Origin of the sequence: Robertmurraya korlensis, assembly GCF_023715225.1 — a bacterium.
GTDB lineage: Bacteria > Bacillota > Bacilli > Bacillales > Cytobacillaceae > Robertmurraya_A.
The window spans coordinates 57672-115342 of sequence record NZ_JAMBNS010000007.1; the positions used below are offsets into that span (position 1 = coordinate 57672).

At 36.6% G+C, this 57671-nt stretch carries 62 protein-coding genes and 1 riboswitch (2 of these 63 cut by a window edge); of the genes, 47 read left to right on the top strand and 15 right to left on the bottom strand.

Going from position 1 to position 57671, the window contains the following annotated elements; translation table 11 throughout:
- The 5 genes from ganA to M3175_RS13635 all read left to right on the top strand — a co-directional run.
- A protein-coding gene (gene ganA / locus M3175_RS13615) for a beta-galactosidase GanA (protein ID WP_285852280.1) crosses the window boundary here: on the top strand, window positions 1-89 show its 3' portion. It extends 1981 nt beyond the left edge of the window; the window shows 89 of its 2070 coding nt (coding positions 1982-2070); its start codon lies off the left edge, out of view; its stop codon occupies window positions 87-89.
- A 183-nt stretch (window positions 90-272) separates the two neighbouring features.
- Window positions 273-1262, top strand: coding sequence for a LacI family DNA-binding transcriptional regulator (locus M3175_RS13620; protein ID WP_251519783.1), 990 nt, complete (start codon window positions 273-275; stop codon window positions 1260-1262).
- On the top strand, window positions 1262-1456 hold the full coding sequence (locus M3175_RS13625) for a hypothetical protein (RefSeq protein ID WP_251519785.1): 195 nt from the start codon (window positions 1262-1264) through the stop codon (window positions 1454-1456). The genes M3175_RS13620 and M3175_RS13625 overlap by 1 nt, the downstream gene beginning before the upstream one ends.
- Window positions 1428-1961, top strand: coding sequence for a copper resistance CopC family protein (locus M3175_RS13630; RefSeq protein WP_251519787.1), 534 nt, complete (start codon window positions 1428-1430; stop codon window positions 1959-1961). Before M3175_RS13625 ends, M3175_RS13630 begins: the two co-directional genes overlap by 29 nt.
- A gap of 1 nt (window position 1962) precedes the next feature.
- Complete coding sequence (locus tag M3175_RS13635; RefSeq protein ID WP_251519789.1) at window positions 1963-3039, top strand: CopD family protein; 1077 nt, start codon at window positions 1963-1965, stop codon at window positions 3037-3039.
- Between the two features lie 74 nt (window positions 3040-3113).
- Here the strand turns inward: M3175_RS13635 and M3175_RS13640 are convergent, their stop codons facing one another.
- On the bottom strand, window positions 3114-3515 hold the full coding sequence (locus M3175_RS13640; RefSeq protein ID WP_251519791.1) for a MerR family transcriptional regulator: 402 nt from the start codon (window positions 3513-3515) through the stop codon (window positions 3114-3116).
- A 234-nt stretch (window positions 3516-3749) separates the two neighbouring features.
- On the opposite strand from M3175_RS13640, the gene M3175_RS13645 reads away from it, so the two are divergent.
- Window positions 3750-4790, top strand: a complete 1041-nt coding sequence (locus tag M3175_RS13645) for an NAD(P)-dependent alcohol dehydrogenase (protein WP_251519793.1) — start codon at window positions 3750-3752, stop codon at window positions 4788-4790.
- 108 nt (window positions 4791-4898) lie between these two features.
- On the opposite strand, the gene M3175_RS13650 is transcribed toward M3175_RS13645, so the two are convergent.
- Together M3175_RS13650 and M3175_RS13655 are read right to left on the bottom strand one after the other, a co-directional pair.
- On the bottom strand, window positions 4899-5765 hold the full coding sequence (locus M3175_RS13650) for a dimethylarginine dimethylaminohydrolase family protein (RefSeq protein ID WP_251519795.1): 867 nt from the start codon (window positions 5763-5765) through the stop codon (window positions 4899-4901).
- 343 nt (window positions 5766-6108) lie between these two features.
- On the bottom strand, window positions 6109-6753 hold the full coding sequence (locus M3175_RS13655; RefSeq protein ID WP_251519796.1) for a YczE/YyaS/YitT family protein: 645 nt from the start codon (window positions 6751-6753) through the stop codon (window positions 6109-6111).
- 114 nt (window positions 6754-6867) lie between these two features.
- Here M3175_RS13655 and M3175_RS13660 point away from each other — a divergent pair, with 114 nt between their 5' ends.
- The 4 genes from M3175_RS13660 to M3175_RS13675 all read left to right on the top strand — a co-directional run bounded on the left by M3175_RS13660 (window position 6868) and on the right by M3175_RS13675 (window position 9115).
- Complete coding sequence (locus M3175_RS13660) at window positions 6868-7320, top strand: MarR family winged helix-turn-helix transcriptional regulator (RefSeq protein ID WP_251519797.1); 453 nt, start codon at window positions 6868-6870, stop codon at window positions 7318-7320.
- Between the two features lie 24 nt (window positions 7321-7344).
- Window positions 7345-7863: a spermidine/spermine N(1)-acetyltransferase gene (paiA, locus tag M3175_RS13665; protein WP_251519798.1), complete on the top strand. Its 519-nt coding sequence runs from the start codon at window positions 7345-7347 to the stop codon at window positions 7861-7863.
- Between the two features lie 22 nt (window positions 7864-7885).
- Entirely contained in the window at window positions 7886-8497 is a 612-nt protein-coding gene (locus M3175_RS13670; protein ID WP_251519799.1) for an FMN-binding negative transcriptional regulator, read from the top strand.
- Window positions 8498-8638: 141 nt separating this feature from the next.
- Window positions 8639-9115, top strand: coding sequence for a hypothetical protein (locus M3175_RS13675; RefSeq protein ID WP_251519800.1), 477 nt, complete (start codon window positions 8639-8641; stop codon window positions 9113-9115).
- Window positions 9116-9236: 121 nt separating this feature from the next.
- On the opposite strand, the gene M3175_RS13680 is transcribed toward M3175_RS13675, so the two are convergent.
- The 5 genes from M3175_RS13680 to M3175_RS13700 all read right to left on the bottom strand — a co-directional run bounded on the left by M3175_RS13680 (window position 9237) and on the right by M3175_RS13700 (window position 12246).
- The gene (locus tag M3175_RS13680; protein WP_251519802.1) at window positions 9237-9608 is read right to left on the bottom strand and encodes a MerR family transcriptional regulator; all 372 of its coding nucleotides are present in this window, start codon (window positions 9606-9608) and stop codon (window positions 9237-9239) included.
- 22 nt (window positions 9609-9630) lie between these two features.
- Entirely contained in the window at window positions 9631-10341 is a 711-nt protein-coding gene (locus tag M3175_RS13685) for an SDR family NAD(P)-dependent oxidoreductase (protein ID WP_251519804.1), read from the bottom strand.
- Window positions 10342-10529: 188 nt separating this feature from the next.
- Window positions 10530-11054 (bottom strand): NAD(P)H-dependent oxidoreductase, encoded by a 525-nt coding sequence (locus M3175_RS13690; RefSeq protein WP_251519806.1) that lies wholly within the window; start codon window positions 11052-11054, stop codon window positions 10530-10532.
- Between the two features lie 30 nt (window positions 11055-11084).
- The gene (locus tag M3175_RS13695) at window positions 11085-11621 is read right to left on the bottom strand and encodes an NAD(P)H-dependent oxidoreductase (RefSeq protein WP_251519808.1); all 537 of its coding nucleotides are present in this window, start codon (window positions 11619-11621) and stop codon (window positions 11085-11087) included.
- Between the two features lie 190 nt (window positions 11622-11811).
- On the bottom strand, window positions 11812-12246 hold the full coding sequence (locus M3175_RS13700; protein WP_251519809.1) for a MarR family winged helix-turn-helix transcriptional regulator: 435 nt from the start codon (window positions 12244-12246) through the stop codon (window positions 11812-11814).
- A gap of 345 nt (window positions 12247-12591) precedes the next feature.
- Here M3175_RS13700 and M3175_RS13705 point away from each other — a divergent pair, with 345 nt between their 5' ends.
- The 14 genes from M3175_RS13705 to M3175_RS13770 all read left to right on the top strand — a co-directional run bounded on the left by M3175_RS13705 (window position 12592) and on the right by M3175_RS13770 (window position 26057).
- Window positions 12592-13392, top strand: coding sequence for an SDR family oxidoreductase (locus M3175_RS13705; RefSeq protein ID WP_251519810.1), 801 nt, complete (start codon window positions 12592-12594; stop codon window positions 13390-13392).
- A 109-nt stretch (window positions 13393-13501) separates the two neighbouring features.
- Entirely contained in the window at window positions 13502-15427 is a 1926-nt protein-coding gene (locus tag M3175_RS13710; RefSeq protein WP_251519811.1) for a BglG family transcription antiterminator, read from the top strand.
- A gap of 64 nt (window positions 15428-15491) precedes the next feature.
- Complete coding sequence (locus M3175_RS13715; RefSeq protein WP_251519812.1) at window positions 15492-15917, top strand: transcriptional regulator GutM; 426 nt, start codon at window positions 15492-15494, stop codon at window positions 15915-15917.
- 15 nt (window positions 15918-15932) lie between these two features.
- Window positions 15933-16478 carry a PTS glucitol/sorbitol transporter subunit IIC gene (gene srlA / locus M3175_RS13720; protein ID WP_251519813.1) on the top strand — a complete coding sequence of 182 codons (546 nt, stop codon included), beginning with the start codon at window positions 15933-15935 and terminating at the stop codon, window positions 16476-16478.
- A gap of 12 nt (window positions 16479-16490) precedes the next feature.
- Window positions 16491-17495, top strand: coding sequence for a PTS glucitol/sorbitol transporter subunit IIB (gene srlE, locus M3175_RS13725; RefSeq protein ID WP_251519815.1), 1005 nt, complete (start codon window positions 16491-16493; stop codon window positions 17493-17495).
- A gap of 58 nt (window positions 17496-17553) precedes the next feature.
- Entirely contained in the window at window positions 17554-17922 is a 369-nt protein-coding gene (locus tag M3175_RS13730; protein ID WP_251519817.1) for a PTS glucitol/sorbitol transporter subunit IIA, read from the top strand.
- Between the two features lie 86 nt (window positions 17923-18008).
- Window positions 18009-18683: a transaldolase family protein gene (locus tag M3175_RS13735; RefSeq protein ID WP_251519819.1), complete on the top strand. Its 675-nt coding sequence runs from the start codon at window positions 18009-18011 to the stop codon at window positions 18681-18683.
- A gap of 49 nt (window positions 18684-18732) precedes the next feature.
- Window positions 18733-19377, top strand: coding sequence for an HAD family hydrolase (locus M3175_RS13740; RefSeq protein ID WP_251519821.1), 645 nt, complete (start codon window positions 18733-18735; stop codon window positions 19375-19377).
- 231 nt (window positions 19378-19608) lie between these two features.
- Window positions 19609-20793 carry a galactokinase gene (locus tag M3175_RS13745; RefSeq protein ID WP_251519822.1) on the top strand — a complete coding sequence of 395 codons (1185 nt, stop codon included), beginning with the start codon at window positions 19609-19611 and terminating at the stop codon, window positions 20791-20793.
- Window positions 20790-21779: a UDP-glucose 4-epimerase GalE gene (galE, locus tag M3175_RS13750; RefSeq protein ID WP_251519823.1), complete on the top strand. Its 990-nt coding sequence runs from the start codon at window positions 20790-20792 to the stop codon at window positions 21777-21779. The genes M3175_RS13745 and galE overlap by 4 nt, the downstream gene beginning before the upstream one ends.
- An 18-nt stretch (window positions 21780-21797) precedes the next feature.
- Window positions 21798-23285 (top strand): UDP-glucose--hexose-1-phosphate uridylyltransferase, encoded by a 1488-nt coding sequence (gene galT, locus M3175_RS13755; RefSeq protein ID WP_251519824.1) that lies wholly within the window; start codon window positions 21798-21800, stop codon window positions 23283-23285.
- Window positions 23286-23299: 14 nt separating this feature from the next.
- On the top strand, window positions 23300-24346 hold the full coding sequence (locus M3175_RS13760; protein WP_251519825.1) for an aldose epimerase family protein: 1047 nt from the start codon (window positions 23300-23302) through the stop codon (window positions 24344-24346).
- 154 nt (window positions 24347-24500) lie between these two features.
- Window positions 24501-25478: a bile acid:sodium symporter family protein gene (locus M3175_RS13765; RefSeq protein ID WP_251519826.1), complete on the top strand. Its 978-nt coding sequence runs from the start codon at window positions 24501-24503 to the stop codon at window positions 25476-25478.
- Between the two features lie 150 nt (window positions 25479-25628).
- Complete coding sequence (locus M3175_RS13770; RefSeq protein ID WP_251519827.1) at window positions 25629-26057, top strand: VOC family protein; 429 nt, start codon at window positions 25629-25631, stop codon at window positions 26055-26057.
- A gap of 65 nt (window positions 26058-26122) precedes the next feature.
- Here M3175_RS13770 and M3175_RS13775 read toward each other — a convergent pair whose 3' ends face one another.
- A complete protein-coding gene (locus M3175_RS13775) occupies window positions 26123-26422 on the bottom strand; it encodes a hypothetical protein (RefSeq protein WP_251519828.1) in 300 nt (99 codons plus the stop codon).
- A 257-nt stretch (window positions 26423-26679) separates the two neighbouring features.
- Between M3175_RS13775 and M3175_RS13780 the strand changes: the two genes are divergently transcribed.
- Both M3175_RS13780 and zupT read left to right on the top strand, forming a co-directional pair.
- Window positions 26680-29052 (top strand): polyprenyl synthetase family protein, encoded by a 2373-nt coding sequence (locus tag M3175_RS13780; RefSeq protein ID WP_251519830.1) that lies wholly within the window; start codon window positions 26680-26682, stop codon window positions 29050-29052.
- 265 nt (window positions 29053-29317) lie between these two features.
- Complete coding sequence (gene zupT / locus M3175_RS13785; RefSeq protein WP_251519831.1) at window positions 29318-30118, top strand: zinc transporter ZupT; 801 nt, start codon at window positions 29318-29320, stop codon at window positions 30116-30118.
- A 50-nt stretch (window positions 30119-30168) separates the two neighbouring features.
- On the opposite strand, the gene M3175_RS13790 is transcribed toward zupT, so the two are convergent.
- Window positions 30169-30594 carry an organic hydroperoxide resistance protein gene (locus tag M3175_RS13790; protein WP_251519833.1) on the bottom strand — a complete coding sequence of 142 codons (426 nt, stop codon included), beginning with the start codon at window positions 30592-30594 and terminating at the stop codon, window positions 30169-30171.
- 208 nt (window positions 30595-30802) lie between these two features.
- Here M3175_RS13790 and M3175_RS13795 point away from each other — a divergent pair, with 208 nt between their 5' ends.
- Window positions 30803-31252 (top strand): MarR family winged helix-turn-helix transcriptional regulator, encoded by a 450-nt coding sequence (locus M3175_RS13795; protein ID WP_251519834.1) that lies wholly within the window; start codon window positions 30803-30805, stop codon window positions 31250-31252.
- Window positions 31253-31401: 149 nt separating this feature from the next.
- Window positions 31402-31893 carry a YhcN/YlaJ family sporulation lipoprotein gene (locus tag M3175_RS13800; RefSeq protein WP_251519835.1) on the top strand — a complete coding sequence of 164 codons (492 nt, stop codon included), beginning with the start codon at window positions 31402-31404 and terminating at the stop codon, window positions 31891-31893.
- Window positions 31894-31931: 38 nt separating this feature from the next.
- Here M3175_RS13800 and M3175_RS13805 read toward each other — a convergent pair whose 3' ends face one another.
- Window positions 31932-32849 (bottom strand): aldo/keto reductase, encoded by a 918-nt coding sequence (locus M3175_RS13805; RefSeq protein ID WP_251519836.1) that lies wholly within the window; start codon window positions 32847-32849, stop codon window positions 31932-31934.
- Between the two features lie 333 nt (window positions 32850-33182).
- Here M3175_RS13805 and M3175_RS13810 point away from each other — a divergent pair, with 333 nt between their 5' ends.
- The 14 genes from M3175_RS13810 (at window position 33183) to xylF (ending at window position 48060) form a co-directional block, all read left to right on the top strand.
- Window positions 33183-33755 carry a bifunctional transcriptional activator/DNA repair enzyme AdaA gene (locus M3175_RS13810; RefSeq protein ID WP_251519837.1) on the top strand — a complete coding sequence of 191 codons (573 nt, stop codon included), beginning with the start codon at window positions 33183-33185 and terminating at the stop codon, window positions 33753-33755.
- Window positions 33752-34657, top strand: a complete 906-nt coding sequence (locus M3175_RS13815) for a DNA-3-methyladenine glycosylase family protein (protein WP_251519838.1) — start codon at window positions 33752-33754, stop codon at window positions 34655-34657. Before M3175_RS13810 ends, M3175_RS13815 begins: the two co-directional genes overlap by 4 nt.
- Entirely contained in the window at window positions 34650-35138 is a 489-nt protein-coding gene (locus tag M3175_RS13820; RefSeq protein ID WP_251519839.1) for a methylated-DNA--[protein]-cysteine S-methyltransferase, read from the top strand. The genes M3175_RS13815 and M3175_RS13820 overlap by 8 nt, the downstream gene beginning before the upstream one ends.
- Window positions 35139-35457: 319 nt before the next feature.
- Window positions 35458-36771: a S8 family peptidase gene (locus M3175_RS13825; RefSeq protein ID WP_251519840.1), complete on the top strand. Its 1314-nt coding sequence runs from the start codon at window positions 35458-35460 to the stop codon at window positions 36769-36771.
- A 141-nt stretch (window positions 36772-36912) separates the two neighbouring features.
- The gene (locus M3175_RS13830; RefSeq protein WP_371321696.1) at window positions 36913-37380 is read left to right on the top strand and encodes a flavodoxin; all 468 of its coding nucleotides are present in this window, start codon (window positions 36913-36915) and stop codon (window positions 37378-37380) included.
- The gene (locus M3175_RS13835) at window positions 37373-38260 is read left to right on the top strand and encodes a hypothetical protein (RefSeq protein ID WP_251519841.1); all 888 of its coding nucleotides are present in this window, start codon (window positions 37373-37375) and stop codon (window positions 38258-38260) included. The genes M3175_RS13830 and M3175_RS13835 overlap by 8 nt, the downstream gene beginning before the upstream one ends.
- A gap of 11 nt (window positions 38261-38271) precedes the next feature.
- Complete coding sequence (locus M3175_RS13840) at window positions 38272-38721, top strand: flavodoxin (protein WP_251519842.1); 450 nt, start codon at window positions 38272-38274, stop codon at window positions 38719-38721.
- A 169-nt stretch (window positions 38722-38890) separates the two neighbouring features.
- The gene (locus tag M3175_RS13845; RefSeq protein WP_251519843.1) at window positions 38891-40012 is read left to right on the top strand and encodes a sugar ABC transporter substrate-binding protein; all 1122 of its coding nucleotides are present in this window, start codon (window positions 38891-38893) and stop codon (window positions 40010-40012) included.
- Window positions 40013-40102: 90 nt separating this feature from the next.
- A complete protein-coding gene (locus M3175_RS13850) occupies window positions 40103-41623 on the top strand; it encodes an ATP-binding cassette domain-containing protein (protein ID WP_251519844.1) in 1521 nt (506 codons plus the stop codon).
- A 12-nt stretch (window positions 41624-41635) separates the two neighbouring features.
- Entirely contained in the window at window positions 41636-42808 is a 1173-nt protein-coding gene (locus M3175_RS13855) for a sugar ABC transporter permease (protein ID WP_251519845.1), read from the top strand.
- Window positions 42809-42994: 186 nt separating this feature from the next.
- Window positions 42995-43972, top strand: a complete 978-nt coding sequence (locus tag M3175_RS13860) for a sugar ABC transporter substrate-binding protein (RefSeq protein ID WP_251519846.1) — start codon at window positions 42995-42997, stop codon at window positions 43970-43972.
- Entirely contained in the window at window positions 43969-45411 is a 1443-nt protein-coding gene (locus tag M3175_RS13865) for a sensor histidine kinase (protein WP_251519847.1), read from the top strand. The genes M3175_RS13860 and M3175_RS13865 overlap by 4 nt, the downstream gene beginning before the upstream one ends.
- Window positions 45408-46943, top strand: a complete 1536-nt coding sequence (locus M3175_RS13870; RefSeq protein ID WP_251519848.1) for a response regulator — start codon at window positions 45408-45410, stop codon at window positions 46941-46943. Before M3175_RS13865 ends, M3175_RS13870 begins: the two co-directional genes overlap by 4 nt.
- Window positions 46944-46968: 25 nt before the next feature.
- On the top strand, window positions 46969-48060 hold the full coding sequence (xylF, locus tag M3175_RS13875) for a D-xylose ABC transporter substrate-binding protein (RefSeq protein ID WP_251519849.1): 1092 nt from the start codon (window positions 46969-46971) through the stop codon (window positions 48058-48060).
- Window positions 48061-48118: 58 nt separating this feature from the next.
- Here the strand turns inward: xylF and M3175_RS13880 are convergent, their stop codons facing one another.
- The 4 genes from M3175_RS13880 to M3175_RS13890 form a co-directional block, all read right to left on the bottom strand.
- A complete protein-coding gene (locus M3175_RS13880) occupies window positions 48119-48979 on the bottom strand; it encodes an RNA polymerase sigma-70 factor (RefSeq protein ID WP_251519850.1) in 861 nt (286 codons plus the stop codon).
- 4 nt (window positions 48980-48983) lie between these two features.
- Window positions 48984-50264 carry a phytoene desaturase family protein gene (locus M3175_RS13885; protein WP_251519851.1) on the bottom strand — a complete coding sequence of 427 codons (1281 nt, stop codon included), beginning with the start codon at window positions 50262-50264 and terminating at the stop codon, window positions 48984-48986.
- Window positions 50265-50377: 113 nt separating this feature from the next.
- Complete coding sequence (locus tag M3175_RS25160; RefSeq protein ID WP_371321697.1) at window positions 50378-50467, bottom strand: hypothetical protein; 90 nt, start codon at window positions 50465-50467, stop codon at window positions 50378-50380.
- Window positions 50468-50602: 135 nt separating this feature from the next.
- A complete protein-coding gene (locus tag M3175_RS13890) occupies window positions 50603-51307 on the bottom strand; it encodes a DUF421 domain-containing protein (RefSeq protein ID WP_251519852.1) in 705 nt (234 codons plus the stop codon).
- 344 nt (window positions 51308-51651) lie between these two features.
- Between M3175_RS13890 and M3175_RS13895 the strand changes: the two genes are divergently transcribed.
- The 5 genes from M3175_RS13895 to M3175_RS13915 form a co-directional block, all read left to right on the top strand.
- Window positions 51652-52599 carry an HD-GYP domain-containing protein gene (locus M3175_RS13895; protein ID WP_251519853.1) on the top strand — a complete coding sequence of 316 codons (948 nt, stop codon included), beginning with the start codon at window positions 51652-51654 and terminating at the stop codon, window positions 52597-52599.
- 156 nt (window positions 52600-52755) lie between these two features.
- A riboswitch (glycine riboswitch) is annotated at window positions 52756-52832 on the top strand.
- Window positions 52833-52995: 163 nt separating this feature from the next.
- On the top strand, window positions 52996-54342 hold the full coding sequence (locus M3175_RS13900; protein WP_251519854.1) for an amino acid permease: 1347 nt from the start codon (window positions 52996-52998) through the stop codon (window positions 54340-54342).
- A gap of 115 nt (window positions 54343-54457) precedes the next feature.
- A complete protein-coding gene (locus M3175_RS13905; RefSeq protein WP_251519855.1) occupies window positions 54458-55588 on the top strand; it encodes a GerAB/ArcD/ProY family transporter in 1131 nt (376 codons plus the stop codon).
- A complete protein-coding gene (locus M3175_RS13910) occupies window positions 55551-57011 on the top strand; it encodes a spore germination protein (protein ID WP_251519856.1) in 1461 nt (486 codons plus the stop codon). The genes M3175_RS13905 and M3175_RS13910 overlap by 38 nt, the downstream gene beginning before the upstream one ends.
- Window positions 57008-57671, top strand: partial view of a Ger(x)C family spore germination protein gene (locus M3175_RS13915; RefSeq protein ID WP_251519857.1) — the 5' portion only. Its footprint extends 497 nt past the window's final position; the window shows 664 of its 1161 coding nt (coding positions 1-664); it begins with the start codon at window positions 57008-57010; its stop codon lies beyond the right edge, outside the window. Before M3175_RS13910 ends, M3175_RS13915 begins: the two co-directional genes overlap by 4 nt.

Sequence of the window (57671 nt, forward strand, 5' to 3'; positions counted from 1 at the left end):
ATAAGATTACCGGTGAAGAATTGATTGGAGAAGTAACGTTAGAGAAGTATGAAGTACGAATTGTTGAGAAAAGAAGAACGACGAATTAACGTGAATGCATACATGGGTGGGACCGGGAACCCACTCATGTATTTATGAAAATTTATAGCACAAACGAGGTCTGACCTCCTTTATGGGGGCAGACTTTGTTGTATTTTCTAATTTAATCCTTTCTTTTTATATAGGGATATGGAATGATAAATATATGAGATTAGTGAGATAGAGGTGATGATATGGCCACGATCAAAGATATTGCAGAAAAGGCCGGTGTATCCATTGCTACTGTTTCCCGTGTATTGAACTATGATTCTTCGCTTTCAGTTACGGATGAGACAAGAAAAAAGATATTTGAAGTTGCAGAAAAGCTCGAATATAAACGTCGGGTTGTACGAAAGTCTAGCCCTTCCAAGTTTGCGATTGTTCATTGGTATACAGAGAAAGAGGAGCTCGAAGATTTATATTATATGTCAATACGGTTTGGAATAGAAACAAGATGTCAGCAGCTGGATACACAAATCGTAAAGTATTTTTACAATGATATCGAGGAGTTAAAGCAGGAAAATATTCAAGGAATTATTGCCATAGGAAAGTTCAGTGAAAACCAAGTGCGAGCTCTAGCAGAGATTACCGAACACATTGTTTTAGTTGATCATAGTTTGATGGATGATTCGTATGATTCAGTAATTACTGACTTTGATAAGGCCACCAAAAAGATCGTCGATTATCTTTTAGACAAAGGGCACTCTTCCATTGGGTATATTGGGGGTCGCGAATACTATAGAGATCAATCAGGTGAAATCACAGACCTTCGGGAAAAGACATTTTTTAGCTATATGAATGAAAAGGAATTATGGAACGAACGCTTTATTTACACCGGATCTTTTTCAGTGGACGACGGATATCGATTAATGAAACAAGCGATCATTGAGCACCAAGATAACTTACCAACGGCCTTCTTTGCGGGAAATGACCTTCTTGCCATTGGAGCCCTCCGAGCATTACATGAAGAAAATATCGTGGTTCCAGACAGAGTGAATATCATTGGTTTGAATGATATTAGTGTTTCTAAATATATTTATCCATCACTATCAACATTAAAAGTTCATACCGAAATGATGGGAGAAGTAGCAGTTGATTTAGTCATGGAACGTGTGATGGGGCGTAAAGTGTCCAAAAAGGTGCAGCTGGGAACAGAGCTGATTATTCGTGACAGTAGTTTTTAGTGAAAACCATACCAGTTAGAAATGGCATACGAATGGTGTATGCCATTTTTTTCTTTGAAAAAGTAAGGGCTTGGCAATATCGTATAGATTCTGCCATACTACAAGGGATTGGTATTAATGCGAAACATCTAGCAAAGAAAATCTATAAATATAAAGAGGTAGAGTATGAAAAAATTACTTATTATTTTTATTAGTCTGTTGGTGTTAATTTTACCATCGGTTGTATCAGCACATACGGAGATCACTTCCTCCATTCCAGAGGCAGGTCAAGTTGTTAAGGAAGAAACAAAAGAAATCACCCTAACGTTTGGGGGAGAAATTGAATCTTTAAGTACAATGACCCTGATGAAGGATGGACAAGACATTAAGTTTGAAAGTGTTCAAGCTCAAGGAAATCAATTAATTGGGTTACTAGGAACACCACTAGAGAGTGGCTCATATATCATAAATTGGAATATTGTTGGGGGAGATGGACATCCACTTACAGGAGAAATTCCATTCAGCGTACAATTAACGGAAGAAGAAGCTCAAGATACAACGGAAGAAGTGCCAATCAAACAAGATACCACCCAAGAAGAAAAGGAAGTAGTTACCGAAAATAATGCGAACAACGGCAATCACTTAAAAACATTCCTTCCAAAAATAGCTATCCTTTTATTGGCGATTGGTCTAGTCACTCTTTATAGAAAGAAGAGATAAAATGAGTATCTTGATCCCTTTTGTAGAGCTAATCAATTATTGTTTATATTCCATTCTTGCAGGGTATATTGCCCTTCAGTTTGTTCCTAATGAATATAAACCCATCACCAAGGTATCTAAAAAAGCGATTCTTTTACTCTTATTAGGTATTTATATTTGTAGTTTTGGACCAGTCGTTCAGGTTATCTCTTATTTTAGCGATTCTGTTGGTTTTGCCTTGGCTACTTACTCAGTATTAACTGATTTTCAAGTAGGGAGAGCTTGGATTAGCACAGGGTTTTTAACCGTTTTTTTATGGTTGACCATTGTATTAAACGGTTCTAAATATATCCAAGCTATACTTTTGCTTTTCATGGTTCTTTCAGTAGGTTATGCAAGCCATGTCGCATCGTTATCCTTTTGGTCTGGATTAATTGCTCATTCGGCACACTTTTTAGTCATTTCATTATGGGTAGGAGTACTTATACATGTTGCATGGTTTTCTAATGATCAAGAAAAGTGGTCAAAGTTTTTAAAATGGTTTACTCCCTTTGCTGTAGTTTCATTAGTAATTATATTTATAAGTGGGTTTTCACTTATGAAGTATATTGTCGAGCCAAAGGACTATGTGAGTTCGTGGGTACTTCCATATGGTCAGATGTTGTTATTAAAACATATTAGCATAATTCCTTTACTAATTTTTGCTTTAATAAATGGTTTGCTGCTAAAAAGGGTACATGGTGATTCCCTTTATAATCCTCGTCCGTGGATAAAGGCAGAAGGTTTGATCATACTCATCACCTTTTATTTTACAAGTATCATGGGAACATTATCTCCGCCACATGATGTCGATTTTACGGTTAAGTCAGAAGGGGCTTCGAAGTGGGTAGAGTGGCTTTTAGGAAAAGAAATAGTAACCACAATGAATGTTGGACTGAAAGGTAATTTCCCTTCTATACTCATGATGGTGCTATCTCTTCTATTTATTGGCATGATCTTTGTTAGTATGAAGAGGATAAACCCTCTATCAGCAGTGTTTTTTGGAGTAAGTTTCATTTTCACTATGTACTTTGGGATAATGATGATCGTATCGATATAATGAATTTAATATTCAAAAAGAACCACCTGATTTTCAGAACAACAGTTTTGATGGTCAGGTGGCTTTTCTGTTATTTAAAAATTTCCTATTTTGTTGTTGTGAATATCTTCCGTTCCTGCATTCAGGGCAGTCTTGTAATAGTTGCATTTATGATTGATGATCTCCATGGTCTTATTTAGTTCTTCCAATTGTGCTTCTACAATCGCTTTTCGCTCCAAGAACATGTTATATCTTTGCTGCAAGGTGGAGTCGCCCTCTGAACACCATTCAATGAATCCTTTAATTTCCTTAATTGGCATCCCAGTAGATTTTAGACATTGAATAATTTTTAATGCTTCAATATCGGAGTCTTTAAATAATCGGGTTCCACTAGGGGTACGTTCCACAAAAGGCATTAGGCCCTCCTTATCGTAGTATCGTAAGGCATATACGGTGAGATCTAATTCTTTTGCAACTTCGCTTATAGAATATGTCATTGTCACTGGTCTCCTTTTCTCTAGATATAGACTTCGAGTTAACTCTATGTTAAAAAAGATTTTATCATGCTGTATACCCAAGGTCAAAGTTTAACTTTTTGCTTGACCTAGAGTTAACTATAGGGATTATTCTAGATTTGTAAGAGAAAAGGGAGTAATTAAAAGGATGTTAATGTACACCTGATTCCAGTAGATTCTCTTAGAAAATCAAAGTATAGTGGAGGTTTAAACAAAATGACAGTAGCTAAAGCAAGAGCAGTCGACGGTCCAGACAAACCGTTTCGAGTGGCTGAAATTAAAAGACGAGACCTTGATCTACACGATGTTCTAATTGAAATTAAATATGCAGGCATTTGTCACTCTGACATCCATACTGCTCACGGTGAATGGGGGGAAGTGAATTATCCTCTAGTACCCGGACACGAGATTGCGGGAATTGTTACTGATGTAGGATCAGAGGTGACAAAGTATAAGGTCGGTGACCGAGTAGGGGTCGGATGTATGGTTGATTCCTGTGGTGACTGTGAGAATTGCCGTAAAGGGGAAGAACAATACTGCCTCAAAGGAAATGTTCCTACCTATGCGGGTGTTGACAAATATGGTGAGCCTACACAAGGTGGCTATTCAACCCACATTGTTGTAACGGAGGACTTTGTAGTACGAATTCCTGATAGCATTGAGCTTGACGTCGCGGCACCCTTACTTTGCGCAGGTATCACAACATATTCTCCCTTAAACCACTGGGGGGCTGGTCCAGGTAAGAAAGTAGCGGTTGTTGGTTTGGGAGGGCTTGGTCATATGGCTGTCAAGATTGCGCACGCCATGGGTGCAGAAGTTACCGTCCTGTCACAAACTTTGAGTAAAAAGGAAGATGGTTTGCAATTCGGTGCGGACAACTACTACGCGACGAGCGATGAAGAGACGTTTAAGAAACTAGCTGGTTCGTTCGACCTTATCATAAATACAGTCAGTGCAAAAATCGATATTAGTGCCTACCTTTCGTTACTGGCGCTGGATGGTACATTAGTCAACGTCGGTGCACCAGCAGAGCCGTTAGCGGTTAACGTATTCTCACTTATCGGTCATCGCCGTTCATTTGCAGGTTCAATGATTGGCGGCATCCGTGAGACTCAGGAGATGTTGAATTTTTGTGCAGAACATAATATCGTTCCTTCTATTGAAGTCATTTCGGCCGATCAAATTGACGAAGCCTACGAACGTGTATTAGCTTCAGATGTGAAGTATCGATTTGTGATCGACACTAGCACCATGTGATTTGAGTAATCTATATATTCTAATGGTAATTTCGGGGATGTCCAACAAACCTAGGTTTTTGGACATCCTTTTGCTTTAAAGTAGATTTAAGTTCAAGATACGAATAGACTAAGAATTTGACCTTGACCTAAGAATAGGCAGCGTACAGCAGCGGAAAGAGCCTCCTGACTTAATTATTTCAGTTATATCAACTTCAATTACTTCAAACCCACGTTCACGAAGCTGTTTATTGACATTTTTATTTACTGGTAAGCTCAAGACTCGCTTGTTTCCTATTCCGAGCACATTCGTCCCAAGCGTGAACTGTTCTTCATCAGATACTTCAATAAGTTCATACTTTGAACCAAATATGTCGAAATCTTCTTTTGTCAATGCATCCGGAAAGATAAGGGCTAGCTCTGGAGATAAAACATTAAATACACAGTCTAGATGTAAATATTCAGCCTTGAACTTGATGGCTTTAACATCAAATTGGGGTAAAAGATGTTTTAAATGGTCAACTGCCTGCTGGCTGGTTCGATTACTCAACCCAATGTATACGGTGTCCCTGTCGATAATCACATCTCCGCCTTCAATTTGATCTCCGACAATATTATAGTAGGAGAATCCTTCATCCTCCAGCCACTGCTTTAATACATTATCTTCTCCCTGCCTAACATCACTTGCCATATCGGCTACAAAAACCGTATGTCCGAGTGTAAACCCTATATCCCTTGTAAAAACCTGTTCTGGGTATTTCTTATGGTAAGGAAGTAAAATAACTTCAATGCCGTAATTCCGCAGCGTCTGTACCATTTGATTATGCTGTTCTAATGCAGTCTCTATATGTATTCCTTCATTTTTAAAATGCTTTTGAGTCTCGTTAATCACATCCCTGATTGTCATGTACTGCGGCTGGCAACAGATCACTCGCTTTAATTCATCGTATTCACTGAAACAGATCGTTTTATGTTCAGTATTGGATTCTAATGTCATATTTAGGTCCTCCTATTAATGGGTATAGTATCAATATTCCCTTAATAGGAAGTAAAAATGAAAAAGGAAAAAGTAACAAAACCATTCTAGATGGATAACTGGTTCAGATACCTGCCACTTTTTAAATACGTTTGAAAATAACAGGAAAAATTCCGTTTATATTGAAAAATATCTCTATTTCCTTAAGAATAAGCGTAGTTTTTCCGCTTATGTGATCCAAATCAATGAATTTTGGCTTATTTAGAGCAGTTAACCGGAATTCCTCCGCTTATTTCTGCTTCTTAAGCTTCCTCGATATACATTAGCCGGAATTCCTCCGTCTATTAATAAACAGAACCCGTTACTATATCGAATGGTTTTTTTCTTTTTCGTAATTTGATGATGTACAAGATTGTGTTAGTATGTGGTCTATTGCTTTTTTAGTAAGTGGCATGAAGTAATTTAGTAGTAGTCCCCCTAAACAAACGGTTAATAACGTTCCAATGCCAATGGGTCCATGAAAGATCATTGCCATTATCAAGAATACGAGATATATGAATGTTCTCGAAAAAAATATATTTGTTCTAGTCAATTCTTGAAGGATTAATGTTAACCGGTCAATTGGAATCGGTGCGAAATTTGTGTGTAAATATGTTGCCGTTCCTAATCCTATAAAAACTAAGCCGATTCCAAAACAAACCACTTTACTGTACCAAAATTCAGGTGTGATTAAATGGTGCAATAATAAAAGCCATAGATCAATACCAATACCCGTTATTATGGCGGTTAACAAACCCAAAACTTCTGGTCTTTGTCTTTTTAAATATGAATTACAACATATCAATATGAAAGCTATGATTATTTCCCAACTTCCCACAGTAAGCCCGATATTTATGGACAGTCCTACCAAAAGTGCATCAAAAGGTGATGTTCCAAGGTCTGATTGAATAGTCAAAGAAATACCAAGGGTTAATACTAAAATTCCTAATACATAAAATACAAATTTCATTTTTCGACCTCTTTATCTTGATTTTTTTATTGCAAATACAACAAAATAAGGTTAAATTTAACATATGTTATTTTTATTGCATTTGCAACAAAAATATGAAAAAAGGAGGTAATTATGAAGGAAATTCTTCGAGAAATTGGAATGATAGCAAGGGCGTTAGATTCCATAAGTAATATAGAATTTAAAGAATATGACCTTACGAAAGGGCAGTATTTGTATCTTGTACGAATTTGTGAAAACCCAGGGATCATTCAAGAAAAATTAGCTGAGATGATAAAAGTAGACCGAACAACAGCAGCTCGAGCTATAAAAAAACTTGAAATGAATGGCTTTATTGAAAAGAAAGAAGATCAACATAATAAGAAAATTAAAAAACTCTTCCCAACAGAGAAAGGGAAACAGGTTTTTCCTTTTATAAAGAGAGAAAATGATTATTCCAATAACGTTGCATTAGAGGGATTTTCTAATAGAGAAGTAGAATCCATTTTCCATCTTCTTCAAAGAGTAAGAAAAAATATAGAAAAAGATTGGGAATATGTAAAAAAGGGAAACAAGAGAATTTATTGATTTATAGGGGAGCGACCTATTTAAATGACGATTCATATAAAACAGTGTAAACTTGACGATTTACACAAACTTCAAGAAATTAGTTATGAAACATTTAATGAGACATTTAAACATCAAAATTCACCCGAAAATATGAATGCCTACTTGGAAAAAGCATTTCACGTAAACCAATTAGAAAAAGAAATATCCAATATTTCCTCACAATTCTTTTTTGTTTATTTTAATAATGAAGTCGCTGGATATTTAAAGGTCAATACCAATGAGGCTCAGTCTGAAGAAATGGGCGATGAATCACTTGAAATCGAGAGGATTTATATTAAGAACACATTTCAAAAACATGGCCTTGGTAAATATCTGCTAAATAAAGCTATGGAAATGGCGATGGAACGTAATAAAAAGGAAATCTGGCTAGGCGTATGGGAAAAAAATGATAATGCTATTGCCTTTTATAAAAAGATGGGGTTTGTCCAAACGGGATCTCACTCTTTTTTTATGGGTGATGAAGAACAAACGGACTTTATAATGACCAAAACACTCATATAACTTTTTTTGAAAGGAGGACATTATGTATATACCTAATCATTTTAAAATTGATGATGAAGAAGTAATTTATGAATTTATGGAAAAATACGGATTTGCAACCTTATTTACTCAGCATAAAGGAGAACCCTACGCTACTCATCTTCCATTGATGTTAAATAAATCTGAAAAGGCTATATATGGTCATTTTGCACGTCCGAACGAACAATGGAGGGATGTGGAAAACCAACAAGTCCTTGTGGTTTTCCAAGGCCCTCACTGTTATATTTCACCTTCTTGGTATGAAACAACTAGAGCAGTACCTACTTGGAATTATGTGTCGATCCATTTATATGGAAAGATGGAGATTGTCGAAGATAGAGAAGTAATATTCGAATCTTTAAATAACTTGGTAAATAAATACGAAAGCCCGGATAGCTCATACAATTTAAATGTTGTTGAACCTAGTTTTATCGAAGGAATGAGTAAAGGAATTGTAGCGTTCCGAATAAAAATCACAAAAATGGAAGCAAAAGCTAAATTAAGTCAAAATCATCCTGTCGAACGACAAGAATTAATTATTAAGCAACTAGAAAATACATCTCAACACGACAATCTTCAAGTAGCAACTCTTATGAAGAAGAATCTACAAAAATGAAAATAAAAGTCCCTTATTGAACGGAGAGGAAGGGAGCGATAACTTCAAACCCTTTCCTATCTATGTGAAGAAGGATAGTATATTTTCTACCTAATTAATTCAAGATAAATTAAGATGACTTAAATTTAAGCAGGTGATTTCATGGAATTTATGAAATATGAAGGTGAATGGTATGTCTGGACTTTAGTGATAATATCGATATTATTTGTACTAATCATGCCTAAAAAAAATTTAACATGGGTAGGCATATTTATTACTCTTGTTTTTTCCGCGGGATTGACTTGGACCTTTGATACGATATCAATGTCCACATTCAACTTATTTGACCTAGCAAAAAAAATATCAATTGAGTTAAGTGATGCTTTATTAATTGGCTTTGTCCCTGCGAGCATTGCCACCATCTATGTTAATTTTTATAAACCTCACAAGAAATGGATTTTTGTTTTTATATTTACATTATTATGTTTTGTCTTAGAATTTGGTTTAGTTCAGTTCGGATATATGAAAAATAATGGGTGGAATACATGGTATGGAATACCCGTTTATTTTATTATTTTTAAATTCTTCTTTCCTTGGTATTTAAAGTTACTATCAAAGCAATTAGTAAAAACTCCCTAAAAGAGTCTCCTTATATTGGCTTTTCATTTTTTTTGAAACTTTTAGTGGTTGGATAATAAAGCAAAAAGACCAAAAGTATTGGATGATGGTCTCTTTTACTTTTTATGAAAAATTCCAAAAGTTAATTTGAGCTTTTATTCATTTCATGTTCTAATCTTGCTATTTTTTTTTGAATCCTTTTAAGGTTTTCTTCTGTTTCTTGAATTAGTTGTAAAACAGTGATTTCGTGTTGTTTTATCATTTCTAGTCGTTGAGGGGTGGTATAATCTCCATTCATTGACCAATCAACAAATTGTTTAATCTCCTTGATTGGCATTCCAGTATTTTTCAAACAGATGATAAGTTCTAGAAAATTAAGTGCATCCTCGTTAAAAACTCGATCTCCTTTTTCAGTTCTTTTGAGAAAAGGCAGCAGTCCTTGATTGTCGTAGTAACGTAATTGAGAAATGGATAAATCTTTCATTTTTGCAATTTGTCCAATAGTATAATTCATAGTTTTTTAAATTCCCCTTCTATTACCAAGGAATAATCCCATTTGAATTAAGAATTTTACCATTGTAATTTGTTTCACTTAAGGCATGTTTAACTATAATTTGTGCACCTTCCCCAGCTGTTTTTCCTCCAGGAGCATTTCCATTAAGGTCAGTAGTGGTAAAACCAGGGGTAATACCTAAAATTTCAGGACCATTAGTACCAAATTCTTTACCAAAGGATAATGTTAAAGAGTTCACAGCAGTTTTTGATGAATTATAACCTAATAAATTAAGTTGTCCTGCTTCGCCTTTGTCAAACATTGTTTGCGATGCCATATCCGTAGTTAAGTTAACAATTTTACCACGGTGAGCTTTTTTAACTAATGGTAAAAAGACTTGAATCATTTGGAATGTTCCAAAGAAATTAACTTCAAATCCTTGACGCAGTGTTTCTAATTTTAATTCACTAGGTAAAATATTAAAATCAAGTGCGATACCAGCGTTATTGATTAGTAAATCTAAATGGTCAGTTACTTCAAAGACCTTATTAAATGCATTTTGAATGGATTGTGTGTCAGAAATATCAACTTGAACAAAAGTAACATTTACAAAACCTAAAGATTGTACCGCTTTTTGACCCAATTCCTCGTTTCGAGCTCCTAAAAAAACGTGATAGTCTTTTTCTGCTAATTGTTGAACAATTTCATATCCAATACCTTTATTGGCACCTGTTACAAAAGCGAATTTTTTCATATATTTTCCTCCATTTTTCAATAACTCCGAGATACAATTTAAAAGATACAACCTAAACCTAAGTTGAGGTCAAGTGTTTTTTGAATGTTTTAATCCCTTTATGTGATACAGGTATTCTAGTGTAACGAATTAAATAAATTCTTCAAAAAGAAGCCTGGATACTTCCAGGCTCACTTCTTATATTTAACTTATTTTGAATTTAAAATGTAATGCGCATATCTTTCAGCGCTTTGTTTTATCTCTTCATCAGAATACGCTCTTACTCCATGAACAGAGAAGGGAGTAATATATTTTGTACCAATTAAGTTACTTGTGGCTTGAAACGGTCGAAGCAATTCACTCATCGTATATTGGTTGTATCCTCCTGCAGTATAAGCCATTGAAGGTCCTCCAGTAGAAGTGGCAATAATTAATTGCTTACCATGAAGCTTGTCTCCGCCTGTTCCATAAGCCCAACCATAGGCTAAAACATGATCCATCCATTTTTTTAAAAGTGGTGGCGCGCTATACCAATAAAATGGGAATTGAAAAACTATACGATCATGAGCTAATAAAAGTTCTTGTTCTCTTTGAATATCAAGAGTTTCATCTGGATAAACATCATACAAACGATGGACGTATACATTTTCGTATTTTTCTATTTCTTCTGCAAAGCGCTTATTTACTCGAGAGCTCTCTAGGTTTGGATGTGCAACAATGACCAGTGTTTTCAAATTGATACCTTCTTTCTGCTTAGCTAGTACTTAAACTTCATTTAGAGCTGGTTGAAGTACGTAATCTACATATGCTTTTGCATTTTCTGTTAATTGCTCATCTGATACATGCATTACACCATTTAAAGTAAACAGTGGCATAAATCGAGTTCCAATTAGGTTACTAGTTTGTTGTAAAGGAGTTGTTAATGTCTCCATCGTAAAGTTGTTGTAACCAGTTGTCTGATATGAATCTTTTGGACCAAAGGTTGAAATTGCTAAACCTAGTTCCTTACCGTGAAGTTTGTCTCCCCCTTCCCCATATGCCCAGCCATAAGAAAGAACTTCATCTTGCCATTGTTTTAATAAAGCTGGAGTGCTGTACCAATAGAATGGAAATTGAAGAATTACTCGATCATGAGATTCTAACAGCATTTGTTCGTGTTCTATGTTTATTTTTCCATCTGGGTATGCTTGATAAAGCGAATGAATCGTAATTTCTTCATGTTTTTTTAATTCTTCCAGCCAAGCTCGGTTAATTCTGGATTGATCAAGATTTGGGTGAGTAATAATAACAAGTGTTTTCATTTTAGTTCTCCTTTGTTTATAAAGTATGGCGACAACAATAACTTCTTTAAGTCATTTGTATATACAAATGTAGGTTTAAAAAAATGATTCAAATCAACATCTATATATTCTTTTTGGTCCTGATACTTAGAAAATTAATCATTTAGAAAGATGAAATTCATTTGTATATGCAAATGATAAGGTAAAAAAATTACGAATCCTTTTCCAGCTTATTGCTCGCTTCATGAAGCATTTTACTTAAATCAAGACTAAATTCTCGACCTAATATGTGAGAATAATCATTAAACAGTTCTTTTAAAGTTATACGAAATTGTTTGTAAGCTTTTTCTCCTTCTTCGGTCAAGGAAATAAACGTTTGTTTACCACTCATTTTTCTAGTAACAAGCTTTAATTTCTCTAGTTTATCAATAAATCTTGTACTAGTGGAAGGAGCTATAGATAATTTATGACACAGCTCTTTTTGAGTTATTTCCGGATTGAATTTTACGATCATGATCATGTAATAATAGGATGGCGCAAGGTCCCCAAAGTCAAACGTATTTTCAGCTAATTTAGTTATGTTACGAGCAAAACGGCTAGCTGTGAAGTATAAACAATGAATTAATACTTGTTCTTCTTCGTTCATTTTTATCATTCCTTCTTTCATTTGCATATACAAATTAACATACTAAAGTAGTTCAGTCAACTGAAACCTTCCATAGAGTTTTTAGTTACTTCAAAATGTCATTGTTAGTTGTTTATAAGCATTTTCAGTTTTACTTAAGCAACAGCCTTTGTTTATATGAAAAACTGTTAGTTAATTGAATTAACAATTTCTAAATCCATAGAATTTAATGGTTCTTCCAGAAACTCAAATAATACACATATTTTCAACTTAGTGTGAAAAAGTATGTATTAATCATGAACACTATTATTCTTATAATAAACCCAGGAGTTGAAAGTGTTTTCATAAAAACAAGGAGGGAAAAGCATGGATAACTCTTGGTTAGGTTTAGAAGGAAAAGTTGCAATTGTAACGGGCGGTGCTTCTGGTATTGGTTTGAACATTACAAATGAACTTATAAAAAATGGCGCAAAAGTAGTTGTTGCAGACTTGAACGGAAAGGACGGGCAACTTGAAAGCGGTGCATATTTCTTAAAGTGTGATGTAACAAAGAAGGAAAGTGTTGAGCGAGTAATAGGTCATACTATTGAGCTTTTTGGCTCATTGGATATACTAATAAACAATGCTGGTATTAACTTACCTAGATTATTAGTAGACGAAAAAGGAGAAAAACCTGAGTACGAATTAAGTGAAAAGGATTTTGATTTAATGGTAGCCGTTAACCAAAAGGGCCCATATCTTTTTGCACAAGCTTCAGCTAAAGAAATGATTAAACAAAATAAGGGTGTTATTATTAACGTTGCTTCTGAGGCTGGGCAAGAAGGGTCGGCCGGTCAGAGTTGTTATTCAGCAACTAAAGGGGCTGTCATTGCATTTTCACGTGCTTGGGCAAAGGAATTAGGAAAGTTCGATATTCGCGTAGTAGCCATTGCTCCAGGAATTATAGAAACTACAGGGTTAAGAACGGACGCTTATAATGAAGCCCTAGCATATACCCGTGGTGTTTCGGTAGATGGTCTTTCAACAGATTATAGTAAATCAATCCCTCTTGGAAGAGAAGGGAAATTAACAGAAATAGGCGATCTTGTTTCTTATTTAGCTTCTGATCGTGCTAGTTATATAACAGGTACGACATTTAATATTTCGGGTGGAAAATCACGAGGATAAGTAAGCTAAGATTCAGTAGACAAGTCAAAGCCTAATGGTGCCAGGGGGAAATGGGATTTCCTGCGCCTATTCCTCCATAAAATGGCCCATTTTTGAAAGAGGTGATGAAATGTCTGATTTTATACTGGACGAAAGAACGGTTCAGATTTTAGAAATTTTACAAAAGAAAACGTATTGTTCCTTAGAAGAGATAGCAAAACTATTGGGTGTGAGTTCTAGAACAGTACGTAATGATATTAATCAATTAAATCAAGATTTTACTAGTGTGGCTATAATTACAAATGAAAGAGGAAAAGGCTATCGTCTAGAGATTAAAGAAAATGAGGTATTTCATAACTTATTAAATAGAAGAAATACAGAAGCTGAAAAGTTAGATACTTCAAAACAAAGGATTGCCTTTATCATCGACCGTTTGATCAATAGTGAGGAAACATACACTTTAGATGACTTAGCCTATGAGATGCATATAGGTAGAACTACCCTTATCAATGAATTAAAAAAGGCCTCGGTTTCCTTAGGGACATATAATCTAGTCATTCAAGGGAAGCAAAATAAAGGAATGAAATTAATTGGTGAAGAACTCGACATAAGATTCTTTATCTTGGATAACATGTTTGATTCATTATTTGGTAATTATCCAATTGATGAAGATATCGTAGAAGAAGTCTTGGGGATCTGCAGTAAGTATGATTTTGAATCTACAACTCAATCAAGATTAATGGAATTTATTGTCGTAATGTTAGATCGCTTACTAAAGAATCATCCCTTGAAGAAATTAAATGAAAAACATGAGAAATTACTAGAAACAAAAGATTATCAAGTAGCAATGGAAATTATTAAAGCTTTAGAAACAAAGCTACCAATAGAGATTCCTGAGCTAGAAATACTCTTTATCACGATTCCTATAGCAGGGAGACGTACACCAACCAATAATCGGTCAATGGCTGAGGTTAAAATTACAGATGATGTAAAAGGATTGCTTGAGCAGATTGTTGAACAACTTGGTTTTAAAAAAGAGATCATTCATGAACATCATTCCTTTTTTAACGATCTTCAATATCACCTTACTTTTATGTTAAATCGTCTGTTATTTGGTCTCCGATTAAAAAATCCATTGCTAGGTGATGTGAAAGAGAAATATCCAGTTGCATACAAAATGGCTGAAATCGCAGGACAAGTGATTGAAAGAGAGAGTGCTTTAGCAGTATCAGAGGATGAATTAGGTTACCTGGCTTTCTATTTTGGGGTGTTCATTGCAAATAATGATGTAAAAGTGAAAAGATTCCAAAAGGCAGCAGTCATTTGTGGTACTGGGAGAGGAACAGCAAAACTAATAGCTATGCAATTAGAGAGAGTATTAAATAATAAAACGGAGATAGATTTATACTCCGATAAAGAAGTAACAGAAGATCTCATAAGCAACTATGATATTGCTTTTTCAACAGTGAAATTACCTTTTGAACTAAACATTCCTTTAGTAAAGATTAGTGAGATTTTTGATGAAAGAAAGGTAACTAAAGAGATTGAAGTAGCTACCTTTATGAAAAATTTAAAGATAAGTCATGAAGGAGAGTACCAATCCATTTTAAGAGGACTCATTACCGAGGAAAAGTTTTTTTTATTGGAAAGTAACGAAGGGTACCACAAAGGTGTAAATACGATGATTGATACCTTAACCGCGAAGAACTACATGGATGGAGGGTTCAAAGAACGCTTGGAGGAGAGGGAAAGAAAAGGTTCCATGATATTTGGGAATTATATTGCCTTTCCACACACGATCAATAGAAGCTCTAATTCAGTAGAACTTGCAATTGGTGTTTTTCCTGAAAAGATAAATGTAGAGGAAAAAGAAGTTAAGGTAATTTTCTTATTGGGGTTACCAGAAGATCAAATAGATAATAGTGAACACTTTATCGTTAGACTTTATGATGAAATATTAAAAATAGCTAATTCCACAGAGCTTACCAACCAGCTAGCTAATGTTAATAGTTATCATACGTTAACAAACTTATTGGAAAAGGCAGCAAGACTATAATCCATATTTTATACAACTTTTGGAAAGCGTTTGCGGTAATTTTTTGGATAGGAGAGACAAAGAAATGATTTTGTACTTGATTCTTTTAATAGGTATTGCATGGTTGGTACAGAGCATTCTAGGGTTTCTTCAAATTAGGCATTTTAATAAAAAATATGCCGAAATGAGGTCAATGGGGAGAGTAGCCATCGGTAAGAAAACTGGCATGTTCAGAGCAGGTACTGTTGTTATGTTTTGCATTGATAAAAAAAATAAAATAATAAAAGCGGCAAAAATGCAAGGAGTGACAGTTTTCTCGCGTGTGAGAGAGCTAAAAGGCTTTGAAGGTAAATACTTGTTAAAAATTGCTGACGAAGATTTTATTGGTCTAGATAAATTAACTAAGCTAGCAATTGCTGATGCCCTTAGAAGTTATGACATTATTTCAAAGGGTGGGGAATTACGAGTGAAAAAAGGTTGGATCGAGCATTTAATACCTAATAAAAGATAAGAAAAGGGTGGTTTTATGGAGCTTGTTATAAAAGCAGCGGAAGGATTTATGAATTTATTTAGGCATGGTGGAGAGGTTTTTATAGATCTTGTTACTGGGATAGTACCTCTCCTCATTATGTTATTGGTGGCGATGAATGCTCTTGTACACTTCGTTGGGCAAGCGAGAGTAGAGAAATTAGCCAAAAAGTCAGGGAAAAACCCTTTTACAAGATACTTTGTATTACCAGTAATCGGGACATTTGTTCTAGCTAATCCAATGACACTATCTCTAGGGCGTTTCCTACCTGAAAAATATAAGCCTAGTTATTACGCGGCAGCATCTTATTCTTGTCACACACATAATGGGTTATTCCCACATGTTAACCCAGGTGAGTTATTCGTATTCTTAGGAATCTCTGCGGGTATTACTACACTTGGACACGATGTTACAGAATTAGCACTTCGTTATTTCTTAGTTGGAATAGTAACAAACTTCCTAAGAGGTTGGGTAACCGATCTAACAACAGCATATGTTGCAAAACAGCAAAACGTAAAATTAAAAGATACAGTTCAATTATAGGCGGTGGAAAAAATGACAACATATCAATCAATTAAAGTATCAAAAGGATCTGGCGGCTTTGGTGGTCCGTTAGTAATTACACCAACGAATGAAAAGAATAAAGTGGTTTATATTACAGGGGGTCAAAGACCAGATATTGCTGATAAAATTGCTGAATTAACTGGTTGCGAGCTTGTAGACGGATTTAAAACTTCTGTTCCAGAAAGTGAAATGGCATGCGTGATTATTGATTGTGGTGGAACGTTACGTTGTGGTTTATATCCACAGAAAAGAATTCCAACAATTAATATCATGCCTACTGGTCAAAGTGGTCCTCTAGCCAAACATATTACTGAAGACATTTACGTTTCTGGAGTAAAGGTGGAGAATATTGAACTTACTAATGCTTCTGAATTAGCAGCATCAAGTGTAAAGGACGAAATTGCTCCAGAGGTAAAACAAGAAGGCAAATACAGTACGAATAAAAAGATTAGTGAACAACAAGCACCAAAAGGGTTAATGGCAAGAGTTGGTATGGCTATGGGTTCTATTACAAGTGTTTTTTACCAAGCCGGACGTGAAGCCATTGACACAGTTATTAAAACCATCCTTCCTTTTATGGCATTTGTTGCGATGTTGATTGGTATTATTCTTGAGTCAGGAATCGGTGACGTATTCGCGAAATTCCTTTCACCGTTTGCAGGAAGTATTTGGGGATTAATAGTGATAGCACTTGTTTGTTCCTTCCCATTACTTTCCCCATTCTTAGGACCTGGTGCAGTTATTGCTCAAGTAGTAGGAACGTTAATTGGTGTAGAAATTGGTAAAGGGAACATCCCAGCGCATCTTGCATTACCAGCATTATTTGCAATCAATGCTCAAGCAGCAGCTGATTTTGTTCCAGTTGGCCTAGGTTTAGCTGAAGCAGAGGTTGAAACAGTAGAGGTAGGAGTGCCGTCAGTACTCTATTCAAGATTCTTAACCGGAGCTCCAACTGTGTTTATTGCATGGCTAGCAAGCTTTGGATTGTATGACTAAATTAATGTTAAATGATAGTAAGATTTTGAAAATAGAATTAGCGTAAGGAGACTTCATGATGTTAACAAAATATGAAACAAAAATTAATAAACTTGGTCCATCAGTATCTGAATTTCTTGGAGAAAAAATGTTTATTTTATTTGGAGATAACGCTCCAATAGAATTAGCTGAATATTGCCTGCTTATTGATGTAAACCCTGTTGAAGGAGACATTGTAGTGGGAGATATTCTTAAAATGGGTGAGAAAGAGTATGCTATTACTGCAGTAGGAGATGCGGTAAAGAAAAACCTTGTTTCTCTTGGGCATATTACCTTAAAGTTTGATGGTTCGCAAAGTCCGGAGTTACCTGGAACACTCTACCTTGAAGATGCAAATATCACTGCCGACATTGAGCCAGGAAGTGGAATACAGATTATTAGTAAATAATAAAAAACAGATGCTTAGCTTTTGACACATCTTCAATAGAAGAAGTGTCAAAAGCTAAGCATTTATTCTTTTTAAGAGGTGACAATATGAAAATAGTTATTGATTCAGGAAACGTTAAGGAAATAAGAGACTTAAACGAGTATTTTCCAATTGATGGAGTGACAACGAATCCCAGTATTATTGTGAAAGAACAAAGACCTTTTCTACCTTTGTTGAAAGAAATAAGAAATGTGATCGGAGAAGAGAAAGAGCTCTTCGTTCAAGTGATTTCTAATAAAGCGGAGAATATGGTTGAAGAGGCTCATTATGTAACTAACTCAATATCTGGGGAAGTTGTTATAAAAATTCCTGTAACAGAAGAAGGTATAAAAGCTATAAAGTTATTAAAAGCAGAAGGGATACGTACGCTAGCTACGACTGTATATACCCCAATGAGTGCATTTGTAGCAGCCAAAGCAGGGGCTGAATATGTTGCTCCCTATGTGAACAGGATTGATAATTTAGGAAACGGTACTAATGTAGTTTCAGAAATTACTCAGATTTTTTCGATACATAACCTTCCGTGCCAAGTCCTTGCAGCTAGTTTTAAAAATGTTAAGCAACTTCTAAATGTTGCACTAGTAGGAGCACATGGAATAACTGCTTCACCAGAGTTAATAAAAGCGATGCTTGAACATTCATCGGTTGAAAAAGATGTTTGTAAATTTAGAGATGAGTGGGTACAGTTATATGGTAAAGAAACTATATCCCTAATGGTTTAATACTAATAGAAATGAACCAGTTATTGACGTATACCTGAGGAGGAAAAATATGATTAAAGGTGTTATTTTTGATATGGATGGTGTATTAATTGACAGTGAAGTAGTTTTTCGAAAACACTTTCATGAATTTCTTGAGAGTAACGAAGTGTTTGTTGACATATCAGAGCTGAATTTTTTGGTTGGAGCATCTGTTAAGGTCGACATAGAATACCTCTCAAAAAAGTTAAATATCTCCTTCGAAGAAGCAAAACACAAAAGGGAATCTTATTTTAAAGCGAAAACGGTAGAATACGAGAAAATAAAAAAACCATATGTTAATGAACTATTAGATTACCTATCTTCAAAAAATATTAAAGTAGGGCTTGCCTCCTCATCGAAAATGGAAAATATTCAGTATGTATTAGAAGAACTTGGAATAAAAGAGTATTTTAGTATTCTAGTTAGTGGGGAAATGTTTGTAGAAACGAAACCTAATCCAGAGATATATAATTACACAGTAAACTCTATGAATTTATTAAAAGAGGAATTGCTAGTGGTGGAAGATTCTAATTATGGAATTGAGGCAGCCAAAGCAGCGGGTCTGAAAGTAGCAGCATTAATTGATTCAACATTTGGGTTTGATATTGACTCAGCGGATTATAAAATTGAATCATTAATTGATGTGATAAAAATAATAGAGGCTTTGGAGAAGTAGGGTAAACCTTTAATGAAAACTAAAAATTGCTGTTTTTTTAAATCCTTTCAAATGACTTGAAAGGATTTTTTTGTTGCACTAATTTGACTAATAAAACTTTTACTAAAACATTGACTAAAATTTACTTAAAGAATAAAATAAACAGTGTAGACGTTTTCAATTATCTGAATTTAAACCATCGTTAAAGATATTCATTAGATTTTAAACAGTTAAAGCGAAAGGATGATAACCATGGATAAACAGGGATTATTTAAGAAGTTTGTAGAGATTTTTAAAGTGGAAGATCAGGTGCGACTCTTTTTTTCACCAGGGAGAATTAACCTTATAGGAGAACACACGGATTATAATGGCGGGAATGTGTTTCCAGCTGCCATCACTTTTGGAACGTACGGAGTAGTAAGGGAGAGGGAAGACCGTTTGATTCGTATGTATTCAGAAAATTTTCCTGGCAAGGGGATCATTGAATTTTCACTAGATTCCTTGGAATACGAGGCGGCTCATAATTGGGCAAACTATCCAAAAGGGATGATTCGCTATGTTCAGGAAAGTATCGGAATTCTGCCAAACGGATTTGAACTTTTAATCCATGGGGACATTCCAAATGGTGCGGGTCTATCATCTTCTGCCTCACTAGAAATGTTAATGGGTGTCATCCTTGATGAGGTATACGATCTGAAATTAAACAGAGTGGAGCTTGTAAAGCTAGGTCAGAAGGTAGAAAACAAGTTTATTGGTGTAAACAGTGGCATCATGGATCAATTTGCGATTGGCATGGGGAAGGAAAACTGTGGGATTTTATTAGATTGCCAGACTCTTACTTTCGAATATGCCCCTCTTAATCTAGAAAAACACAAAATTATTATTATGAATACGAATAAGCGTCGGGAGTTAGCCGACTCGAAGTACAATGAGCGCCGAGCACAATGTGAAGAAGCTCTCTGTCGTTTACAAGCTAAATTGGATATCGAAGCATTAGGTAGTTTAACAGAAGAACAATTTGAAGCGAATCGTGTGTTGATTGGAGATGAACTTTTAGAAAAACGAGCAAAGCATGCCGTGTATGAAAATGGTCGTACGATTAAGGCTTTGAAAGCCCTAAAAGAAGGAAACCTTGCTTACTTTGGAGAACTGATGAATGCTTCTCATACATCTCTTAAAGATGATTACGAAGTAACAGGTATTGAACTCGATACTCTTGTAAATGCGGCTTGGAGCCAAAAAGGGACAGTTGGTGCTCGAATGACGGGCGCAGGGTTTGGAGGCTGTGCCATTGCTCTAGTAGACAAGAATTGCGTTGATTTATTTATTAAAGAAGTCGGAGAAAGCTATAAAGAGAAAATTGGATATGAAGCAACCTTCTATGTAGCGAGTATTGGGGACGGAACGAAAGAGCTTAAGGGAGAGTTGATACGATGAGCGTATTAGTGTTAGGTGGAGCAGGATATATTGGTTCGCACGCAGTACACCAGCTAATTGATCAAGGATACAAGGTGGTTGTCATTGATAACCTTCAAACCGGACATGAACAGGCCATCCATCCTCAAGCTACTTTCTATAAAGGTGATATAAGAGAAAAAGAGTTTTTAGCCTCCATTTTTCAAAAGGAAAAAATTGAAGGGGTTCTCCATTTTGCAGCCAATTCTCTTGTTGGTGAATCCATGGAAAAGCCACTTATGTACTTTGATAATAATGTGTATGGGACGCAAGTGTTACTGGAAGTAATGAATGAATTCCATGTGAAGAATATTGTATTCTCATCAACGGCAGCCACGTATGGTGATCAAAAAATCATGCCGATTACAGAGGATACGCCAACACTTCCGACCAATGCATACGGAGAGACGAAGTTAACGATGGAAAAAATGCTGAAATGGTGCAGCGGTGCATACGGAATGAAGTATGTGGCGCTTCGCTACTTTAATGTAGCAGGAGCAAGACCTACTGGAGAAGTGGGAGAGGACCATACACCAGAAACACATTTGATTCCGCTAGTATTACAAGTGGCACTTGAGCAAAGAGAATTCATCTCTGTGTTTGGAGATGACTATGATACACCAGATGGAACATGTATCCGTGATTATGTTCATGTAGAGGATTTAATTGCTGCACATATTCTTGCTTTAAAGTATTTAGAAACTGGTGGAGAAAGCAATGTCTTCAATCTTGGTAGTAATCAAGGATTTTCCGTGTTGGAAATTATTGAAGCGGCAAGGAAAATTACGGGGCATAACATTCCTGAAAAAATCGTGGCAAGAAGAGCAGGAGATCCAGCAAAGTTAATTGCTTCCTCTCAAAAAGCAAAGCAGGTGCTTGGTTGGAGTCCTAAGCGAACACATATTGAGCAAATTATTGAGGACGCATGGAACTGGCATCAGTCACATCCAAATGGGTACGAAAAGTAACGGAAGGAGAAACACTCCATGGAAATACATGCTTTGATTCAAACACTACTTGATCAATCAATGGAATGTGAAATGATTGAACGGGAAGATGAAATATATGCAAGAAACCAGATAATGTCTCTTTTACAACTAGCTGACTTCCCTGAGAAAATCGAAGGGGGAAAGGGAGTAAGCATACCAGATTTGTTAGAGGAAATCGTTCAGTATGCTTTTGAAAAAGGGATGGTTGGAACCCTGGATGCAGACAAAGACATCTTTTCAAGCAAGCTCATGAATGTTCTAGTGCAAAGACCATCGGATGTGAATCGTCGTTTTTATCTTCACTATGAAAAGGATCCAACATGTGCCACAAACTATTTTTATCAATTAAGTCAAAACAGTAATTATATACAAACCAAGAGTATTGCAAAGAATATTAGTTATAAAACAGATACTCCCTATGGAGAACTTGATATTACCATCAATCTATCGAAGCCAGAAAAGGATCCAAAGCAAATTGCCCTCGAAAAAGAGAAAAAACAGGATGTTCAGTATCCAAAATGCCTTCTATGTGAAGAGAATGAGGGCTACGAGGGTCGAATTGGACACCCAGCTCGCTCCAATCATCGAATGATTCGACTAGAGTTAGAGGATGAGCCCTGGTATCTTCAGTATTCACCATATGTGTATTATAACGAACATTGTATAGTCCTCTCCAAAGAGCATCGTGATATGAAAATATCCCGAAAAGGATTTGAAAGATTATTATCGTTTGTCGAAAAGTTTCCTCATTATTTCGTTGGCTCAAACGCGGATCTTCCAATTGTAGGGGGATCAATTTTAACTCATGATCACTACCAAGGCGGGAATTATGAATTTGCGATGGCAAGAGCCGGCGAAGAGTATTCTTTTCAGATGAAGGAATTCTCAAATGTATCTGCGGCAACAGTCAAGTGGCCAATGTCGGTCATTCGTTTACGATCACGAAGTAAAGAAGAACTCATTCAAGCAGCGGATTATATTTTGACTAGTTGGAAGGAATACACGGATGAAAAGATTGGTATTCATGCCTATTCCGAAGATACACCGCATAACACGATTACTCCAATTGCTAGAATGCGAGAAGGACAATTCGAACTCGATTTGGTATTAAGAAATAACCGAACGAGTGAAAAGCATCCATTAGGAATCTTCCATCCGCACAGCGATGTTCATCATATTAAGAAAGAGAATATTGGGTTAATAGAGGTCATGGGCCTTGCGGTTCTCCCTGCCAGATTGAAGGAAGAATTAGAGGAAGTAAAAGCGTATTTATTAGGAAAGTCATCTTTAGTAAAAGACTATCATCTCACATGGACCGAGGAATTAAAGAGTAAGTATGAAACCGAATGGTCGGAGGATACAGCTGAAGAAATGTTAAGAAGAGAAGTAGGGTTAAAATTCCAACGAGTGCTTGAGGATGCGGGAGTATTCAAAAGAGATACCGATGGTCAAGTGGCATTTCGACGTTTCTGTAAGAGTTTATAAATGGAGGCTTTTCTATGAAAATATCAGAGTCAGTAGTTGGCCAGCATGATGGTCAAACGATCGTAGCACATACGATTGAAAATGCTGCAGGCATGCAAGTCACTTCTATTAACTATGGATGTACCATTACGAAAATTGTGGTACCTGACCGCAGAGGTATTCTTGAAAACATTGTGTTAGGGTTTGATACGATTGAAGAGTATCAAGCAAATTCACCTTATTTCGGTTCAGTCATCGGAAGACATGCTGGGAGGATTGCTGGAGGCCGTTTTGAACTCGACGGAAGAACCTATGAGTTAGCCCAAAATAACATTGGAAATCATCTGCACGGTGGATTAAAAGGGTTTGATCGAACAGTCTGGGATGTTGACGTGGTGCAAGAAAAGGATTCAGTTAGTCTTTGTTATCGATACGAAAGCAAAGATGGAGAAGAAGGCTATCCTGGAAATGTACGCGTTTCTGTAACATATACAGTAACAAATGCGAATGAAATTTTTCTCAACTATGAAGGAATTAGTGATGCACGAACCATCCTTAATATGACAAACCATACGTATTTTAACTTAAGTGGTGATTTAAAGCGAACGATTGAGGATCACACACTGATGATGAAGAGTGATTATTTTCTTGAATTAAATGAACGTTTGATTCCAACAGGTGAAATGATACATGTTGATCATACGGTTTTTAATTTTCGTGAAGGTCGAAGGATTCAAGAAGGAGTGGTTTCGGAGCATCCTCAAAACATACTAGTTGGGAATGGCTACGATCATCCTTTTATGTTAAATAATGACCAATCAGCACCAATCTCATTATATGATGAGGAAAGTGGCCGTCTATTAGTTGTGGAAACGAATCAACCCGCCGTTGTGCTCTACACAGGGACACAGCTAGGTAATGATTATAGCATACGTGGCAGAAAGTCACAGAAATACTTGGGTTTGTGTTTGGAGACACAAGGAGTTCCTGATGCGATACATCATTCACATTTTCCGAGTACGGTAGTAGAGAAAGGTCAAATGTACCGTTCGGAAACAAAATGGTCGTTTAAAATAAAATAATTTTTTATAGGAAAAGTGAGAGCCATCAGGTATGTAAAGGCTCTCATTTTTTTATTATAAAATTTTACTAAAAAAATTTGTCAAAAAATATTACAAAATTATAAATTTTTGGAGTATAATGAAAACTATATTTTTTCACAGGGGGTATACTACTATGAAAGCATTAGAAAAAGCAGGAGTATTTGCAGGAAATACCTTTGCTTATTGGGTACTACTTTTTGCAGGGTTGGCATTATTATTTCCTACAGGGTTTACTTGGATTGGTCCTCATATCCCTTTATTATTGGGAATTATCATGTTTGGAATGGGTATGACGTTATCGGTAAATGACTTTAAAGAGGTTTTCAGACAGCCGAAATCAGTATTTATCGGTGTATTGGCACAGTATTTAATTATGCCATTCTTAGCCTTTGGTCTTGCAACGGTTCTTGGGTTGCCAGCTGAAGTGGCTGTTGGGGTTATTCTTGTTGGTTCTTGTCCAGGGGGAACATCTTCAAACGTTATGACTTATTTAGCAAGAGGCAACACGGCCTTATCTGTATCAATTACATCTGTTTCCACTTTATTAGCTCCAATCTTAACTCCGGCCATCACTCTTTTATTAGCAAGCAAATGGTTACCGGTGTCACTCAGCGCTATGTTTATATCTGTTGTTAAAATCGTTCTTGTACCAATTATCTTAGGCCTAATTGTGAAAACTCTATTCCGCACTCAAGTTGAAAAAAGCGTTAAAGCTCTTCCATTAGTATCAGTTATTGGGATCGTAGCCATTGTGGCAGCGGTTGTTAGTGGAAACAAAGAAAAGATCCTTGAAAGTGGACTATTAATATTAGCAGTAGTTATTTTACACAATGCATTAGGATACCTATTAGGTTTCCTAGCAGCTAAATTGTTAAAAATGGATTACAGTGACCAAAAAGCAATTTCCATTGAAGTAGGCATGCAAAACTCTGGACTTGCTGCGGCATTGGCGGCAGCACACTTCTCTCCATTGGCAGCAGTACCAGGAGCCATCTTCAGCGTATGGCACAATGTATCAGGCTCACTCCTTGCAAATTATTGGGGTAAGAAAGCTGAAAAAGCTAGTAATAGTCAAAATGCCACTGGAGACTCTGTAGAAATTCAAAAATAAAATGCAACCCGTACGCTTTTCAAAAGTGTACGGGTTTTTTATTTGAGAAAAGTGGAAATTCTAGTGATAGAAAATATTGCATATGCAGGATTATTCTGATATCCTAATATAGAACAAGTGTTCTGTAAAATAAAACAAAAGAGGTGTCCTATGATTTTAGGAATTCATCCGTATTTAGTATTGAATGGAAATGGGCAAGAAGCGGTTAAGTTTTATGAAGATGCGATCGATGCAAAGGTTGTTTCACTTCAGACATTTGGGGATATGCCAGAAAATCCTGAATACCCAACTCCTGCTGAGGCAAAAGACCGAGTGTTAAATGCACATTTAAAGATAGGAAATTCCGATCTCATGCTCTCCGATACATTCCCAGGACAGCCTTATCCGATTGGCTCTCAAGTAACAATTGCCATAATGATTAATAGTGTTGAAAAAACAAAAGCGGTTTTCGAAAAATTACAAGATGGCGGCAAAGTATTAATGCCATTACAAGAAACCTTCTGGAGCCCAGCTTATGGACAGGTAACAGATAAATTCAATATGACATGGCAGGTTTCAACAGAGGTTAAAAACGATTAATTAAAAGTGTTTATACATTAACAGCTACAAGAAAACGCCCTAAGACCATCTTAGGGCGTTACCTATTAACTTAAATATGAAAAGTTAATCCTCGGCTCAGATACGATAATCAGTTGTCCATCTTTTTCTTCAAGACCTAAACGGAACGTGCTGGGATTTCCTGGTATGGTAATGTCGACAAATTCGGGTGTGTCATGGTTTTTATCTAATTTAAACTCTACATAGGTATGCGTACCTACATGAAACCGTCGAAGTATTTTTTGATGCTTAACTTCACAAAAGATCGCTTCGTGTAAATTTACGCTTGTAAGCTCCTTCCCTAATAAAGAGCGTAACCGTTCTATAACATCTGCCTTACTAATCATCTTCTTCTTTCCTTTCACTTATAAATCCATCTCGCTTGGTATCTATGTTATACATTTATTTTATACATCAATCTCGATGAAGCAAACATTGTTTCATGACAAAAGTCTAGAGAACCCAATGAATAAAGTTAAGCTAATTTTATACCTAATAAATATATAATGATAGAATAAAATTACACCACAAAAATCGGAATAATCCTATCAATTATACGATATTAAATACATATAGAAGATCCTTAGTAGAGGGAATGTGTAGAATGACAGTTGACTTAATAATAAATGCGGAGGTCTGTTACCGACAGGCTGAGGAAAAAGCAGAACAATATTTTCTAATGCTTAATAATGAGGCAGGAAAAAAATCGTACGCGAAAGCTTTAATGGATGATATTCACTCGTGGAAACACAATCATATTCGTCATCATTCCATATTATCCTTGTTCTCTAATCGAGAGAAACGTGCAAGTTCAAAAGGATATCAAAGTTACCTTCAATGGCTAGACCATACAGGTAAACTGGATAACTACTTGGATCGGAGTATTTCTTACCTTTATATGCGCGATCTCGGAAAATCCTTGAACTCTGCCGAAACACTGGCTAGTATTAGCCGCGCGGTAAATAGTTGGAAGAATAGTATTCTTTTAAATGGAGAGAATCAAGATGATCTATTAGGGATGGCTGGCTTGTACCGAAAGGCTCAAGAGGAAGGTATTGAGTTAACCATGATCTGGTTAATAGGCAAATTGAAGACCGTTTCAGAGAATATTCCAGAGGGAATGGACGCAGATCATGCTCAAAGGAAGCTGATTAAAATCATTGCTGGTGTCCTTATGCATGTCCTTGAAGAGATGGATGACAAGATATCTTCTAAAGAGCGTGCTAAAAAGTTGGATGAAGCGATCCGGCTAGGATATTGCTATGGTTTAACGTATCCGTTTATCGACGACCTTCTCGATGCTAAGTTGCTGTCGGATGAAGAAACCAAACGATATACGAATTTGATTCGTACAACGCTAACAACAGGGACTGTGCCTGAACTAGGAAGGTGGTCAGGGAAGAACGAATCTTTAATTCGTTTTATTCATCAAGAATTGGGTACAGCCTTTGAATATATCAAAGCTCATCAAAGACGTGAATCTCTGACCTTATTTTTCGAGCAATCGTATGTTTTTTTTCAATCTCAAGAAGTCGATCGGCAGAGGGATTTATCTCATTCCACTTATTCAAATAAAGATTTGTATGTACCAGTCATATTAAAATCATCTTCGTCACGTTTAATTGCTAGGTCCGTCCTTGATGCTCCTCAAGATGAAGGATTTTCGGATCGAACGTTCTATTATGGTATCTATAATCAGTTAGCGGATGATTTTGCAGATATGTTTGATGATATGAAGGACGGTGCGGTCACTCCTTATACCTATTATATGAAGTATAAAGGGGTACGAAATGATTTAATCAATCCCTTTGAAATGTACTGGACCGTTATCTATTACCTTATACATAAGGTCTTTCAGTCAGATAAGAAAACATGCGAGGTAATTTTGGATCGGGCCATCAATGGCTTAAAACGCTTTAAAGAAAAAATGGGAACGAAGAAGTACAACGAAGTGATGCAGATATTTGCAACAGAGAACCAAATGTTTAATCGTCTCATACAGAAGATGGTTAGAAAAGCCGATGATGTGGATTTCTTGGATAAATTACTTCGAGATCACATCATTACAACACTAAGAAACGAGAGGAAAGAGCAAGAGGAATTTCTAAATACCATTGACGAGGTCCGGGATGAAATCAACAGAATCTTACCAATAGCTCCTAACAGAGATGTAGATGTATCAAACGAAGCAATTATTGAAGCAGCTAATTACAGCCTTGAAGGCGAGGGGAAACGGCTGCGGTCGATCATGGCTTGGGTGATGGGGGTACAGGGATTCAGTTTAAATAAGGAATCCATCCTTCCTTTATTAAAATCATTGGAATATTTGCATACTGCTTCTCTCATTTTCGACGATCTTCCCTCTCAAGACAATTCAGATACTCGAAGAGGGAGGCCAACCCTTCACCGTGTATATAACATAGCTGTGGCTGAAATATCAGGTTTATTTTTGACCCAGAAAGCGATGGAAGAGCAAGCGTCTCTAGATTCCTATGAACCCCAAACGGTGTTAAAGCTTATCCATTATTCTGCACATATGACTGGAGTTATGTGTCAAGGACAGGCGATGGACCTTGGATCGAAAGGGAAGAAATTAAGCATAGACCAGCTGAATCATATGAGTATATATAAAACGGGTTTAGCGTTTGAAGCTTCCCTTGTTATGCCAGCCATTCTTGCAGAGGCAAGCCCCACAGAAATAGAAGCTTTGAAAAAATACGCTCACCATGCCGGCATTGCCTTTCAAATTAAAGATGATCTCCTTGATGTAGAAGGAGATGTTAACCTGCTCGGAAAGCCAACCGGTCAAGATACAGGAAATAATAATTCCACATTTGTCTCAATCCTAGGGAAAGATGGTGCAAAAAGGGAAATGTGGGAGCACTTTTGTCAGGCAACGGAAGCGTTGCGGGAGATTCCACGAAATATTCCTTTTTTAAAGCATTTATTGAATTATATCGTAAACCGTGATCATTAATGATCCCTATTAAAGGGATCATTTTTTTTACCTATGAAAATATTGATTGCCGTAAAGCTGGTATAAATATATAATAAAAGTTGTATTAGGGAAACAATTGTTTACTAGTGAAATTTTTAAAGTTTATGGCACATTTTTTACACACGCACATATCCTTTATAAAGATTAGTGAAATAGTTATATTTTTTTAATGAAAAAGTTTGATTAAGGAAACATAGTGTCCTTGGTCTCAATGCCTTTAACAAAAATTAAGGAGGATATTACAATGACGGAGAATCTGTTGTTGGCTTTTGGGCTAACTTTAATGGCAGGGCTTGCCACGGGGATTGGTAGTGTGTTAGCGTTTTTCACCTCTACAACAAATACAAAGTTTCTTTCTGTTACTCTAGGTTTCTCGGCAGGTGTGATGATCTATGTTTCTATGATTGAGATTTTCGTAAAAGCAAAGGATGCACTTGTAGGTTCTATGGGGAATGTGTTAGGTAACTGGATGACAGTGGTGGGTTTTTTCGGTGGGATGTTGTTAATAACATTAATTGATAAATTTATCCCCAAACAAGGAAATCCACATGAGTTGAAAAAAGTTGAGGATATGAATGATAAACCGAACAATCAAAGCTTATTAAAGATGGGTACCTTTACAGCACTGGCGATTGCCATTCATAATTTTCCTGAGGGGATCGCGACGTTTACTTCGGCTTTGCAGGACCCTGGTTTAGGGATTGCCATAGCGGTAGCCATCGCTATTCATAATATTCCTGAGGGAATTGCCGTATCAGTGCCTGTATATTTTGCCACTGGTGATAAGAAAAAGGCATTCAAACTGTCATTTTTATCTGGACTATCAGAACCAGTTGGTGCGTTAGTTGCTTATCTGTTTTTGATGCCTTTCTTAAACGACGTTATGTTTGGCATCATCTTTGCCGCCGTGGCAGGAATTATGGTATTTATTTCACTCGATGAATTATTACCTGCCGCGAAGAGATATGATGAAACTCATCTATCCATTTATGGGTTAATCGGTGGAATGGCTGTAATGGCACTCAGCTTGTTATTATTCATTTAAATGGAGAAGTAAAAAGGCTTTCGACAGTTGGTCGAAAGCCTTTTTTGTACTTATTCTACGATTTCTAAGGTTACTTCGATATTTCCTCTTGTTGCTTTTGAATACGGGCAGAAATGATGAGCTTTTTGCACTAAGTCCTCTAATACAGCTTTTTCAATTCCAGTACCTTTTACTTGTAGTGTTACACCAAGCTTAAACCCTTGGTCTGTTTCATCTTTTATTAGGCTAACGTTTGCTGTAACTTGGGATTCAAATTTTACACGTTCTGATCTTGCCATAAATTGAAGAGCTCCGTCAAAACAAGCAGCGTATCCTGCCGCGAATAATTGCTCAGGATTTGTTGCACTTGGTAATGATTTCGCTCTTGGTGTGCCTGGCATTGCGATATCAAGATTAATAGCACCTTCAGGAGATTGAACTTTCCCTTCTCTACCTCCAACGGCAGTTACACTAGATGTGAATAATACGTTTGACATAAGAATCATCCTTTTTGAATGTATTTTTTTCTAATTTAGATTGTGCAAAATTAAATAACTTATGTGTTCATAATAATAGATGAGATATTAATTGTCAACAATTATATTGTGTACAATTTAAATGAAGGTTTGACGATAAAGAATGGGTACGATATGATTTTATAAAATTAATTTTATTATCATTATTTTAGAAGTTGAGGGATGAATCATGAAGTATGAAGATGAATTTGTGAAACTAGAAGACCATTTATGTTTCTCTTTATATGCTTGTTCAAGAGCGATTTTTCGTTTATATCGTCCGTTTCTAGACGAATTAAATTTAACCTATCCACAGTATTTGGTTTTGCTTGTCTTATGGGAAAGGAAGCAAAGCACGGTGAAAGAATTAGGAGAACTTCTTGGACTTGATTCTGGGACCTTAACTCCTATGCTAAAAAGAATGGAAGCAGCGGGTCTCGTTGAACGCAAAAGATCGGCTGAAGATGAGAGGGTTGTGATGATTACCATTACGGAGGAAGGAAATCACCTTAAAGAGAAGGCTGTTTGTATCCCACGGTCACTATTAGAATCAACAGGAATGACAGAGGAAGAAGTTATTACGATTAATAATGTGATAAAAAAATTACTTCATAACGTGAATACAGCAAGTATGAAATGAGATCTCTCACGGACTAGGTGAGAAGTGTATTAAGCAGAAAGTCCTTCCGTAACGGTTGGACTTTTTGAATGTCAAGAGCTCTCCCTTCTGAATATATCTAATATTTTTAGCCAACATATAGGTTGAAAGAATGATCAGGAGTGAGCGCTTTGAACAGATATATGGTGTTTTTAGTTGTAACAATCATGTCATTTTTTCTAGCTGGATGTGGATTTAATGTTCTTGATATTAAAGCAGAAGATCAGCAATCACAAAGCAGCCAAGCTAAGTCAAGAATCTTGAATGATGAAACAGAAAAGGTAGATCCTACGATAAGGGTGTCGCAACTAGCAGAACAATATGTCGAGAAATTAGCAGAAGTAAACCGGGCTAATGTTATTTACTCTAATAATAATGCGTATGTTGCCATTAAACCAAATCAATATGGAAGTCTGTCAGATGTATTAAATCAAAAGATAGCTGACCAGGTTCGAAAGGCAGATAATAAAATTCATAAAGTGTACGTATCTGTAAATCCAGACTTTTATACAACGATGAACTCCTATGCTCATGATATAAGGTCTGGCAGGGACAAAGTCAGTTTGTATCGAGATTTTTCTAATACAGTTATGAACTTTTTTGGGGTTGAAAGTGAAAAATAAAAACACACTCGTTTTTGCGAGTGTGTTTGTCTATTTTTTTAGGGAAGAATATTTCCAGCGGCACGATAAATGCTATACCATTCTTCACGAGTAAGGTGAACTGTGCTAGCTTGGATGCAATCCTTTAATCTATCTAGATTCGTTGTACCAACAACAGGCTGCATCTTTGCAGGATGACGTAAAATCCAAGCTATGGCTATGCTTGTATTGCTAACATTGTATTTTTCTGCTAGTTGATTAATTTGTTGATTCAATTCAGGGAACTTTTCATTTCCTAAAAAGGTTCCTTCAAAGAAACCGTATTGGAATGGAGACCAAGGTTGAATCGTAATGTCATTTAGACGACAAAAATCAAGCACACTGCCATCGCGATTAATTGCAGGTTCATTTTCCATATTCACGTTAATTCCGCTAGAAATCATTGTAGAGTTTGTGATACTAAATTGTAGTTGGTTTGCTACAATAGGTTGTTTTACATACTTTTTAAGAAGTTGGATCTGCATTGGATTTTGGTTTGACACGCCGAAATGACGTACTTTTCCTGATGCTTCAAGGATATCAAAGGCTTCAGCTACTTCTTCAGGTTCAACCAAAGCATCTGGTCGATGTAGTAGAAGTGTATCAAGATAATCGGTTTTCAGACGTTTTAAAATGCCGTCCACTGACTCTAATATGTATTCTTTAGAGAAATCAAACATCCCTTTTCTTATACCACATTTGGATTGAAGAATCATTTTCTCTCGAATATCATCATTCATGTTGATAGCATCTGCAAATATTTCTTCACAAGCACCACCACCATATATGTCGGCATGATCAAAGAAGTTAGCTCCTTCTTCTAATGCTGTTTTGATAAAGCGCTCAACCTCGGATTTTTCAAGTGCGCTTATTCTCATACAGCCAACTGCAACAACAGGTACCTCTAATGTACTGTTTCCTAGTCTAATCGTTCTCAAGTATAGTCCCTCCAAGTGTAAGATGGGGTAATTGTTGAGTGAATAGTTCCTAATGCTCCTATTATCAACTCATTAACCGATCGTAAGCATAATGTGCACGCTTTCACGAATGTGTACAAGCATATTTTGCCATACCCTTTGGTGTTATTCAACTATTAACTATGGCTGGGATGGAGGTTGAGTCTTTTATTTGAAGCTTCCTATAGTGAAAATATAATTTGATGTTTTTCCGTAAGACCATAAGTGCAAGAATGAGGAGGAAGAAGGAACATCATGTTGGTAAACTTGAGATATCATTATCATTAAAATGATTGTCAAGGAGGGATAATTTTAATGCGAGAAATCAATTTTTCTTTTGAAGAGATGTGGGAAAAAATTATTGCGTGTGATCATACTTACGATGGACTATTTTATACAGCAGTAAAAACAACGAAAATCTATTGCAGGCCATCTTGTCGTTCGAGAAAGCCGAAAAAATGTAATGTTGAATTTTATGTAGACATGAAAAAAGTAGAACAGGCTGGCTTTCGGCCGTGTAAAAGATGTAAGCCGGATGCACCTCTTTCTCCAAACGCTGAATTGATAACAAAGGTGATTTCCTTTTTAGTTACTCATTATAAGGAACCGTTACTACTGGATGATGTGGCAAGTCATGTGGGAGTGAGTTCTTTCTATATTAATCGGTTATTCAAGAAGGAAATAGCGGAAACTCCTAGGTCCTATCTGGAAAAAATACGAGTTGATAAGGCAGCACATCTTTTAAAATTTTCGGATCAAACAAATTTAGAGATTTGTTATGAGATAGGCTTCCAAAGCTCCTCTAATTTTTACAAAGCATTTCGAAAGGTAAAGGGCTGTTCCCCTAGTGAATATCGGTTAGCAAGTAAGGAGGAACAGATCAGATGAAGTGGGTCAATCATGAGTCACATGTTGAAATTTACCCTCCCAAGGAATTCAAGTTTACTGAGTGCTTAGTGTTTTTAGGACGGTCACAAGAAGAAGTTCTCCATCGAATAAAAGATCATTATTTATATAAGTTGCTACTAATTCAAGAAGAAATGATTTTAGTTAAGATTTTAGAAGCTGAAGGCATAATAAAAGTTGAATTTCCGATAGTTGCACCAAATAATAGCAAACGAATACAGGTTGTCAATTACATTGAAGAGTGGTTTGATTTCCATTCAGATCTAGAGGGATTTTATCAAATGGCCAATGAGGATCAACTATTAAAGAGAATGGCAGAGAAATATTATGGGTTGCGAATGGTAGGTATTCCTGACTTATTCGAAGCTCTTACTTGGGCCATTATGGGGCAACAAATCAATTTACCATTTGCTTACTTACTAAAAAAACGTTTTGTTGAGAGTTACGGAAATAGTCTAACTTTTGAAGGAGAAACGTATTGGATATATCCTACATATAAAGAGATTGCAAAGGTAAGGGTAGAGGACCTAAGAAATCTTCAATTTACGACTAGAAAAGCTGAATATATCATAGGAATTGCAAAGATTATGGTAAGCGGTGAAATAACAAAAGAAAAGTTGAAGCATCTGGAGTATCATGAACTACACAACCAGTTAATGAAAATCAGGGGAGTAGGGGCATGGACCGCGGCCTATGTAATGATGAAATGCTTTCACCAACATTCTTCGTTTCCGATTGCAGACGTAGGACTACATAATGCATTAAAGCTCCAATTAGGATTAGAGAATAAACCAAGGATACATGAAATTAAAGTAATGGCGACAAATTGGGAAGGTTGGCAGTCGTATGCAACTTTCTATTTATGGAGGTCTCTTTATGACTAACAGATATATAATCGATTATCAGTCACCAATAGGTGTATTAGAAATAATCGGTTCAATGGATGAGATTTATTCCATCATGTTCGTAGATCGGGACCAGATTCAACATACCATTAAAGAGGAAACCCCTATAGTATTAATAGATTGTTTGAAGCAAATCCATGAATATTTCAAGGGGGCACGCCAAGTATTCACTGTTCCTTATAAATTAGAGGGAACAGAATTTCAGCAAACAGTGTGGAAGGCATTAGCCAATATCCCGTTTGGTGATACAGATACTTATAAGGAACTTGCTATTAGGATTAACAATGAGAAAGCAATTAGAGCAGTTGGTCATGCAAATAGTAGAAATAAGTTAAGTATTGTCATCCCATGCCATCGAATCATTGGGTCTAGTGGTAAACTCACAGGATATGCAGGTGGATTGTGGCGGAAGGAATGGTTGCTTCAACATGAACATGAAGTATTTATGGAGAAAAATTAATCGGGAGCTATTAACACAAAGGTGATAGAGCTTTTTATTTCTATTAATAGAATTTAAAGAGGGACAAACCATTTCCATGCAAAACAGTGGAATTGTCCAACTAGGTAAGAAAATTAGTTTTTAAATAACTGAATAATATGAGTAATAATCCTATTAATATCATTAATTAATAGGATTTTTTAATGTCTACTCTATCGAGAAGATTTGAATAGGCACTTATTATGCGCCTTATTTTTCCTAATGTGGACAAGCGCCGACGCAAGCTCTCTCTCCTCTTCATATATCAGTAAAAGAATGAATATGATAGGAGGGAATTTGATTGTTCGGGTATTCAATGGTCCAAATGGTAAGAGCGCATGCGGATAAGTTGGAGCGGCCATTAAGGGAACAAATATTAAACTTGTATAAACCCTTTAAGTGGACGCCTTGCTTTTTGCATAACATGTTTGAAGGGATGTTAAAGATAGGTAGAAAGTACTCGGTGATTATTGAATTTCAGGAAGGCTGTTACGATGCTGGGTGTAAAGAAGTAGATGAAGTGATGAATCATCATATGAGAAACAAAATTAAGAGTCATTTTCCTAGAGTTTCCTGCTGTAGTGCTGATATAACTCCTAGTGGTTTAGAGGAAATGCTCAATAGTTGTCATCATATTAAAAGAGTGTATCTCAATAGTGAGGTAAAGGCTTTTCTTAATGTAGCAGTACCCTCGGCTAATGCTCAAAATATTGTTAGAAACGGGACAACATTAACTGGTAATGGTGTGAAAATTGCCATCATAGATACAGGAATCTATCCACATCCAGATCTTTCAGGGAGAATTACAGATTTTGTTGACTTTATCAATAATCGAACAGAAGCCTACGACGATAATGGTCATGGTACTCACTGTGCAGGAGATGCTGCTTCTGCCTCTGTCAATTATGGGGGGCCTGCTCCAAGGGCCAATTTGGTAGGGGTAAAGGTACTAGATAAATTGGGGTCAGGTTCACTTGAAACCGTGATGCAAGGGGTGGACTGGTGTATTCAATATAACGAAAATAACCCAAATAATAAAATCGATATCATCAGTATGTCGTTAGGAAGTACCGCACAAAAATACCGTTCTGAAGATGATGATCCAATGGTTAAGATGGTAGAGTCAGCGTGGGCCTCTGGGATCGTTGTTTGTGTGGCGGCTGGGAATGAAGGGCCAGAAAAAGGTACAATTGCTAGTCCTGGATTAAGTGATAAAGTCATAACGGTAGGTGCGCTTGATGATCGGAATACTGTAGAGAGAAACGACGATGATGTTGCGAGCTTCTCTAGTCGTGGTCCAACCATCTATGGAGGAGTAAAACCAGATATATTAGCACCTGGAGTCAATATCGTTTCATTGCGATCGCCTAATTCCTATTTAGATAAATTGCAAAAAAGCAGCCGAGTAGAAAATGACTATACTACTTTATCGGGTACTTCAATGGCCACGCCCATTTGTGCAGGGGTTGTTGCGTTAATGAAAGAGGCAAATCCTAATTTAACACCTGATCAAGTCAAAAAATTATTAATGTCTAACACAGATGTTTGGCGGGATCGAGATAAGAATATTTATGGTTCAGGTTATATAAACGCAGAAGAATCCGTTCCTCAATAATAATAAGTAGAGCTTCCTTATATAGGGGAGCTCTTATTTGTATTGAATAGTTGGAAAAAATGTAATTGACATTGATAATCATTATCGATTATATTTATTTTAGTAATAATGATAATCATTTTCAATTAGAGGAGGAGAACAGTGAAAATATTTATTGGCTATGTAAGTATGTCTGGTAATACAGAGGATATGGCAAATATTTTGAAGGAAACTCTTCTTGAATGTGGATGTGAGATAGATCTACTTGATTTAGAAACAGTAGATCTACATTCTTTAAACAGCTACGATTGCCTCTTCTTTGGTGCGTACACCTGGGGAGATGGGGATCTCCCATATGAGGTCGAAGAGTTTTTCGATGATCTCAAAAAACTAAATTTAAATGGAGTAAAGGCGGCTTGCTTTGGGTCAGGTGATACGCTTTATCCTAAGTTTTGCATGGCCGTGGATATTATGGCAGCATCACTGCAGGAACAGGGATGTGATGTGTTCGAGGGAAAATTAAAGGTTGAACTAAGCCCGGATGAAGACGAGGAAGTAGACGAATGCAGACAGTTTGCGAAGCTAGTATATCAATGGGCGAATAAGGGGGAGAAGCTTACATATGTTTGAAAAAGGGTCTACTGCAGTTTTATCCACCTCTAGATTACCGTTTATTGTAGCTGTGAAAAATGCAGGTCTATACTCTTTTGAAAAAGGTGAATGGCTCTTGCAGTATCCCCTTTCACACAGTATTTATAAACTAGTATGTATTTCTCCATATATTTTTGGAATAGGAGACAATGGGCTAATTGTTCGTTATAACCCTTATAACAATAAATGGACACATACATTTTTCCCAACACCACAACGACTTTGGGACATCACAGGGAATGAGTCAGGTCTTATTATTACCCATGGAGGAAGCAAGCTTTATATTTCATATAACTTTGGTTCCAACTGGTCTGTTATCCATCCTTTTAAAGAATTGTCGATTAAACCATTTATCCGCTCGTTATTTTTGGATAAAGGACACTTATACATGGGGACTCAAATAAATAGAGAATCAGGTGGCCTATGGAGTTATTCTTTGGAAAGTGGGGCATTAACTCTTGTAAAAAAAGAATTAGACTCCATGATTTCTTCTATTTATATAGATAGCGAGAATTGTATCCTTATTGCCAAAGGAAATGCGAGGTCTAAAGAGGGATCTATTGAGATGAAGTCACTTCATGGATCGAGGTGGAGGACATTCGAACAATCCAATGCTGAGAAGGCATTTCTAGATGTATTTAACGTAGGAAAGCACTTATATACAACTACAAGTCAGGATGAATATGGATTCTCTAGGATCTATGAGATTGACAAAAAGAAGAAAATTCTTTTACCGATTGAAACCATAGAAGGGCATGGTTTTAGGGGGGCAGGCTTTAAAGATGAATTGTTTATCAGTTCTCCCATTGAAAGCAAGTGGATTGATCGAAGCTATGAAATAAGAAAACTAGTTCATTAGGAGCGATAATAATGAAAATTGGTGTTATATACGCAAGTATGTCTGGAAATACAGAAGCGATCGCAGATATAATCGTTGAAAAACTAAAGGAGCATAACCATGAGGTAGATCTCAAGGATATGCTTAGCTTACCTGCTAGCGATTTCTTGAATTACGATCTCATCTTTATCGGAATGTATACTTGGGGAGATGGAGATTATCCAGATGAATGTCTAGATATTATTGAAGAAATAGAACAGTTACAATTAGAGGAGAAGCCATTTGCCTTATTCGGATCAGGAGATACATCCTATCCTGAATTCTGCGGTGCATTAGATAAACTTAAGGAATTAATTGAGAATCAGAACGGGGTATGCTTAGGAGAACCGTTAAGAATAGAATTTAATCCAAGCAAAGCAGATGAAGAAGAGATCAATCAGTTTGTCATGCAAGCATTAACTGTTTTTGAAAAAAGTAGTTAAAAGCATTAAGGAGTGGGTCTTGGTCAACCAGGCCCACTCTTTTTGTACTATAGAATAAAAAATTGCAGACGATACCAAAACAATGCTAGTGTTAACGCTTACATAACAATCTTCGACTTTTTATAATTAACTTGTAACCAAATGAGACAAATATTAAGGGGGAAACAAGATGAGAAAGTTTATGAAAACGATTTCTTTAATGCTAGCTTTTATGTTAGTCGCAGGTATGCTTGCTGCGTGTAACAGCGAGAGCAGCGGTGGTGGTAGCAGTAGTAAAAAAGTAAGTGTAGGAATCGTATTACCAACTAAAGATGAACCAAGATGGGTTCAAGACGAACAAAGATTCAAAGATGCTCTATCAGGCTCTGAATATACAACAGAAATCTTATTTAGCCAAGGCTCTTCTGCTAAGGAAAAAGAAAATGTAGAAACATTATTAAACAAAGGTATTGAAGTACTAATTATTAGCCCTCAAGATGGCGATGCAGCAGCGGCTGCTGTTGAAGCTGCGAAGAAGGACGGAGTTACCGTTATTGCTTACGACCGTTTAATTACAAACACAGATGCAGTAGATTACTATGTAACATTTGATAGTCTAGCTGTAGGTGCGGCTCAAGGTCAATATTTAATTGATTCTGCAGAAGGTTCAAATGTTCCATTGTACTTATATGCTGGTGCTGCTTCTGATAATAATGCATTCTTGTTCTTTGAAGGAGCTTGGAGCGTTCTTCAACCGAAGATTGCTGATGGAACATTTACCATCGCAAACTCAAGTGAAGCTGAGAAATTAAAGGATAAAGCTGAATTAACTCGTGATGAAATGAGTAAAATTCTTGGTCAAGTAACAACAAACTGGGATCCAAATGAAGCGAAAAACAAAGCTCAAACACACTTAACAGCGGTTGGTGCAGATATGAAGGGTGATGTGGCTATTCTTGCACCAAACGATGGTACAGCTCGTTCTATTGCAGACGTATTCTCTTCTGACGGAGAAGTTACTAGCTTTGTAGTAACAGGACAAGACGCAGAAAAAGCATCTATTCAATATGTAATCGATGGCAAACAATCAATGACAGTATTTAAGGATGTTCGTACCCTTGTTACGGATGCAATGGGAATGGCAGTTGATATCCTCGATGGAAAGACACCTGAAACAACGGGTAGCTATGATAACGGAGAAGTAGAAGTAAAAGCAAAACAAACAGATGTTATCGTTGTTGATGAGGAAAATGTGAAGAGTGAATTAATTGACTCAGGTTACTACGAAGCCAGTGAATTTACTGGACTTTAAAAAATAAACAGAGTTGTTGCGAAAATAGTGGTAGAGGGGTCTATCACTATTTCGCAATTGTAGCAGTTGTCTTGTAAAGGGGGCATACAAATGAGTGAGTATATTTTGGAGATGAAACAAATCTCCAAGAATTTTTCAGGAGTAAAGGCACTAAGCGATGTGAATTTCAAGGTGGAAAAAGGTGAGATTCATTGTCTAATAGGTGAAAACGGTGCAGGAAAGTCGACATTGATGAAGGTGCTAAGCGGGGTGTATCCATATGGTTCCTACGATGGAGATATTCTTTATGAAGGAAATGTACAACAGTTTAACAAGATTAGTGACAGCGTAAAAACAGGAATTGTTATTATATATCAGGAGCTGGCTTTATTTCCTGACCTAACTGTATATGAAAATATTTTTGCTGGCAATGAAGTGAAAAACGGTGGCATTGTGGACTGGAATAAAACCATTGCTGAAGCGAAAAAAATGCTGAACAAGGTGAAGCTAGATGTTAATCCGGATACACTCATTAAAGATTTAGGGGTAGGAAAACGTCAGCTAGTCGAAATCGCAAAAGCTCTAAGCAAGGATGTTAAATTGCTGATTCTCGACGAACCGACCGCAGCACTGAATGAAGATGATAGTGAAAACCTGCTTGAGTTATTACGTGAACTTAAGAACCAAGGAATTACGTGTATCATGATTTCCCATAAGTTAAAGGAAGTCATTTCCATCGCTGATAAAGCAACCGTTCTCCGGGATGGCCAGACGATTTGTACATTGGATGCGGCAAAAGGAGAAATCAATGAAAGTACGATTATTAAGAACATGGTTGGCCGAGCGATAGAAGATATTTATCCGAAAAGAGAAAAGCAAGCATTCGGTGGGAAAATTCTTGAATTGTATAATTGGTCCGCCTATGATCCTCAATTAGGTAGACAAGTCGTGAAAAATGTAGATCTACATGTGAAAAAAGGTGAAATTGTAGGAATTGCAGGACTTATGGGTTCTGGACGTACAGAACTTGCACTAAGTATTTTTGGCAATGCAAAGTCCTATAAGGTAGAGGGAGATTTAGTAATAGCAGGAATCTCAAAAATGCTTAAGCATCCAAGTGATGCGATAAAAGCAGGAATTGCTTATGTGACCGAGGACAGAAAGGGCGATGGATTGTTTTTAATCCAAGATATTAAAAGCAATATATCAGCAGCAAATCTAAAAGGAATTTCCTCAAATGGCATGATTAATGACAATGAAGAAATTAAGATTGCAGACCATTATAAAAAATCATTAACGATAAAGGCTTCTTCCTTAGAACAATTAGTTGGTAACTTGAGTGGAGGGAACCAGCAAAAGGTGTCTTTAGGAAAATGGCTGTTTGTTGGACCCAAGCTGTTAATTCTTGATGAGCCTACACGAGGAATAGATGTGGGTGCAAAATTTGAAATTTATACGGTTATGAACGAGTTAATTAAACAAGGCATGAGTATCATTATGATTTCATCCGAGCTTGGTGAAGTATTAGGTATGAGCGATCGAGTGTATGTAATGGCTCAAGGTGAAATAAAAGGTGAGTTGTCGATAGATGAAGCAAACCAAGAAAATATTATGCAGCTTGCTACGCAATAGGAGGTTAATACAATGAGTCTATATAAAGAAGCAAAAACATTAATCAGTGAGAATATTCGTGACTATGGCATGTATATTGCCCTTTTTGTGATCATTCTTACCTTCTCATTTATGACGGACGGATTATTTATGTCCTCCCGTAATATTAGTAATTTACTAGATTCTGCTGGCTATATAGCAGTTTTAGCAGTTGGTATGACCCTCGTTATTGTCATAAGACATATTGATTTATCTGTCGGGTATGTAGCCGGTTTCCTTGGAGCAATTGCTGCTATCCTTCTCACTCAAGCCGGAGTATCTATGTATATTACGATCCCAATCATTCTTATTTTAGGAATCGTTGTTGGTTTGTTTAATGGTTTCCTTGTTGCACAAATTGGAATACCTTCATTTGTTGCTACATTAGCCGGAATGCTAATCTTTAGAGGAGCCCTGCTACAGGTAACAGAAAAAACCGGAACCATTATCATTCAGGATGACAAGTTCAATGCAATTGGTAACGGATATATTCCTTCTCTTCTCCAAGTAAACGGTCTTCATTTACTTTCCTTAATTGTTGGATTAGTAGGAATCTTATTGTATATATACAGTGAAATCTCAACCCGAAGAAATAAGGTTAAGTATGAATTTGAAGTAGTCTCTAAAGGAATCTTTATTTTAAAGTTGATTTTTATTTCAGGGATCATTGCCTATCTAACATGGATATTAGCTGGATATAACGGATTTTCATGGACGGTTATGATTATTTTACTCGTAGTCATTGTTTATCATTTCTTAACAACTAAGACCGTGCTTGGTAGACATATCTATGCAGTCGGTAGTAACCCAGAAGCAGCCCATCTTAGTGGGATGAATGTAAAGAAAATTACGTATATGGTTTTCGGATCAATGGGAATGCTAGCAGCTCTTTCTGGAATTCTATTTACTTCTCGCTTGCAGTCCGCGACAACAACTGCAGGGACTTTGTTTGAACTTGATGCCATTGCAGCTGCATATGTTGGTGGAGTTTCTGCTGCAGGTGGAGTTGGAAAAGTAACGGGAGCCATTATTGGGGCGATTGTTATGGCTTCTTTATCTAATGGGATGAACCTACTAGGAGTTGGTATTTCTTATCAATATATTATCCGAGGCGGTGTACTAGCCTTAGCTGTAATTTTTGACGTAATGACTAGAAAAAAACGATAGATACGTAGAAGAGGGATTACAAAGGGTAGTCCCTCTATCTCTCTATATTGGCAGTAATTCCTCACTCCTTTCCCACCTATAAAATAAATCCAAAAAAAGTTTGAAATCCCAACTAAATATTTGAAGAATGGTAAGTAGATGATATGATGAGAGTAGTTTACTAGATGTGGAAGGGGGATCAATCAATTGCGAAAAACTAGTATATTTTTACTATCCCTTACTTTCATTATCCTTTGCTATTTTACTTTTATATCTGCAAAAAAAGTTTTTCGCTCGGATTGGCAGCTAGCTCAAGAAACAAATCAAAATGTAGACCAGCATCGTCTGGTCTTAATTACACAAGATATGGAAACATCCTTCTGGGATCAGGTAGAGAGTGGTGCTCGAAAGCAAGCCTTGAAGGAAGGGGCAAGTTTAGAGGTTTGGGGTAGCTACGGAAACAATCAGGAGGATTTTTTAGAGAAAATCGAAATCGCTCTTTATTCAAAAGTCGATGGAATCATAGTACAAGGTTTAGATAACGCAGAGTTTAAAGAGCTAACAAAAATTAAAGCATCGTTCTATGGAATTCCTATCATTACTGTAGCAAATGATGTTCCCATGTCAGAGAGCTTTAGAAGAACTTTTGTTGGTTCTGATCAGTATCAAGCAGGAAGAATGCTAGCAAATGAACTAACGAAAGAAATGGGTACATCAGGCACCGTGGTATTAATGTACGATAGTGAGCATGAATATTATCAGACACAAAGATTAAGCGGAATACAAGATGTTTTACATATGTATCCAAATATAAAAACAGTGCTTGCTCAAACATCCGAAACAAGAGAGCAAGTTCTTACCACTACTCAGGATGTGATGAATCGTAATCCAGATGTGGATGCTTTTATCGCTGTTAATGCAAATTTTGCTGCGGGAATGGTTCAGGAGATTGGTAAGCGCTCTCAAGTAGAGCCCTATTTCATCTATTCTTTTGACGATGCTCCGGAAACGTTAACTCTATTGAAGGAAGAAAAACTGGACGGGATGGTTAAGCAATCACCCGAGATGATGGGAGAAAATAGCGTTCAATTGATCATGGAGTGGTTAAATGGTGATACGGTTCCTCTTAATACAGACGGGTATTTTACAGATATTCATTTTTTGAAAGCGGTAGACGTACAATGAACAGTATTCAGAAAAAAATTCTTACGTTAACAACAGTGGTTCTTGTGATTATGTCTGTAATTTGGGTAGCGCTTACTTATTATAATCATAAAACGCAAAATCAATATAACGAAATTCTCCAACGATATTTAAGTCTGAACGAAGTAACGAGTGCAAGCCAGCAAGTAATCACCGATCTTAATAACTATATGCTAAAGCCTACCTCAGAAAATCTAGAACTGCTCGAGCATAGTGAAGAAAAATTAATAGAAGCAAAATTAGATGTAGATTCACTGAGGAACCCTGAGAACAATTTCACTTTGTCCAATTATATTAATCTCATTGAGAGTCTTCAAGAAACCACAGACAGATTTCTATTATATTTTTCAGAAAAAGATACGGAGGCCTCCACCAAGGAATTTACGGAGGCGATGAATATTTCTAATTATATTTCTGAGATGACTTTAACCATACTTGATACCGAATTAAAGACCCATGACAAGTTTTATCGAAGCATCATCGAACGATCCGGAGAGGTTATTAAGCTAGGTATCTGGTTGTTGCTGTTAATCACGTTTGTACTGATTCTTATTACGTATTGGTTTTCATTAGGGATTACGAGACCTGTCCTTAAGTTAACTCAAGCAGCCAACGAGCTATCAAATGGTAAATTTGATGTTGAAATCAATGTCGAAACAAATGATGAGATCGCCTTTCTTGCTAGAACCTTTGACCGAATGCGCAACAATATTAATAACCTAATCTCGGAAATTAAGAATAAGGCGCAGCTGGAACGGGAACTTCAAGAGAATAAGATTTTATTGCAAGAAAGTCAATTTCGAAGTCTGCAGAGCCAGATCAATCCGCATTTTTTATTTAACACTCTCAATACACTTTCGAAGAAGGCCTATTTAGAGGGCTCTGAAGAAACTAGTGATTTACTCGTCAGTGTTGCAGGGTTGCTTCGGTATAATTTAAAGCAAATTGATCGATCAGTAACCTTATTTGAGGAGGTTGCTGTATTAAAACAATATATGGATATTCAAAAGGCAAGATTTACTGAACGCTTAAAATTTTACGTCGATGTAGATGAAGATTGCCTATTTGTACGTATTCCAGCCCTCACTCTTCAACCTATCATTGAAAATGCAGTCATTCATGCCATTGAGCCGAGAGAAGAAGGCGGTATCATATGGTTTCGAGTGAAGGATGGAGAAGAGAAGATTACAATTGAAATTGAAGACGATGGAAAAGGGATGGATCAAGAGAAAATCCAGCAAATCCTCGAAGAGAACCAGATGGAAACAGAAGGCCATTCTACAGGAATTGGATTCAGCAATGTCGTAAAGAGACTGCGTTTATTTTACGGTTATGATCATGTGATTAATATCTTTAGTGATAAAGGAAATGGGACGAAGGTTGTATTATCTATACAAAAGGAAGGGGTGGAAAAAGGATGATCAAGCTCCTTATCGTAGATGATGAACAAATAGAAAGGGAAGGTATGCAAGCTATTTTAGAAAAAACCTACCCTGATCATGTTATCAGACAAGCGAAAAATGGAAAATTGGCTATTCAAATGGCAACAGAGTTTCAACCTGATGTGATATTTATGGATATCAAGATGCCGGGAATGAATGGACTTGAGGCAGTGGAACAGATCAGTGCGAATCATCCGCATATCAAATTTATTATGGTGACCGCCTACGATACTTTTGATTATATGCGTCAAGCTATTAAACTAGGGGTGAAGGATTATTTACTAAAGCCTAGTAAAGCAAGTGACATTGTCATAACGGTAGGAAAGGTTCTCAAACAGATTGAAGAAGAACGAAAAACTCTTGCATTAAGTCAGTATCAGCAAAGTGCACTACAAAAAACACTAAGTCTCGTTGAAACAGATGTGGTAACACAATTATTGTTTGATCACGTTCACGAAGTTCATGTAGATATGCTCATGGAGATGCTTGATATTCCATCAACAAATGAAATGTTTGTGATGCTTGTGATGATTCCTACAGGGGCAGAGCATGTATATTCAAAAGTAAAAGAGAAAGTAAGACAAACAAAGAGTGGATGGGTAGGAGCGCTCTACGGGAACCAGCTTCCAGTTATTGTTTTTAGACAGCCTGAGAAATCCTACCGTTCTCAAGCCACATCACTTGCACGAGAAATACTTTCCCTTTCTCAAGCACAACAAGGAACCGGATGGTTTATCGGTGTTGGTGAAGTGTGTTACTCACTAGACCACATCAAGCAATCGTATCAAGACGCACTTGTTGCGACGATGGATACAACCCTACCAATTAAGTACCGTTTCTATAAGGATATGTCAATTTTAGGGGATTCTAGTAATGGACAGCTTGCTCCACACCAGAAGAAAGAATTTTTTGATCAAATACGTCTTGGAAATTGGGATTATATCCGATTGAACGTTTTGAATATATTACAAGTATACGAGAAAGACGGGACAGAGTTGGTACAAACGCAACAACGGATGTTGGAGGTACTATGGATTGTATCTCGCGTTCTAAGTGAAATGGGAGTGGAAACAGATAGCCCACTATATTCTTCGCAAGCGACCGACTACCGTGAACTAAGATTAGAAACGATACAAATGCTAGATCGGATGCGGCAATCATATGTGAATCATTATGAAAAATTAGAATCAGATACCATTCAACAAATCAAACAATACATTATCGATCACTCGCACGAGGATATATCATTAGATGCGCTTGCGAGGAAAGTAGGACTCAGCCCAATTTACATCAGTAAGATGTTTAAAGAAAAACTGGGAATTAACTATATCGACTTTTTAACAGAATGTAGGATTGAAAAAGCAAAGAAATTAATGTGTGATCCAGATAAAAGTATAAAAGAAATTACCTTTGAAGTTGGTTATCATGATCCCAATTACTTCAGTAAGGTGTTTAAAAAAATGGTTGCGGTTTCACCAAATAAATACCGAAAGACACTTCTTGGTATTTAGCTTAGTCGGATAGGGGAGAGAGCAAATGGATCGGGGATTTTCAAATGCTAGATTGATTATGTTCACACTCACGCTAATCTTTTTTACATCTGCTTGCGAGAATGCATCTGAAACGAGAGCAACGACAGACTCTTCTGCAGTTGAAAAAAACAATTCTCCTGGTCAATCATCCGAGGAGGAAAAGATTAAGATTGGATTTTCTATGGATACATTAGAGGAAGAACGATGGTTAAGAGATCGAGAACTCTTTAAAGAAGCGGTTGAGAATCTAGGTGCAGAAGTAGAAATCATGGCTGCGAATGAAGATGATGCCAAGCAAATTTTACAAGCAGAAACACTAATCAGCCATGGAGTGGACCTTCTCGTTGTTGTCCCCAACAATGCAGAAGCAACCGCAGCGATTGTGAATAAAGCACATCTAGCAGGAATTAAGGTGATTTCCTATGACAGGCTAGTAAAAAATGCGGATATTGATATGTACATTTCCTTTGATAATGAACAAGTAGGTGAGCTTCAAGCAAAGGCCATTACAAAATTGGTGCCTAAAGGGAGGTATGTATTAATAGGAGGTGCTAGTACCGATTATAATGCTCATTTGTTGAAAAAAGGGGTGTTTAACGTACTACAGCCATACATAGACAGAGGAGACATAACAATTGTGTATGACCAATGGACTGAGAATTGGACTCCAACCAATGCATATAAGAACATGGAAGCAGCTTTAAAAGCTAGTAATAATCAAGTTGACGCAGTCATTGCAGCCAATGACGCAACAGCAGGTGGTGCGATCGAAGCTCTCAAAGCCCATGGCCTGGCAGGGAAAATACCTGTAAGTGGTCAAGATGCAGAGCTTGCAGCGGCCCAGCGAATTGTAAGTGGAACACAACACTTGACTGTGTACAAGCCACTGAACATGCTAGCAGAGAAGGCCGCTGAGCTAGCCGTTAAGCTGGCAAAGGGAGAAAGCATAGTTGCTGATAGAAAGATTAACAATGGAAAGATTGAAGTTCCATCTGTTTTATTAGCTCCTATTGCCGTAAATAAGAATAACCTGGACGAAACAATAATAAAAGATGGTTTTCATTCTAGGGAAGACGTTTATACACAAGACGAGTAAAGGATAAATGCCCTGCTTTGAAAAAAGCAGGGCATTGGTTTTTTAACACGCTAACTAATTATTTCAATGGTAGCTTGTCAGGGTTCATAATGATATACATTTCTTCAATTAAGTCGTCACATATATAGAAACTGATAATACTATGAATCTGATTTTTACTATAATTTATGATTGCGGGTTGACCGTTGACAGTATTCAATTCAGATGAAAGGTCTTCAGGAACCATTTTTATAATCCCATATAATAACGAAAGCACGCTAGGCTGTGAAGAGATGGGACGTACTGCAGCTTTAACCTTTCCTCCACCATCGGAATAAAGGGTAACATTCTTTGATAGCAGCTTTAATAATGTATCCATGTTTTGCATCTGAAACGCTTCAATAAAACGATTGATGATGGACTGGTTTTTCTCGTAGTCTAAGCTTTCTCCCTCAACACTTGCAATCTTTTGTTTGGCTCGACTGAAAACTTTTCGGCAGTTTTCTTCTTTCTTATCAATGATGTGGGAAATTTCGCTATACGAGAAATCAAAAACTTCTCTTAATAAGAGAATGGCTCGCTCGTTTGGTGATAAATGTTCCATCATCCGTAAGTAAGCCATGCTCAATCCTTCTCTTTTTAATAATACTTCAGCTGGATCGAGAGCCATTGATTGCAATATCAATGGCTCTGGATTCCATGGTCCGATATATGTTTCTCGTTTGTACTTTGATGACCTTAATACGTCAAGGCTACGATTCGTCATGATTTTACAAAGATAGGCTTTCTTGTTATCGATCTTCTCATCGTCTATTTGATATGCTTTTAAAAAGGTTTCTTGGACGATGTCTTCTGCATCAGCTACTGATCCTAACATACGATACCCTATTGAAAATAATAACGGTTTCAATTGTTTATACTCTTCATTACTGATCTGCACGAAATCACCTCTTTTCTTTTTGAATAATTTCCTCTGCTGCTTGTTTCCCGCTACAAGCTGCCCCCTCTGACAAGATATAATGCGGAGAGGCCCAATCTCCTGCTATATATAATCCAGGGATGTCAGTTTCAGAACGTTGGAAATATTTTTCGTGTCCAACTAGGGGAAGACGTTGATTTACAGTGATATTTGGAAGAAACCGACTTGTAACACAATAATCTGTCCATCCCGGCTGTATTGTTTCTAAAAATTGTTCTAGCTCGTTTCTTACCTTTATCGAATCAATGGAATCATCTGGGTGATAATATTTAAACACATGAACGATCGAGTGTTTACGATTCTCAGAGAGGGAGGCTACATTTGAATGTACGGAATAATAAAGGGAGTCATTCATGTCTAAAGCAAATAACTTCTGAGGGTGTGGGAGTTGAGATAAAGAAATATCTAAACTTGCACCTTTAACAGGTGTTAGTTGGGATAAATGATTATTTAATTTTCCATACTCGATTTCACCTAATAGTTTGGTGAGTTGAAGTGGTCCAGTTGAACTAATTACATATTTACATAAAACTTCCTCGTTATTTGAAAGAATAACTTTGAAATTATGATCCTCGGCTGGTATAACTTTTTTTACAGTAGAATGAGTTTCAATCTGCACACCTGCTATGACTGCTTTATTGTGGAGTTGGTCGATAATTGTTTGCCAACCGTCATGTAAATAGAGTACTCCGCCCAAGGAAATCTTAATGTGAGTCACGACTACTTTTGCGCTAACTTTTTCAGGACAATGACAGTAAGTTGAAAGCCTACCAAGTACATATAGAAGGGATTGGACGTTTATTGATTGAACAGCTTTCTCCACCCATTGTTGATAGGTTTGGTCAGCTAACGCTTGTGTATCGACTTGATGAATTTTTGATAAAATCAACATCCATTCTATCCGTTCCTTCCAATTAAGTAGACTTGTTGTAAGAAGGCCCCATGGATTAAAAGGAGCAAGATATTCTTTAGAGTTTTGAGTTACTATTCCTCCTAGCTTAGGTGAACCTCCTTCCAGTTTTATATCTAACTCTTCGAGAATGACTGCTGCTTTTCCTTTTTTATAAAGGGCATGAGGTCCCAAATTAAAAAAATCTTGTTTTATTTTCTCTGTTTGAGCTCTCCCTCCAACCTTGTTTCCCTTTTCAAGGATTAATATAGATAAATCACTTTTTGCTAAATAGTTTGCTGCTATATACCCCGCTAATCCTCCACCAATAATAACAACGTCCCAAATTTGTCTCATATCAAAAACCTCCTAGAGTTTTCATTTCATCAATCATGACGAGGAGGAGAGATTTTTGTGACATTAGTTTCAATAAAAAAGAGCAGTTGCTAAAATGTGCATCTGCCCTCTACTTATGGAGTTATCTCATCCCAAGGCTCAATTTGGGTGAAAATTCCGATTACTTCTCGATTGACACATGGTGTAAGGTTGGGTGGGTAAATGGAATGCTGTCGGCATTAGCAATAATATGAGCAAGGATTATTTGATTTCCAGGAACGGTTTCCTGAATGATTCTCATTTTACTTTCTGATGGTATAGTGGTCAGTAGGTCCATAGCAGTTGGCTTACCTTTAAGTTTATTTGTATAAGAATATCTTCAAGTTATCTTTATTATCAATGGTTGCAAGAAGAACATCATTTACACTGGTTTGATAGGAACTTTCTAGCTTCGAGGTGACCCATTCTTTACTTTTCCCAAGTTCTTTTAATTCTGAAGTGATTATGGAGCCTTCCTTAATTATGGTCCTAGGGTGTTCGAAAGGCTCAGTTTTTATTCCTAATGTTGAAGGGGTAATCGGTTGGTATTTGGGATCCAATAAAAAAGATATTTGACCATTTGCTTCCCAAGTAGCTAGGGCGACTTTTTTTACATCTTCTACTTGGCCTTCACGCAATTCTTCAAGTAGAACATCAAGGGATATTCTCGCCTTTTTCAACCCTTCATATATGATTTCCCCATCCTTTACAATCGTTACGGGTGAGTTATTCACTAGTCTTCTAAACCATGGCCATTTCAAAATCATATATACTCCGCAAATGTATAAGACCATTAATACAGTCGTTGTAATCATCGATCCTATTAGTCCAAGATGTTGGTCAGACAGTGGATGGGCAATGATATTTCCAATGACTAATGCAATAACAAAATCAAGAAGCCTTAATTGAGATATTGTTCGTTGAGTTAATACTCTAGCAACAATCAATAAAAATATAAAACCTACTACTGCTCGAAGAATCCACTCCATGCTAGTAAGGGTTTCTTGACTTTGATAAAAATCCATCACGAAAAACACATCCTTTATTCCGATCACTAAATGTTAGTTTACCTTTGGGGTGATTGAAATAATCTTACAATCGTATGGAATCGTGGATATTGACCGACTTATGGAAGATACTTTTTCCACTATGGTTGGTGGAGGATTTGGCATGCAGCGTTGGTGAACCCGATATTAATCCTTATTTTATTAGGATACTATAAATGGGTTTGTAAATTAGAAATTCAACTGGTAGAGAGTACCAATCAAAAGTAAAATGCTCTTTTTAAGGGCATTTTTTTAAGGTTTTCTTAAGGTTTGTCTTTAATAATTACTGAAGTTTGAATGAAGTAATTAGGAGAAGGTGTATTATGAAGTCTAGGTGGTCCGTATGGTTAGAGAGAACAAATATATATCGGTGGTTATTCGGTTTTACGATTATTCTATATTTTTTCAGTGGTGATTACATCAATCATCAAGATATTTTCATGCTATTTAATTTATTCATCTTGTGTATTTCAGCGTTATCTTTTCGAAAGGGATGGATACAGATTTTTACTAGTGGTGTGATTACTTTTATTGGGGCTTACCATGCACCAGATTTCAGTATTCATTTAACCATCCTTCAATGGGTTTGGAGCTTTATTATGGCCACATTTATCATGATACTAATTGAAAAATATATCGCTGAGAAGAGAAATATGGTGGATCTTATCACCTCTTTAGCCAATACATTAGATTCGAGAGATAATTACACGGCTTTCCACTCGAACAACGTAGCGAATTATTCAAAAGCCATCGCAGAAGAGTTAAAACTAAAGCAAAACATTTGTAAGAATATTTATATTGGTGGATTGCTTCACGATATTGGGAAAATTGGAATTTCAGAAAATGTATTAAATAAATCTTCAAAATTAACTACGGACGAATTTCTACATATTAAACAGCATCCGTCTATTGGTTATGAGCTCGTGAAACATATTAAACCGTTCGAGAAAAGTGGAGTATTAAATATGATTTTGTACCATCATGAACGATATGACGGTAATGGCTATCCAAAAGGATTAAAGGGAGAAGAAATCCCCTTAGAAGCCCGTATTATGGCAGTTGCTGATGCATTTGATGCCATGACCTCACATCGCGTGTATCGTGAGGCAAGGAGATTAGAATATACTTTAAATGAGCTTCAAAAGGAGAGAGGAAAACAGTTTGATCCTATAGTGGTCGATGCCTTTTTAAAAAGGATTGGGAAAACTAATAGGAACTTTTATCCTAGCGAGCAACACGTAGGAATGTCTTATCAAAAAATTGGATCATAATCATTTTACAAAATTATTCTTGACCAACTATAAGAATACTGCTAAAATTACAAATTATCGTAGAATAATAGCTTGAGAGTATGTTGAAAGAAACAAATCTAAGCTGTAAATAAAATAATTAAGCAAGCTATGAATGTTATGGGTCAAACTATAACAGGAGCGGCTTCTGGAGAGATCGCATAATGCGACGCCGAAGGGTTCACAATCTCAGGCAAAAGGACAGAAGAGTAAAAATACTATTTGGTATGAATGAAAGAGGTAGAAAGTTCTCTTTTTATCATTTAACCATGTGTATTTGTTATTCTGACGTTTTAAGAGATTGGAGGGAACTCCAGTCTCTTTTTTTATAGCTATTATTACTACAATAACATTCGAAGAAAAACGGAGGAATATCAAGTGGCACAGCATGAATTAAAAAGGGAACTGAAAAATCGACATGTACAGCTAATTGCAATTGGCGGTACGATTGGTACCGGATTGTTTTTAGGATCAGGAAAAGCCATTTCCTTAGCAGGTCCCTCAATCATCTTAGCTTATTTAATCGTGGGTATAGCAACCTTTTTTGTTATGAGAGCATTAGGGGAGCTTTTGTTATCGAATGCAGGTTATCAATCGTTTACCGATTTTGCAGTGGACTATATTGGACCATGGGCAGGCTTTGTAACAGGGTGGACGTACTGGTTCTGTTGGATAATGACGGCGATGGCCGATATTATTGCAGTAGGAATGTATGTGCAGTATTGGTTTGATATCCCACAATGGGTACCAGCACTTATCTGCTTAATCATATTATTAGGGTTAAACTTATTAACAGTAAAGCTTTTTGGAGAATTAGAGTTTTGGTTTGCCATTATTAAGGTTATAACAATTCTTGCTTTAATTGTTATTGGGATCGTGCTGCTAGTTATTGGATTTAAAACAGATGCAGGAACGGTTTCTGTACAAAATTTATGGCAACACGGAGGGTTTTTCCCGAATGGAATTAGCGGCTTTTTATTTTCTTTCCAAATGGTCGTATTTGCTTTTGTTGGAGTAGAGTTAGTTGGTGTCTCAGCTGCAGAAACAGCAGATCCAAAGAAAAATATTCCTTCAGCTATTAACAAAATTCCTTTAAGAATTCTGTTCTTTTATGTGGGTGCATTAATAGTTCTTCTGAGCATAAATCCATGGAACCAGTTGAATGCCGATACAAGTCCTTTTGTTAAAACGTTTAGTTTAGTTGGTATTCCTGTTGCGGCCGGGATCATTAACTTTGTTGTATTAACATCTGCCGCATCTGCTAGTAATAGTGGATTATTCTCAACAAGCCGTATTATGTATAACTTAGGACGTCAAAACGGTGGAAGAGGTATGCTTTCAAAATTAAACAAAAATGCCGTTCCAAGTAATGCCTTACTGATTTCGACGGTCATTGTTTCTGTAGGAACACTACTAAGCAAACTGATCCCCGAGCAAGCCTTTGGAATTGTCACAACCATTAGTGCGATTTGTTTCATTTGGGTGTGGAGCATCATATTAATCTCCCATATTAGATATAAAAAAACTCGTCCAGACTTACATCAAAAATCAATATTTAAAGCTCCACTAACACCATTTATTAACTATGTGGTACTAGCTCTTTTTGCGTTTATTTTACTAGTGATGTTGATATCAGAATCCACGCGTTCAGCATTATTGTTGACCCCACTATGGTTTGTTTTATTATTTGTTTTATATTCCTTTAAACGAAAGAGATCGGTGTAATAGTGTAAGACACTTTGTCAATAGACAAGGTGTTTTTTTTATTTTTACCTATTGACCAACATAATTAAAGAAGTTTAGGTGATTTTAATAATAAAACGGCAAATAGGAGATATTTATGCAAAGCCTAGGAAAGATACTAATACCGAGACAATTATTTCTATTACTAGTCCTATCAACTGGTTTACTAAACCATGTCATACTTATTCCAAATCTATTGACGGCAGCAGGGAGAGATAGCTGGTTAAGTGTGATAGTTGCTTACCCGATTGCCCTAGTGTTTCTATGGTTAATCTATTACATCATAAAAAATAGTCCGAGTGAGGGATTCTTTTTTATGGTTCAAAATCGCTTAGGAAACATGTTCTCCTATTTTTTACGAGCGCCAGTTTTCCTATTTTTATTTATTAGCGCCTATGTAACCTTTAGAGACCTAATGATCTGGTTAAGTGCCTATTTTCTGGCTGAAGCACCTATTATCATGATCAATATCGTATTAATTCTTGTGTGTTGCATCGTTACCCTATCAGGTGTAAAAACCATGGCTATAGCAAGTGGACTATTGTTACCTATTGTCGTTTTACTGGGATTCTTTATTGCATTAACTAATACGAGTTTTAAGGACCCAAGTCTGTTATTTCCTGTATTAACAGATGGATATATTCCTTTATTTAGAGGAACAATTTACGTTCTAGCGGGACTATTAGAACTTTATATTGTGGTATTGTTACAGCCTTTCTCGCAAGAACCTATTACATTAAAACAACTTTTAATACTACTAACCGTATTAACGGGATTAATTTTCGGCCCTCTTTCAGCTACCATTATGGAATTTGGTGTAATTGAGTCAGTGAACTTTCGATATCCAGCGTATGAGCAATGGAGGGTACTTAATATCGGTGAATACATCTCAAATCTTGACTTCTTTGCTTTATACCAATGGTTAAGTGGAGCACTTATTCGAATTGGATTATTTATGTATCTTTTAGGACATTCATTATCACGAAAAAAGCGAGAGTATCGGCTGAATCCTAAGCTTGTAGGGGTGATGTATCTCTTACTATTAGGGGTTGCTTTAATAAAGGTCGAGTCATTCACTTTCTATCAAATCATTTATTTGTATGTTTTTCCTGTTACGCTAGCTTTCTTTCTAATTCAGATTTTACTTTCTGCTTTTATTATTTTTGTCTTAAAGAAGAGGGATAAACAACATGAAAAGGAAAATAAACTTGGATCCAGTTCTACGTAAAACCTCAGAGGATAAAACAACCCTCCTCTTAGAGAAGCTGAAGAAAAGTGATGATCTAACATGTAAGGAACATGGTCACTCGGCGGAGAAGTATAAGCTCATCTATTTGGAATCGTTAGTTGATAGTCAATACTTAGATCAATATATATTACCGAGAATAAGCGGTGGCGAAAGAGACATAGTGAAAGCGAAATTGACTTCTTTGTTTCAGGCCGAAGAGGTGTCTGAAAAATCAATGGATGATTTATTGCAACTGCTATTTGAAGGGCATGTCCTTTTTGATTTTCAAAATGAGTTATTAAGTATTCAAGCGGGAAATTTTCCAAAAAGACCGCCTGAGGAATCAGCTCTTGAAACTTCCATTAGAGGACCTAAGGATGGTTTTGTTGAGGATTTAAAGACAAATATTTCATTGGTGCGTCGGAGACTCAATACATCTTCTTTATGTGTTGAAAAATATACCATTGGTACAAGAAGCAATACCAAAGTGGTTCTTTTGTATATAGAAGATATTATTGACCAACGGGTACTTGAAGAAGTTCATACAAGACTAGACAAGATAGAGATTGATGTATTGACAAGTATTTACGATTTGGAGTCATTGATTCGTGATCGACCGTATTCAATTCTCCCAAGTACGGACTATACGGGCCGGCCAGACTTTATCGTTCAGGCTTTAATTCAAGGTCGATTTGCTCTTATGGTAGAGGGGAATCCAACTGTCTCCATTGCACCAACCAACTTATTATTACAAACGAAATCTCCTGAAGACCAATATATTAGCTATACGTATGTAACGATGGAAAGAATCATGAGAATGTTAGGAGTGACGGTGTCAGGATTTTTACCTGGAATTTGGATTGCTTTTTCAGCTTTTAATATCGAGCAGATTCCGTATTTACTAGTAGCAACGATATCTATTTCACGTTTTGGACTGCCCTTGTCTGCACCCATTGAAATGTTCGTTATTTTATTTTTATTTGAGTTATTTAATGAAGCAGGAGTGCGTTTACCGCGGGCTATAGGCCAAACGGTAGCAGTCCTTGGGGGCTTAATTGTGGGAGATGCAGCGATCAGAGCAGGCTTAACTTCACCCACTATGCTTGTAGTTGCTGCCATAACCTATATTTCGTCCTTTACCTTAGTGAATCAATCGTTAAGTTCAGCCATTACTATCATCAGATTTTTGGTTCTAATTTTAAGCACTTTTTTTGGATTATTTGGAGTTATTATCGGCTATATATTAACCGTTCTTTATTTATCAACCATTACGTCCTTTGGTGCCCCTTATCTAGGAGCATTAGCACCTGTTTCATTAAAAGAAGCTATTAAGTCTTTTTTTAAAGCACCTACACAGTATTACAAAACTAGAACATCCGCCACGAGTCCTACAGACAAAACAAGAGGTGGGGATGGATCATGACGAAAAGTTGGTTTATTTGTATTATAAGCTGTCTTCTGCTAACAAGTTGTTCAGGGTTGAAAAATATTCAAGATTTAACCTATATTGTAGCAATAGGGCTTGATTATGATAAGGAAAGTAAGGAGTACACTGCCTATCTACAAGGATTAAGTTTTGCAAATGTGGGAAAGCAGGAAGGAGGGAAACCTAGTGAACCTGTCCCAATTTTTGTGGCATCGGCTAAAGGTGAAACCCTCAACTTAGCAGTTAGCAATCTTTATAAAATGTCAGAACCTCCCCTGTTTTTTGGACATGTAAAGACACTTATCCTTACTCAAGCGATTGTTGAGAACAAGTTTAATGAGGTAATGAAAGAAATTGGTAGAAATCGATCCCTGAGGCCAACCCTCCGCATTATTACTACATCAGAGGATATGCAAGCCCTTCTAAATGTAAAGGCCTTGTTTAATTACCCTGCTGTGTACACTGTATTATATAAGAAAAATCAATATGAATTAGCACAGAATGAGATTAAACCAACGATGTTAATGTTTTTCTTAAGAGAGTTTCATGAGCCCATGGGAATGGCGAAGATTCCTACTGTGAGTATTGATAAAGAAAGTTGGAAGGCAGATGAACCTTATCCTATCTTATATTTTAATGGGTATTCAGTGTTTCAAC

Bases quoted from the DNA above. Each gene is read 5' to 3' on its own strand.
- M3175_RS13700 (WP_251519809.1), bottom strand. From the start codon at position 12,246: ATGAACGAAGAAGAACAAGTATTAATTCATTGTTTATACTTCACAGCT.
- M3175_RS13815 (WP_251519838.1), top strand. From the start codon at position 33,752: ATGAAGTGGGTCAATCATGAGTCACATGTTGAAATTTACCCTCCCAAG.
- M3175_RS13685 (WP_251519804.1), bottom strand. From the start codon at position 10,341: ATGAAAAAATTCGCTTTTGTAACAGGTGCCAATAAAGGTATTGGATAT.
- M3175_RS13895 (WP_251519853.1), top strand. From the start codon at position 51,652: ATGAAGTCTAGGTGGTCCGTATGGTTAGAGAGAACAAATATATATCGG.
- galE (WP_251519823.1), top strand. From the start codon at position 20,790: ATGAGCGTATTAGTGTTAGGTGGAGCAGGATATATTGGTTCGCACGCA.
- M3175_RS13655 (WP_251519796.1), bottom strand. From the start codon at position 6,753: ATGAAATTTGTATTTTATGTATTAGGAATTTTAGTATTAACCCTTGGT.
- M3175_RS13680 (WP_251519802.1), bottom strand. From the start codon at position 9,608: ATGAATTATACTATTGGACAAATTGCAAAAATGAAAGATTTATCCATT.
- M3175_RS13735 (WP_251519819.1), top strand. From the start codon at position 18,009: ATGAAAATAGTTATTGATTCAGGAAACGTTAAGGAAATAAGAGACTTA.
- M3175_RS13640 (WP_251519791.1), bottom strand. From the start codon at position 3,515: ATGACATATTCTATAAGCGAAGTTGCAAAAGAATTAGATCTCACCGTA.
- M3175_RS13845 (WP_251519843.1), top strand. From the start codon at position 38,891: ATGAGAAAGTTTATGAAAACGATTTCTTTAATGCTAGCTTTTATGTTA.
- M3175_RS13795 (WP_251519834.1), top strand. From the start codon at position 30,803: ATGAAGTATGAAGATGAATTTGTGAAACTAGAAGACCATTTATGTTTC.
- M3175_RS13765 (WP_251519826.1), top strand. From the start codon at position 24,501: ATGAAAGCATTAGAAAAAGCAGGAGTATTTGCAGGAAATACCTTTGCT.
- M3175_RS13695 (WP_251519808.1), bottom strand. From the start codon at position 11,621: ATGAAAACACTTGTTATTATTACTCACCCAAATCTTGATCAATCCAGA.
- srlE (WP_251519815.1), top strand. From the start codon at position 16,491: ATGACAACATATCAATCAATTAAAGTATCAAAAGGATCTGGCGGCTTT.
- M3175_RS13770 (WP_251519827.1), top strand. From the start codon at position 25,629: ATGATTTTAGGAATTCATCCGTATTTAGTATTGAATGGAAATGGGCAA.
- M3175_RS13810 (WP_251519837.1), top strand. From the start codon at position 33,183: ATGCGAGAAATCAATTTTTCTTTTGAAGAGATGTGGGAAAAAATTATT.
- M3175_RS13870 (WP_251519848.1), top strand. From the start codon at position 45,408: ATGATCAAGCTCCTTATCGTAGATGATGAACAAATAGAAAGGGAAGGT.
- xylF (WP_251519849.1), top strand. From the start codon at position 46,969: ATGGATCGGGGATTTTCAAATGCTAGATTGATTATGTTCACACTCACG.
- M3175_RS13620 (WP_251519783.1), top strand. From the start codon at position 273: ATGGCCACGATCAAAGATATTGCAGAAAAGGCCGGTGTATCCATTGCT.
- paiA (WP_251519798.1), top strand. From the start codon at position 7,345: ATGACGATTCATATAAAACAGTGTAAACTTGACGATTTACACAAACTT.
- M3175_RS13780 (WP_251519830.1), top strand. From the start codon at position 26,680: ATGACAGTTGACTTAATAATAAATGCGGAGGTCTGTTACCGACAGGCT.
- M3175_RS13715 (WP_251519812.1), top strand. From the start codon at position 15,492: ATGATTTTGTACTTGATTCTTTTAATAGGTATTGCATGGTTGGTACAG.
- M3175_RS13675 (WP_251519800.1), top strand. From the start codon at position 8,639: ATGGAATTTATGAAATATGAAGGTGAATGGTATGTCTGGACTTTAGTG.
- M3175_RS13650 (WP_251519795.1), bottom strand. From the start codon at position 5,765: ATGACATTAGAATCCAATACTGAACATAAAACGATCTGTTTCAGTGAA.
- M3175_RS13885 (WP_251519851.1), bottom strand. From the start codon at position 50,264: ATGAGACAAATTTGGGACGTTGTTATTATTGGTGGAGGATTAGCGGGG.
- M3175_RS13745 (WP_251519822.1), top strand. From the start codon at position 19,609: ATGGATAAACAGGGATTATTTAAGAAGTTTGTAGAGATTTTTAAAGTG.
- M3175_RS13730 (WP_251519817.1), top strand. From the start codon at position 17,554: ATGTTAACAAAATATGAAACAAAAATTAATAAACTTGGTCCATCAGTA.
- srlA (WP_251519813.1), top strand. From the start codon at position 15,933: ATGGAGCTTGTTATAAAAGCAGCGGAAGGATTTATGAATTTATTTAGG.
- M3175_RS13760 (WP_251519825.1), top strand. From the start codon at position 23,300: ATGAAAATATCAGAGTCAGTAGTTGGCCAGCATGATGGTCAAACGATC.
- M3175_RS13740 (WP_251519821.1), top strand. From the start codon at position 18,733: ATGATTAAAGGTGTTATTTTTGATATGGATGGTGTATTAATTGACAGT.
- M3175_RS13705 (WP_251519810.1), top strand. From the start codon at position 12,592: ATGGATAACTCTTGGTTAGGTTTAGAAGGAAAAGTTGCAATTGTAACG.
- M3175_RS13820 (WP_251519839.1), top strand. From the start codon at position 34,650: ATGACTAACAGATATATAATCGATTATCAGTCACCAATAGGTGTATTA.
- M3175_RS13630 (WP_251519787.1), top strand. From the start codon at position 1,428: ATGAAAAAATTACTTATTATTTTTATTAGTCTGTTGGTGTTAATTTTA.
- M3175_RS13790 (WP_251519833.1), bottom strand. From the start codon at position 30,594: ATGTCAAACGTATTATTCACATCTAGTGTAACTGCCGTTGGAGGTAGA.
- M3175_RS13890 (WP_251519852.1), bottom strand. From the start codon at position 51,307: ATGGATTTTTATCAAAGTCAAGAAACCCTTACTAGCATGGAGTGGATT.
- M3175_RS13910 (WP_251519856.1), top strand. From the start codon at position 55,551: ATGAAAAGGAAAATAAACTTGGATCCAGTTCTACGTAAAACCTCAGAG.
- M3175_RS13840 (WP_251519842.1), top strand. From the start codon at position 38,272: ATGAAAATTGGTGTTATATACGCAAGTATGTCTGGAAATACAGAAGCG.
- M3175_RS13850 (WP_251519844.1), top strand. From the start codon at position 40,103: ATGAGTGAGTATATTTTGGAGATGAAACAAATCTCCAAGAATTTTTCA.
- M3175_RS13775 (WP_251519828.1), bottom strand. From the start codon at position 26,422: ATGATTAGTAAGGCAGATGTTATAGAACGGTTACGCTCTTTATTAGGG.
- M3175_RS13835 (WP_251519841.1), top strand. From the start codon at position 37,373: ATGTTTGAAAAAGGGTCTACTGCAGTTTTATCCACCTCTAGATTACCG.
- M3175_RS13670 (WP_251519799.1), top strand. From the start codon at position 7,886: ATGTATATACCTAATCATTTTAAAATTGATGATGAAGAAGTAATTTAT.
- M3175_RS13645 (WP_251519793.1), top strand. From the start codon at position 3,750: ATGACAGTAGCTAAAGCAAGAGCAGTCGACGGTCCAGACAAACCGTTT.
- M3175_RS13855 (WP_251519845.1), top strand. From the start codon at position 41,636: ATGAGTCTATATAAAGAAGCAAAAACATTAATCAGTGAGAATATTCGT.
- galT (WP_251519824.1), top strand. From the start codon at position 21,798: ATGGAAATACATGCTTTGATTCAAACACTACTTGATCAATCAATGGAA.
- zupT (WP_251519831.1), top strand. From the start codon at position 29,318: ATGACGGAGAATCTGTTGTTGGCTTTTGGGCTAACTTTAATGGCAGGG.
- M3175_RS13635 (WP_251519789.1), top strand. From the start codon at position 1,963: ATGAGTATCTTGATCCCTTTTGTAGAGCTAATCAATTATTGTTTATAT.
- M3175_RS13660 (WP_251519797.1), top strand. From the start codon at position 6,868: ATGAAGGAAATTCTTCGAGAAATTGGAATGATAGCAAGGGCGTTAGAT.
- M3175_RS13905 (WP_251519855.1), top strand. From the start codon at position 54,458: ATGCAAAGCCTAGGAAAGATACTAATACCGAGACAATTATTTCTATTA.
- M3175_RS13865 (WP_251519847.1), top strand. From the start codon at position 43,969: ATGAACAGTATTCAGAAAAAAATTCTTACGTTAACAACAGTGGTTCTT.
- M3175_RS13710 (WP_251519811.1), top strand. From the start codon at position 13,502: ATGTCTGATTTTATACTGGACGAAAGAACGGTTCAGATTTTAGAAATT.